The sequence below is a fragment of the Winogradskyella echinorum genome (assembly GCF_014297365.1).
Lineage (GTDB): Bacteria > Bacteroidota > Bacteroidia > Flavobacteriales > Flavobacteriaceae > Winogradskyella > Winogradskyella echinorum.
Genome location: NZ_JACOQD010000002.1, coordinates 346,028 through 403,698 on the forward strand (window position 1 = coordinate 346,028; position 57,671 = coordinate 403,698).

A 57,671-nucleotide genomic window follows, 5' to 3' on the forward strand; every position below is an offset into this window, starting at 1 on the left:
AGCAACGATCCATCTGTGGTTTAAGATCCTGATTTTATTAATTAATAATTTAGAATCAGTCATAGATACGTAAGGTACAATTGGATGCTCTTCACCTTCGTAATCATTCATTTTATATAATCCATCAATAATTGCAGGTATTAATTGATCTGTATTATAACCTTGAGCTTCAAAATAAGATAAAGCATCTTCATTACGGTCTATGTTAAAGTAATTAAGTTCAAAATTCTGATCCTCTAAAGCAGTTACTACCTTTTCATTTTCTGCAATTTTAGATTTAAATGTTTTTATATCTTCTTCATACTTATCTATTATACTTTTAGAATTCACGTATTGAAAGATAATTAACAACACTGAAAAAATAAATAAATACATAAAAATTCTACTTTTCATCTGTTTGAAATTTTAATAGTTTAAAAAAAACGAAGAAACTAAAAATTTCTTCACATTCAGGAATTCGCATAAAAAATTGAATCATAATTCAGATTTTAATGATTAAATTTATTTATACTCATTTCATATCATATAGTAATTTGTAAATTATCGTATGCTAAAAAAACGTTATCTGGTAATTTTTGTTGTACATCGTCATGAAAGCCTAAATGATGACTAATATGAGTTAAATATGCGCGTTTAGGGTTTACCCGTTTAATAAATTTTAAAGCTTCTTCTAAATTAAAATGAGAAATATGTGGTTTTTCTCGTAATGCATTAACGACCAAAACATCAAGATTTTCAAGTTTCTCTACTTCTTCTTTTCTAACAGTTTTCATATCTGTTAAATAAGCAAAATCTTTAAATCGAAACCCAAATACTTGTAATTTATGGTGTAAACCATCAATTGGCATAACATCAAGGTTTCCAGCAGTAAATGGTTCATTTTTAATTTCATGTGTAATTACCGTTGGTACACCAGGATATTTTTCTTCAGAAGTAAAAATATAATCAAAACGTTTTTCTAATGATTTAAAAACACGCTTATGTGCATACAACGGAATATCCCCTTGTTTAAAGAAGAATGGCCTTATATCATCTAGACCCATGGTATGATCTGCATGTTCGTGAGTAAAAATAATACCATCAATTTTAGTAACATTTGCTCGTAACATTTGTTGTCTAAAATCGGGTCCGCAGTCTACTACAAACGTATAATTATCCCACTCTACCAAAATAGATACACGCAACCTTTTATCTTTTGAGTTATTACTTAAACATACGGGATGATTGCTTCCTATTATTGGAATTCCTTGTGATGTACCTGTTCCTAAAAACGTTATTTTCAAGCCTATTTAGTTTGAAACAAAAATAAGGTTATTTTTTTGTTTGCAATACTAAAATAGTACCTTTGCTAAAACGATGTAAACCCATATTCTATGAAGGACATAACGTATAAAGGCGACACGGAATTTGAAAATATTCCATCTCTTAAAGATAAAGCCTTACGTATTAATCTTAATGCGGATATCTATGGTACTTTTGCCGAGATTGGTGCAGGACAAGAAACGGTTCGCCAATTTTTTAGAGCAGGAGGTGCTTCTGGTACCATTGCCAAAGCCATGTCTGCTTATGATAAGGATTTTAGTGATGCCATCTATGGAATTGAAGATGATAAGCGTTATGTAACTGAAGCTAGACTTCGTTAAATGTTGAATCACGAAGTTGGTTTAATGGAAGAACGTATTACAAGAGATAATCATCCTAATAAAATATTTTTCTCCTATGCAAATACAGTTGCTACAATTGATTTTGCTAAAAAATATAAAGGTCATGGTTGGGTTGGAATAAAATATCAAGTGGCTCCAGACCAAGAATATAACGACATTGTTCTTCATATTCGTTTTAAAGAAACTGATGCTCGTTTACAACAAGAAACGCTTGGTAAATTAGGGACTAATCTAATTTACGGAGCATTTTATAAATACAATCAGCCACGTAAATTATTACGTTATTTATACGATCATTTAGATAAAGATCAATTAGAAATTGATACTATTAATTTTTCTGGTCCTGTTTTTAAAGATGTAGATAACCGTTTAATGAGTTTACAACTGGTAAAAAATGGCATGACGGATGCTGTAATGTTTGCTCCAGATGGAAACAATGTTTTACCTGCGCGTGTACTTTACAAAAAAAATATTCTAGCACTTAGAGGTAGTTTTAGACCTGTTACTAAGGTTAATATGGATATGTTTCAAAAGTCTTACGACATGTTCATTAAAGAGAATAAAGTTGATAAAGATAAAACGCAGGTTATATTTGAAATCACACTTTCTAACTTAAGAGCCGAAGGTAAAATTGATGAGCAAGATTTTATGGATCGTGCTAAATTATTATGTTCGTTAGGGCAAACTGTACTGATATCTAATTTCCAAGAGTATTATAAACTCGTTGAGTATTTCTCTCAATATTCTAGAGCTAGAATGGGCTTAGCGATGGGAGTAAATAATTTGGTTGACATTTTTGATGAAAAATATTACCGTCATTTAAGTGGTGGAATTTTAGAAGCCTTTGGTAAATTATTCTATAAGGATTTACGAGTTTATCTTTATCCTATGCAAAATGACGATGGCAGCTTAACCAATAGCGAAAACCTAAAAGTACATCCTCGTATGAAAGAACTTTACAAGTTCTTTAAATATAACGGTAAAGTTGTTGATATTACTGATTTTGACACCTCTAACTTATCTGTTTTCTCAAGAACAGTCTTAAAAATGATTGCAAATGGTGAAAACGGTTGGGAAGAAATGCTTCCAGAAGGTGTAGCCAAATTAATTAAAGAAAAAAGCTTATTTGGTTGTGAGTCTGAAGAAATATTGCATAAAAACTAACTTTAATTATTTAAAAATTAAAAAAAGCGTATTGAAGTTTCAATACGCTTTTTTTGTCCTATATATAAGGTAATTATTGCTTTTGATATTTAACTTTACAAGGTTCTATACAAGGAAAATTTACAATAAGTTTATCACCATTTATTACAAAAGCGTAATTCCAATTAGGTATACTATTTTCACAATTATCTGGTGTTATTGTAAATTCAATTTCAGAGTAAATACCAGTTGAAGGAGAATTAGTTTCATCTAACATATTACAAAAATCACCATTGGCAGTAAATGTTCCATCGCTTAAAAATGTAATAATAAAATCACTTTCAACTGAATTAAATGATCCGCTACCATTTCCTGGGTCAGATAATAATTCAATCAACCTCCAATCACCTATTAACTCAGCATCATCTGAATTTGAGTCATCACTATTACAACACACCAATAGAATGCATATTAATATAAAAGATAACTTTTTCATACTATCATTTTATTAATAGATGTAAACTTTATCCAAAGGTTGCGTTTATCATCAATGTTTTTCTTTACTTATTAGAACAATTTAAGAATCCAAAATTTGGTCAGCATGTGCCTTAGTTTTTACTTTTGAAATCACATCTGCTATTACACCATTCTCATCAATAACAAAGGTGGTTCTATGAATACCGTCATACTCTTTTCCCATAAATTTCTTAGGTCCCCAAACACCGAACGCTTCAATAACTGATTTATCCTCATCTGCTAGCAATGGATATTGAAAACCGTATTTATTTTTAAAATTAGATTGGCGTTTAGCGCTATCTGCACTTACACCTAATATCTCATAACCTTGAGATTGAAAACGCTCAAAATTATCATTAAGATTACAAGCTTCTGCTGTACAACCTGGTGTACTAGCCTTTGGATAAAAGAAAACTACTAATTTCTTTCCTTTATAATCCGATAATGAGACTGTATTTCCTTGTTCATCTTTTGCTGAAAAATCTGGTGCCTTATCACCTACTTTTAAATGCATCATATTGTGTAAATTTGTATTAAATGTCTATTTACGTAAAAATACAAAATGACAAAACAAGAAAAAGTTAATTTCGTTATAAATACATTATATAAATTATATCCCGAAATTCCGATTCCTTTAGACCACAAAGACCCATATACACTGCTAATTGCTGTGCTAATGTCTGCTCAAAGTACAGATGTACGTGTTAATCAAATTACACCTTTGTTATTTGAACGTGCAGATAATCCGTATGATATGATTAAGCTTAGTGTTGACGAAATTAGAGACATTATAAAACCTGTGGGCTTATCTCCTATGAAAAGTAAAGGTATCCATGGTTTATCTCATATTTTAATTGATAAACATAATGGCAAAGTCCCTCAATCTTATGAGGAATTAGAAGAATTACCAGCTGTTGGGCATAAAACAGCAGCAGTAGTATTGTCTCAAGCTTTCGGAATTCCTGCGTTTCCTGTAGATACGCATATTCATCGTTTAATGTATCGTTGGAATTTAACGAATGGTAAAAATGTAGTGCAAACCGAAAAAGATGCTAAACGTCTATTCCCAAAAGAACTTTGGAATGATCTTCACCTTCAAATTATATGGTATGGCAGACAATACTCACCAGCTCGTGGTTGGGATTTAGAAAAGGATATAATTACCAAAACAATTGGTAGAAAGTCGGTTTTGGATGCCTATTATAAAAATAAGAAATAATAGCGTTAAGGCTGTCACATCGAGCGTAGTCGAGATGTTGTAAAATTTTAATAGTTTCTCGATGATGCTCAAAATGACAAAAAAATAAGCCAAATGGTATAATTGTTGATGCCTATTGAGGAAACTATCAATCAATGAAAAATTTCCTCCTAGCTCTAATTTGCATTACAATAACCTCTTGTATTCCGTATAAAATTGCACCCAAGTTTAAAAATGAAGATTACAAAGTAATTAAAGCAAAAAAGTTTCAGCGAAAATTACCAAGAGAAACATCGTTCATTTTTAAAGACCCAAAAAATGCCGATGAATTCTATCATTACATCAATAAAAAATATAATTTAAACCATAAAGATGTTGGGTTAAATACGCCTTTTAAAATAGAAGGTAAATCTTTTTATTTATCGTACAGAGAAGTAGAACGGACCGATGAAAAATTAATACTACCATTGGCACTCATTGACCTAAGACGCAGCAGTAATGGAAATGATCCTTTATTTGAAGGGAATTATTCTACTCGTAAAGGACATTGGTATCTTATCTTAACGGTATATGATGAGGACATAAAGAATTGCTTAATTGGTAAACACCCTATGAAAGCCAAAGTGCTTCAATACCTAAAAGATTTAAAGCAAGAATACCTTACTACACAAAATTACGAGGAACTCTTATTAACAAAGAAATCCTGATGAATTAACACCAGGATTTCTTTTCCTACTTAATTTAGAAGTGCTTCAAACTTCATTTTATTATAATTTATAACACTTAAAGCCTTTGAGTAATTCAAAAGGAAACTCACGGTTTCATCTTTTGGTTTTAGGTTATCGTTTTTTGGGGAAGCGTTAGAGTAAATTTTTGCCATATTAGTTATTTATGTTTATTTATATGACTAAAACGCAACTCAAAACACTTTATTGTATAGTTATACTAATTCAACGTCAAAATAACAGATTAAATCAGTTTCTTTTTCCTTTTTAGTTCAACATAAAATTTAACCATAATTATGACTATGCTGAAATTTTCTATATTCTAAAAAGAAAAAATAATTCAAATTTATTATCTATCATTTTAAAATTGAATTGGTATTAATTCGTTAAAACGATATTATTTTGTTCTATAACTTTTCTCATATTAATGAGCGCATAACGCATTCGTCCTAATGCAGTATTAATGCTAACACCAGTACGCTCAGATATTTCTTTAAAACTCATATCTTGGTACATGCGCATTACTAAAACTTGCTTTTGGTCTTCTGGTAACTCTTCAATGACGCGGCGTACATCAGATTCTACCTGGTCCTTAATCATGCTTTTTTCAGCATTTAAGCTAGAATCACTTAGCACAGAAAAAATACTGAATTCACCTGCATTATCAAATTTAGGCATACGACTGTTCTTTCTAAAATGATCTATAACTAGGTTGTGCGCAATACGCATAACCCAAGGCAAAAATTTACCTTCTTCATTATATTTACCTCGTTTTAAGGTTCTAATCACTTTAATAAAGGTATCCTGAAAAACATCTTCAGTGATATCTCTATCGTAAACTTTAGAATAAATAAAGCTGTAGATTTTTTGCTTGTGTCTTCCTATTAATATAGAAAGTGCATTTTCATCTCCTTTAATGTAGTTGCTGACCAACTCTGCGTCTTGGATAAGTTCTGTTTTCATAATATTACTCTTAGTAGTAAGAAGCAAGCTTCTTAACAAGGGGTTAAAGTTTTCTAAAGTAATATTATGCTATACGCAGATGTGTTTTAAATGATTATGTGGTAAATATAACAACAATCATTCCGAAAAAACAAAAAAAAATAGGAAAATTTAACATTTTATCGGATAAAGCGCTCCTTTTATAGATAAAATAGTTGTAGTATCTTTGCAAACTTAGATACCGAAAATAACCTATGAATACTACAGTTTTAGACGTTAACCCAAAGGAAAACATCATTATAAAAGGTGCAAAACTGCACAATCTAAAAAATATAGATGTTGTAATACCAAGAAACAAATTAGTTGTTATTACCGGATTATCGGGTTCTGGGAAGTCTAGTTTAGCTTTCGACACACTATATGCAGAAGGTCAAAGGCGCTACGTAGAAAGCCTTAGTAGTTATGCGCGCCAGTTTTTAGGACGTCTAAATAAACCAAAAGTAGATTACATAAAAGGTATTGCACCAGCTATTGCTATTGAGCAAAAGGTAAACTCTACCAATCCACGTTCTACAGTCGGAACCACCACAGAAATTTACGATTATCTAAAATTATTATTTGCACGTATTGGTAAAACCTACTCTCCTATTTCTGGTGATTTGGTTAAGAAACATAGAACAAAAGATGTTTTAGACTACATTTCTAAATTTGAAGAAGGTTCCAAACTATTATTGTTATCACCTATTATTCTAGAAGAAGGCAGAACGGTTGAAAACAAACTACAAACACTTCAGCAACAAGGTTATGCGCGTATTAAAGTTAAAGACGAAGTTTTAAGAATTGATGATGCCTTAAAAACCAAAATCACTTCAGATAAAGACCTCTTTTTAGTTGTTGATAGAATTGTTTACAAGGACGAAGAAGATTTTTTAAATAGATTGGCTGATGCTATTGAAACAGCCTTTTTTGAAGGTGTTGGTAATTGTATCATAGAATCACTTTCAGATAAAAAACAAAAATTATTTAATAATAAATTTGAATTGGATGGCATGGTGTTTTTAGAACCCAATGCGCATCTATTTAGCTTTAATAATCCATATGGTGCTTGTCCTAAATGCGAAGGCTATGGTGATGTTATAGGTATTGATGACGATTTAGTGGTACCAAATACCGCATTATCTGTGTTTGAAAATGCCATTTTTCCATGGAGAGGAGAAAGCATGAGTTGGTATAGAGACCAATTGGTAAACAACTCTCATAAATTCGATTTTCCTATACATAAGCCTTATTTTGAGCTTAGTGAAGAGCATAAAGCTTTAATTTGGACTGGTAATGAACATTTTGAAGGCTTAGATAGTTTCTTTGCTGAGCTGGAATCTAAAGCTTATAAAATTCAGAATCGTGTAATGCTATCGCGTTATCGAGGCAAAACTAAATGTAATGTATGTAAAGGTAAACGCTTACGTAAAGAAGCAAATTATGTAAAAGTTGCAGATGCGACCATTACTGATTTAGTGGACTTACCTTTAGATGAATTAGCCGTATTCTTTAATAATTTAAAATTAAATGAATATGATGCTAAAATTGCCAAGCGTCTTTTAACTGAAATAAATACACGTCTCCAATTCTTATCTAATGTAGGTTTAGATTACTTAACCTTAAACAGAAAATCAAATACACTTTCTGGTGGAGAAAGTCAACGTATTAATTTGGCAACTTCACTTGGTAGTAGCTTAGTTGGTTCTATGTACATTTTAGATGAACCAAGTATTGGCCTGCACCCAAAAGATACCGAACGTTTAATTGGTGTTTTACAATCGCTTAGAGATTTAGGTAATACTGTTATTGTAGTAGAACACGATGAAGATATTATGAAAGCAGCCGATGCTATTATAGATATTGGACCAGAAGCCGGAACTTTTGGTGGTGAAGTTGTAGCTGTTGGAGATTTTAAAGATATACTTGTTTCAGATACTTTAACTGCCAAATACTTAAATGGGCAATTAGAAATTGAAGTACCAAAAAAGCGAAGAACCTCTAAATATCATCTTGATATTGTTGGTGCTCGCGAAAACAACTTAAAAAATATTGATGTTACATTTCCATTAGAAATGTTAACGGTTATTACAGGTGTTTCTGGTAGCGGAAAAAGTACATTGATTAAAAAGATATTGTTTCCCGCTATACAAAAAAAGTTAACCGGATTTAGCGATAAAGCTGGTCAGTTTACCGAAATGAAAGGTAATCACAGTATTGTTCAGCACGTAGAATTTGTGGACCAGAATCCTATTGGTCGCTCATCACGCTCTAATCCTGTCACCTATATTAAGGCTTATGATGATATTCGTTCTTTGTTCTCAGGTCAAAAACTGAGTAAAATTAGAAACTACCAAGCCAAGCATTTTAGTTTTAATGTAGATGGTGGACGTTGTGAAACTTGCAAAGGTGAAGGTGAAGTAACCATAGAAATGCAATTTATGGCAGATGTGCATTTGGTTTGCGATACTTGTAACGGTAAGCGTTTTAAGAAAGAAGTCTTAGAAGTCACTTTTGAAGGGAAATCTATCCACGACATTTTAGATATGACAATAGATGATGCTATAGATTTCTTTAAAACTTATAAGCAAACTAAAATTCAAAATAAATTACAACCGCTTCAAGATGTTGGTTTGGGCTATGTAACTTTAGGACAGTCCTCTTCTACTCTTTCTGGTGGAGAAGCGCAACGTATAAAATTAGCAACTTTTTTAGGCAAAGGATCTAAAAGCAATAATTCCCTTTTTATTTTTGATGAGCCTACTACTGGACTACATTTTCATGATATAAAGAAGTTATTAAAATCCTTTCAGGCTTTAATTGCAAAAGGACATTCTATTATTGTGATTGAGCATAATATAGATTTAATTAAATGTGCCGATTATATTATTGATTTAGGTCCTGAAGGCGGAAAACATGGCGGACAATTAATTGCTGCAGGCACTCCAGAAGAAATTGTAGATAATCCTAATTCGGTGACAGGTAAATACCTCAAAGAAAAGTTATAAAATGAGTTTACCTAATAGGTTTGAAGACACATATTTAGATTTTACTGAAAATGTCTTCAAGAGCAATAAAAGCAGTATAATATCTAAAGTTTCAACTAAACCATTAAAATCTGGTGGTGCAAGTTTTAAAACAAATGTATTAGTAGAGAAGTCGAGTTCTAAATATGTTTACAAACCATCAATAGGTGCTGCTTTGTTCAGTTTTATATTTTTAGCCGTTGGCTTAGGTGTTCTATTTTATGGTTTATTTCCTCTGTTTAAATCAAATTATGAAACCACATCAATAAATTGGTTCTTACTTGTTTTTGGACTTATTTTTTCTAGTGCTGGAGGTGTATTATTTTTTAACTTTTACAAACCTCGTGTTTTCGACAAACAACTAGGTGTGTACTATAAAGCTTATAACGTAGATATTCATAAAATAAGAAAGGATACTTCAAATAAATATATTATTCTAAAATCTATTGTTGCGCTACAAATCATAGGAGAACATGTAAAAAGTGATAAGGGATCTTACAAAAGTTTTGAACTCAATTTAGTTTTAGAAGATGCTTCTAGAAAAAATGTTGTTGATCACGGCAACTTAAAATCTATAATAGATGATGCACATGTATTGAGCCAATTTTTAAATGTCCCTATTTGGCATGCAAAATCTAATGACGATCAATAAAACATAAATGCAAATAGACCAATAATTACTGCTGCTGTAGGAATTATAATGGCCATAAAAGCAAAAGTTGCAATACTACATTTAAACCAACTTAAAAACCAACCTTGACCATAAAATCGTTTTAAAGCTATCATTAAATATATAAAGGTTGACAAGGCAATTAACCATTCTACTGCATAAAACCAATCTGGAATTTCAAAGAGTAAATTAACACCGCAAATAATACTAAATACGGTGAATAAATAAGAAAAAAAGTAAAAACTAAATACCAAATGGTGCGAATAGCGTCCTTTTCTAAAATATAAAAGCTTTATAAGCAATGCAAAAATTGGCAGTAGAAAAAACAATGCTATTGGCATAGTATCATAAAAAGCTTTTAATATATTTCCTCCATCTCTTGCCTTGTAAAACTTTAGTATTTGTGTGTAGATTTTTCGCATAAACCAACCATCATCATCTGTCATACCCATCGCCTTATAAATTTCATCATCCGTTGCGTTGGCATTTAATAAAGAATCTACTTTAGCTTCATTAAAACCAAATGACACATTTTTTTTAGGTATATTTTCAAGATTTGCAACAGAATCTATTTGTTGATCTGTCATGCCTGTAATAAACTTATTTTTTTTCAGGGCATTTTTAATTTCTTCTAATTGTATAGAATCTTTAACATGCTTTATTGAATCCTTCTTCTTGGTTTCAATAGAATCTAGTACAGCAACTTCACTTCTATTTAATGTTTTTTTCAATTCTCTATTTAAAGAATCTGCCTGCTTTCTCACTGAAAACGAGAATAAGAAAAAGAAAATCACCGAAACAAATAAGTACATCTGCGCAGGATGCAAATACAACAAACGCTTTCCTTTTATAAACTCTTTTGCCAAATAACCTGGTTTAAACATTAATGGAAAAAAACTTTTTAGAAAACGAGCATCAAAGGAAAAGTAGTTGCTAATGGTGTTATAAAACAATACACCAAGAGTTAACTCATCATTAGTTTTTTGCCCACAGTTAGGACAAAAACGAAAACCTTCTTCATAAGGTTCTTCACAATTCTGACAATTAACTTGGTTGGTGCTCATAATTGATGGTTAGTTTAGGTTTAAAAATAATGAAATTTATAATACCTAAGGTTACTAATTAGAAGATCTAACAACATAATTGTTACAAAATTGAATCGAATAACACATGCAATCTTCTGTTTAATAGCTGTTTACAATTTTGGCACGTTAATTGAAAATCTCTAAGGCAATAGCGTAAGCCTAAAGTCCTAAACGAGTTAGTGACGAGGCAAATCTAAAAACCTATATATTATGAAAAAGCAAGTACTTTTTTTTGGCATGATGTTACTAGGATTAACATCAGCTACAGCGACAACAGCAGGAGATGCTGTTTTAAATGGGGAAGATTTAATCAATGCACGCTATCGTTTTGTAGAACCAATAGTGTTTATTGAACGTGGTGTAGAGTTTTTAATCTTTCCGGATGGAAGCTTCGATTTTAATACCGAAGTCCTTTCTACAGTCCCAGACAATGGCAATTATTACTACAGACGTTCTAACACAAGACAAAGACGTAGTAGCACCAACCGAACTTACGGAGCACCAGGCACTACAAGCCATGTGAGCAACAGAGGCGTTTTAGTAAGACACGATAGATTAGGTCGTGTAAGACGAATAGGTAATGTGTTTATTAACTACGACAGACAAGGTAGAATTAAACGTGCTGGCTCTGTTTACATGAGCTACCGAAGAAATCAATTAAAACAAGTTGGTGGATTGCATATACTTTATAATAGACATGGTGATGTTATTGGCACCAGAGGATATGTAAACTTTAATAACCAAGGTTATAATGTAGATTATGGTAGTGAAACATATGATATTGATTGGAGTAATGACCATATCGTAGATGACGACCATTATTATTATAAGAAGAATGGCAAGCTTAAAAAGCAAAAGAAGCTAAAAAGCTGAAAAATACTCTCGATTTAACCTAACTAAATATTGAGATCCTAAAATCCCGAATGCTCTCCCCAAAGCTTCGGGATTTTTATTTGAAGAAAAAAGCAACTATCAAAATACCACCCTATTTTTTACTGATTATCAACAAGTTATCTTTTTTGGCACGCTGTTTGTTTTATAGTTAGTAATTAATTTTAAAACCCTTTAACTATGAAACGGATTCTATTTTTATTTGCAGGTTTAGTTGCTTTAAGCACTACTGCATTCGCAACCAACACAACAACAGCAGAAGCAGAAGCTTCAATTAATACCTATGTGAGAGGTTATGGTAATTCTTTCATATTTACAGAAGGTGGCATTGAATTCTCAGTATATAGAGATGGTCAGTTCGATTTTTACATCCCAAATTATGGACCAGATGTAAGCTTAGGAATTAATACACCAGGTTTTTCTTTGAGTTTTAACTCTGGTTACGATTACAACCCTTATGTACAGTACGATAGTTTTGGAGCTATTATTCAGATTGAAAACACACCTATATACTATGATTTTTATGGTCGTGTTAATCAGATAGGAGATATCTTCATTAACTACAACAGTAGAGGGCGTATAACAAGATTGGGTGGATTAAATGTGTATTACAGAAACAATGTATTTTGGAGATACGATGGCTACATTAACAGCTTTAACAGAGTATATGTTTACAGACCATGGCACAGATTTTACGCTGTACCTTCGGTAAACCTATGTATTGTAAACGTAAATCCTTACAGACAGTTTTATACACCTGTTAGACATATTTACTACAGACCATATAGAAACAATGTAAGATATTACAATGTAAACGGTAGACGTGGAAATGGACATGTTGCTAGACGTAACGTATCAACAAGAATAAGTGAGAGATATGCACAAAAACCTAGAAACAAAAGAGAGCGTAGTATTAGAGATCGTGTACAACGTAACAATACAAGAATTGCAAGCACAAGAGCAACACGTTTAAAAGAAACTAGAGCTACGTCTACAAGAACATCTCGTAGTAACAGTACAACAACAAGAACTACGACAAGACGTGGTGGATCTGATAAAGCCATAAAAACGCGTTCTAACAAGAGAGTTACAACTCCTACTAGAACATCTAGAAGCACAAGTGCTACAACGAGATCTAATAAAAGAGTGACAACACCTACAAGAACAACACAACGTTCTAATAAGGTAACACCAAATAGAAGTACTCGTAAAAATGTGACCCAAAGACGTTCTACTGTGTCTAATAAAGTAGAGAGTAGAAAAAGTACTTCGGTTAGAAAACCAAAAGCAACGCAATCTCGTACATATAACAAAGCGAAGTCGCAGAGCTCAAAACAAAGAAGTACAATTCAAAATAAAAGACAATCATCGTCTGTAAAGGCAAGATCTAATTCAAGTAGAAAAAGCAACCAAAGTTCTACAAGATCAAGCTCAAGACGATCAAGAGGATAAAAACGATTTTTTTTGGTTGGTTAGTAGAAATTCCGCATGATGTATGCCTCAGAGCACCTTGCGGAATTTCTCATTATAATTCCCACGAAAGTGGGAATCTTTTTATTGAGAGATTGCCATACTTCCACTACGCTCAGTTTGATAAACAGCCAAGCAAACAAATCTAAAAGTCTTGGTCAAGAACTTAATAGCATTACAATCTTATCATATTGCCTAATGCCGTTAAAGATTGTACAGACTAAACAAAACAATATTGATGATACATAAAAGAACTTTATCCTAATATCTAAGATTACAGCTAAAAAAATATGAAAGCATAAATTATTTAAAAAGAAGGTAAAGCTTAAATCGAATATTTCATTTCTACCAAAAACATCTTGAATTATCGCCTGAAAACCATACATCGGAAGCATTGAACAAATAAAAATAATCCAGCTTCCAAAAAATGAAATATCATTTATCTGATTTAATAGCGGAAATTTCTTTGATTCAATTGATCCAATTAGCATCCCAAATATGTATTTAACTGATCATTCTAATGACAGAAGCTAGTCTTGTTTCTAACAGCAAAGCGGTCTTTATTTAATGTAAATAAACACTTTAATTAAAATAGTGTAACACTCAACTTAATAACCAATTAAACAAATAAACACCTAAACAAATAAACGACTAAACAATTAAACGCCTAAACAGTTCTACACATTAAACAAAAAGTGCATCACATCACCATCTTTAACAATGTAGTTCTTCCCTTCTACGCGCATTTTACCAGCTTCTTTTACTTTAGCTTCGCTTCCGTATTGCACATAATCATCGTAAGCAATTACCTCTGCTCTAATAAAACCTTTTTCAAAATCGGTATGAATCACTCCAGCAGCTTGTGGTGCAGTGGCACCAATGGTAACTGTCCAAGCTCTTACTTCTTTTACACCTGCAGTAAAATACGTTTGCTGATTAAGTAGCTTATAAGCAGACCTAATTAATTTTGCAGAACCTGGCTCGTCTAATCCTATATCAGCCAAAAACATTTGACGCTCTTCGTAATCGTCTAACTCATTAATATCGGCTTCTGTACCAACAGCTAAGACCAACACTTCTGCGTTTTCATCTTTAACAGCCTCGCGTACGTTTTCTACATAAGCATTACCAGTTGTGGCAGCACCTTCATCGACATTACATACATACATTACAGGTTTGTCTGTAATAAACTGTGATGGTTTTACGTAGTCTTCGTAATCTTCTTCCGAAAAATCTAAAGCTCTTACCGAAACACCTGCTTCTAAGTTCTCTTTAATTTTATTAAGAATTGCTTCTTCTTTTTGCGCTTCTTTATTACCAGTTTTAGCAGCACGCTTTACTTTATCTAACTTCTTTTCAGCCGTTTCTAAGTCTTTTAACTGCAATTCCATATCAATGGTTTCCTTATCTCTAATAGGATCTACCGAACCATCTACATGGACAATATTATCGTTATCAAAACAACGCAATACGTGTAAGATAGCGTCAGTCTCTCTAATGTTTGCTAAGAATTGATTCCCTAAACCTTCACCTTTAGAAGCTCCTTTTACCAAACCTGCAATATCAACGATTTCTACCGTTGCTGGCATTACACGTTCTGGGTTTACTAATTCTTCTAGTTTTTGAAGTCTTGGATCTGGTACATTAACCACACCAATATTAGGTTCTATGGTACAAAACGGAAAGTTAGCACTCTGCGCTTTGGCGTTAGATAAACAGTTAAATAAGGTTGACTTTCCTACGTTTGGTAATCCTACTATTCCGGCTTTCATATTAATTTCCTGCGGAAGCAGGAATCTCTTTTTAATTAAACTTAATTTCTCTTTTTAAGAGATTGCAAATGTAGTTAATTCGTGGAATAGTTTGTTTAAAAGTTTTTGGAATAAATTGGTTTGGGATTTAGGGTTGTGGTTATCGGTCTTTCGTATGGTTAGTTGCGTTTTTAAGCAACTAATTTACCAAACAAATCATAGATAGAAAATCTGCTAGGACTTTTGCAAGTATGCTATAAATAGCACGTTATTGCAATAGTGTTTTATTTTACGTATGCAAATGATTGTGGTGGATGTAAATTATAATCCGCTTTCAAGCATTTTGGTTCTTTATATTTTATCTTATTCTTAACTTGAATGGCGAATCCTTTTTCTCTCTCCGAAAAATATTCATAAAAAAAATCTTCTGTAATTCCCGAATGTTCTTTTGTCAAGTTCCAAAGTGTTTCGAGGTCATTATTGAAGATTTTACCGATTTCAAATTCGCCAATTACTTTTTGAACAGGCGATGATGCATAAACTATTATAGATTTTACATTATTATTTTTAAAAATGGCCTTTCTAAATTCAAATTTTTTAGAGCCATCAAAAATCTTAAAGGCAAATTCTGGTTTAATTGATAAAACGACTTTCATATTTTATTTTCGGTTATAAGCAAAATTAACTAATTTATTAAATTGATTATTATTTAATTCTATAAATCCACGTGGCATATTCATAATGTCAGGAATTACGCCAATTCTGTTCAAATCATTAAGCGTTGGCTTTGGTGTCGGAAAAGAGTGAGCGTAAAGAAACTTTATAACAAAAGGTCTGTATTTGGGATATTTATTCCACCAGTCTTTCTCTAAATCATTCTTTTTAATCATTGTTCTTCTGAAACAGGCTTTATAAAATTCATCAAAAGATGCAAATCCGCCGATTACTTCTTCTACAATACAAATTGAAGTTACTGTACTTGAATATTTTTTCGGCTTTGTATCTCCCATTCTGTAAACAATAATGATATCTCCTGGTTGTAGATGCCTGTCTTTAGAATGTGAGATATATACTTTTCCAATTCTATTACGATGTGGTTCGTTTTCTGTATATTTTGTTTCGTCTTCTCTAGTATTAATACTGTCTGGAAATAATTCAGTATGATATTGAGGTTCTATTTTGATTATATACTTTCTTGTATCTCTCGAAAAAAATGGAAAAGAAAGCTTTGGTTTATTAATTTCAATTGGTTGCGATTTTCCAAAAGGTCTTGTTAAAACAATTTCATCTCCATTTTTTGTAGATTTTATTCCGTGTTCTACAAATCCCCAACCTTTAAGCATATCTATTAGCTGACCTTGCTCTGGCCTTTTATCAAATATAGTTACATATATTTCATCAACTTTATATTGAATAGCATTATCAAATACAATTTTCAAGAATCTTTCTCCAATTTTATATCCGTTACTAATTACCTTTAAAGTTCCAATTTTCAGTCTTTTTTTCTTGTCGAATATTGGTTTTATTTCAGAGTAATTTTCCGTTTTTTCTTCAACTTTTATGTAAAGAAATGCAGTTAAATTATTGTCGCTGTAACATACATAACAAACTTTGTCAAATTTTGATTTAAACCAATTATCAAATTCATTATAATCTTCTCGGAAGCTATCAAAAAAGTTGTCATTAATATCCACTTCTGCGAAGTCAGCTTTTTTAACTGCTAGAACGTTGTATTGAACTAAATCTGGATTTTCAGATGTGACTTTTTCTAGAAATGTCTGAATCTTAAATACTTTGTCAGAAAGTCCAAGCCTAGAAGCTTTAGCGTGTATTTTTTTATCCTGTGTAATTAATAAATCTATTCTGCTTTCATAGATTTCGTTTAACAGATGGGTGTCATTAATATCATTGTCATTTACGTCAAATTCGGCACTTATATTTTGTACAGTTCCCGAAAAGGGAAGTTGATGCTTAATTCTATTATAACTATCTAATTTTATTGAAAAAGTCTCAACTACTTGTTTATTCTGATAGGAATCGATTTCAGATATTGTTATTGGATGAATATATTTTTCATAATGTAACTTATCAATCCAATTAAATAATTGTCCAATATCGTGTTCAACAACTCTGTTCGCTTCTCTGTGAATAATTATGTTAGTATCTAAAAGTACTTTCATTTATTGATAGTTCTTGGTTTATTCACATTATTGTCAACTTTAGTAATATAAGTCCACTTTAACACTTCAGCTACGCTAAGCTGCAGACTTATATTACTAGTTAAACAAAGCTACTTTTAAAAAACCAAGAAGTCAATACGTAACTTTACGTATTTTTAAGACTTATCATCTTTAGAATCTTGCTCTTTTTTATGCATGGCGCTACCAAGACCAGCACCAATAGCAATACCAACACTTAGCCATAAACCCATATTATTTGTTGCAGCACCAATTGCTGTACCTATAGCCACTCCCATGGCTATACTCATGGCCAATTTATTTCCTTTGTTTTTCATATCTATTTAATTGATTCGTTATACTGTATTAGTGCACTTTATGAGCAAATGTTACAAAATAAAAAATCCCAAGCCAATGACTCAGGATTTTCACATTTTAAGGACTAAAACTAATGCAACTCTTCGCAATAAAAACCGTGCATGCCTAATAAGCCCAACACCGATTCTGGTTGTAGATGGTTGGTTTCTACTCTAAGAATATTGTCGCAATCTTCTAAATCGAAATTAAAGACATCGCTTTGCTTCATGAGCTTATTTAAAAGTGGATGCAATTTCTTTGCCTCTTGGTTGTTAGAAATAGAGGTTTTAAAGACGAGTACTGTTTTCATTTATTCTGAGATTCAATACAATTAATCGCGCACATAAAATAATGGTGGCTCTATACCTAAAGCTCTTAAATACACATAACCTTGTGCTCTATGGTGTATTTCGTTTTCAATAAAATAGAAAATCTGCGACCATACAGTGCCTTCGTACTGCCCAAATAAAATGACGTTTTCTTGAAACTGCTCTGGTTTTAATTGTGCCCAATAGGTATTAATAGCGTCTGTGGTGTCGTCCCAAAGTTTTAAAAAAGTGGCTTTTTTGTTATCGTGCTTAAAGTCTTCGTTAAAAGCTTCGCGTTTGCCTTCTACGATTTCTTTAAGTCCTGGTACTCCAATCGCTAAAAGTTCCATCACCATATTGGCAAATGGTCGCATACCTCCTATGGTATGATTAAAAAAAGCATCTTCTGGAAAGGCTTCTATGGTTCTGCGCGTTACACGTCTGTGTCCTTGCCAATGTGCTAATAATTCTGCTGGTGTAATAACTTGTGATACTGCAATGTTTGTGGAGTTTTCCATGATAAAATATGTTTTGGTTATTAATTATGAAGCAAATTTAAAAGTGGGTTGTGACAGCAGTATGTCAGCAGTAATTTTTAATTATGAATTTAATTTTCAAGTAGCTTATTTTCAATGCTTTAAAATTTAAAAAAGTTATTTTTTATAGCTACTGACAATGGGTTGTCACCAAGGCTTTAGTTCTTTGCAATAACCAACCAATAGCATTTAAAACATGTAGTGCTATGACAAAACTTAAAACGTATTTTAAAAAACAGATAGATCTTAAATCCTATATTTGGGAGATATGTTATGCCATTATGAGTACAGATACCATTAAACGCTTCGACCGTATTGTTGCCATCCTAGTGCAATTACAATCTAAACGCATTGTTAAGGCACAAGAACTAGCGGATAGTTTTAATGTAAGCCTACGGACCATTTACAGAGATGTTAGAACCTTAGAAGCCTCTGGTGTGCCGATTATTAGCGAAGCTGGTGTGGGTTATTCTATAATGGAAGGTTACCGTTTGCCTCCTGTAATGTTTACGCGCGAAGAAGCGAGTAGCTTTGTAGCTGCAGAAAAACTGATGCAAAACTATGTGGATAAATCTTTAGGCAGTTACCATGAGTCTGCTATGCTAAAAATAAAGTCTGTATTAAGAGGTCGTGAAAAAGATTGGATTTCTGCCCTAGAAACACAGATCACTGTAGATCCTTCGCAACAATTATTTAATAAGGATTTGCCTAATGCTTTAGAGATTTTGTTTGAAAGCATTGCAGAACGTAAACAGTTTTTTTTAAAATACCATTCCTTACAAAGTGAGCATCCTTCTGAGCGTCATATAGAACCTGTTGGCTTGTATCACGAAAACAACTTTTGGTACCTCCTAGGATTTTGCCACTATCGCAACGATTACCGACAGTTTAGAACCGATAGAATGCTAGCTATAAAACGAACAACAATTCCGTTTACTAAAACACATGGCAATTTAGAAGATCATCTCAACAAATCGCAAACCGAACTACCCAAAACTAAGGTGGTGATTTTAGTGGATAAAACTGTTGCCAGATATATTAACAACCAAAAGGCAAAGCATGGTTTTATTTCTGAAAAAACTATAGGAAACCAAGTAGAAATGACCTTTATGGCAACCTACCTTAAAGATGGTTTTGCCAGGTGGTACATTATGTTTGCAGATTATGCAGAAATTGTAGAACCCGAAAGTTTAAAGCAAGATATTAAAGCTATATTGAAAAGAGCTGCAGAGCGGCTAGAATAAGTTGAAAAAAAATCCCAAGCGAAGAGCTCAGGATTTTAAATCTATAAAAAAGGTATTTAATTAACCTTCTGGATGCATAAAGCGTTGCTTACCTAATAATTCTTCTTCAGTTTCTACCACATCTTCATCTGGCACACAACAATCAACTGGGCAAACCGCTGCACATTGCGGTTCTTCATGGAAGCCCATACACTCGGTACACTTATCTGGAGCAATGTAATAAACTTCATCGCTTATAGGCTCTTGCGTTTCGTCTGCATCAACTTCTTTTCCGCTTGGTAAAACAACTTTACCCTTTAGGCTTGTACCATCAGCATAACGCCAATCGTCGGCACCTTCGTAAATAGCAGTATTAGGACATTCTGGCTCACAAGCACCACAATTAATACATTCGTCTGTGATTATAATTGCCATAGTATTTTATCTTTTTAATCAATTTTTAATAATGAGAAAGCGCTTCTATTGCATTCGCTTTTAAACTAAGTATAAGTTACAACTTAAACCCAGCTCATTTCTTTTTGTTTATGTAATTTTGCATTCACTTATATTCATATCCATGAATGAAGTTGCAAAAATAGAGCCAAAACATCGTATAACCAAACACTAGATGGATTTACAACAAAGAATTAACGCTTTTACAAAATTAGGTGCATTTTTATGTCAATTTACAACCAATGGCATTGAAAAAGACGATTCCGTTATCGCCAATGATTTGTTTTTTGATGGCTTTAAGCACCAAATAAAATTAGCGAAAGAACATAACGGTTGGTTTACCGAAAAAAACATTTTATTTAGTTTAGAGTCTTGGTCTAAAGCATTGACTAACAATAACATTAACCTTTGGACGAGCAAGTATAACTTTAACATACAAAACCCAAAGACAGTAGCCATTATTATGGCAGGAAATATTCCATTAGTAGGCTTTCATGATTTTTTATCTGTGCTTATTACGGGTCATAATGTATTAGTAAAGCAATCCTCAAACGATAAGCACCTTCTCCCCTTTTTAGCTAAGTATTTAGAAATTGTAGAACCAGAATTTAAAGGCAAAATAAAATTCACGGAGCAAAAACTAGAAGATTTTGATGAAGTTATTGCTACCGGAAGCGATAATACAGCTCGTTATTTTGAATACTATTTTAAAGATAAGCCTTCAATAATTAGAAAAAACAGAAATTCTGTTGCCATACTAACGGGTAACGAAACACCCGAAGAATTAGAAGCCTTATCTAATGATATATTTAGATACTATGGTTTGGGCTGTAGAAATGTTTCAAAACTCTTTGTACCAAAGGGTTATAATTTTGATGCCTTTTTTAATGCCATCTACAAATGGCATCCTATCATTAATGAAGCAAAATATGCAAACAATTACGACTACAACAAAGCCGTGTATTTAATGAGCGAATTTGATATGCTAGAGAATGGTTTTATGATGATAAAGGAAGATGAAAGTTACGCCTCACCTATCGCCACGCTGTTTTATGAACATTACGATTATATTGAAAATTTACAAAAAAAATTGCTCACGGATTCCGACAAAATTCAATGTGTAGTTGCTCATGGATTTTCTGATGATGAAATAAGGTTTGGTGAAACCCAAAATCCTCAACTTTGGGAATATGCGGATAATGCAGATACTGTTGAATTCTTGTTAAAAAGATAGCCCAAAAATTATCATTTTCGTAACAAATAATACCCAATTAATTAGCACCTTTGTAGCTGCTTAATAGAAACATAAATAGATTTCCGATTTTTAGGAAATTAAAATAAATTTTCATGAAGAAACATAATTTTAGCGCAGGTCCATGTGTACTACCAAAATCTGTAATGGAACAAGCTGCAGCAGCAGTATTAAATTTTGACGAAGGACTTTCTCTTTTAGAAATATCGCATCGAAGCAAACCTTTTGTAGATGTAATGGAAAACGCAAGGTCTTTAGCACTAGAATTACTTGGTCTTGAAGGTAAAGGCTATAAAGCGTTGTTTTTACAAGGAGGTGCAAGTTCTCAGTTTTTAATGGTCGCTTTAAATCTTTTAGAAAAAAGAGCAGGTTATTTAAACACAGGAACTTGGGCAGATAAAGCGATTAAAGAAGCTGAAATATATGACGATATCTACGAAGTAGGTTCATCTAAAAATGCTAATTATAATTATATACCAAAGGGTTACGATATTCCAGATGATTACGATTATTTTCACTGTACATCTAACAACACCATCTTTGGTACACAAATGAAAAATTTTCCTAACTCACCAATACCAATGGTATGTGATATGAGTAGTGATATTTTTTCGCGTCAGTTAGATTTTTCTCAATTTGATTTAATCTACGCTGGAGCGCAAAAAAATATGGGTCCTGCTGGTACAACGCTTGTTGTTGTAAAAGAGGATATTTTAGGAAAAGTATCTCGTAAAATTCCATCTATGATGGATTACAAAGTACATATCAGCAAAGGCAGTATGTTTAATACTCCACCAGTATTTGCAGTTTATGTGTCTATGCTAACTATGCAATGGTTAAAAGATTTAGGTGGTATTAAGGCTATTGAAGAAGAAAACGAAAAGAAAGCTAGACTTATCTATTCTGAAATTGATTTGAATCCTTTATTTAAAGGCTATGCAGTAAAAGAAGATCGTTCTAACATGAATGCTACTTTTACTTTAGAAAATGAAAATTTAAAGGAAACATTTGATGCTATGGTTAAAGAAGCTGGTATCAATGGTATCAATGGACACAGAAGTGTTGGTGGATATAGAGCGTCTATGTACAATGCCTTAACTTTAGATAGTGTTAAAGCACTTGTAGAGGTTATGAGCGAATTAGAAAGTAAAGCATAAAAATAGTTTGCAGTAAGTCAGTTGCAGTTTGCAGTGCTTACTCTAACTTAAAAAATAAATTAATTTAAAGTTTAGAGTTGACTTTTCAACTTTAAACTTTTAAACTTTTAAACTTAAAATGAAAGTATTAGCAAACGACGGAGTTTCTCAAAGTGGTATAGACGCTTTAGAAGCGGCTGGTTATGAAGTATTAACAACAACAGTGGCACAAGAGCAATTAGAAAACTATATCAACGATAACGACATTTCGGTGTTATTAGTAAGAAGTGCTACAACGGTAAGAAAAAATATTATTGACAACTGCCCTAGCCTTAAAATTATAGGACGTGGTGGTGTTGGCATGGATAATATCGATGTTGATTATGCACGTAGCAAAGGCTTACATGTGATTAATACACCAGCAGCGTCATCGCATTCTGTTGCGGAATTGGTATTCGGTCACTTTTACGGACTAGCACGTTTCTTACATAACTCAAACAGAGATATGCCATTAGAAGGCGATGCTAACTTTAAAGGTTTAAAGAAAGCTTACGCAAAAGGTACTGAGTTAAAAGGTAAAACTTTAGGTGTTCTTGGTTTTGGCCGTATTGGTCAGGCTACAGCTAAAGTAGCATTAGGAGCAGGAATGAAAGTTGTTGCTTTTGATCCGTTTTTAGAAAAAGCTGACTTACAATTAGACTTTTTTGATGGTCAAAAAGTGAATTTTGAAATCAAAACAATTTCTAAAGAAGATGTTCTTAAACAAGCAGATTTCTTAACGTTACACGTACCTGCTCAAAAGGACTATGTAATAGACGAAGCTGAGTTTAAGCAGATGAAAGATGGTGTTATTATTGCCAATGCAGCTCGTGGTGGAGTTGTAAATGAAATAGCACTTGTTAAGGCTATTGAAAATGGTAAAGTATCTAGAGCGGCTTTAGATGTTTATGAAAAAGAACCTAAGCCAGAAGTTCAGTTATTAATGAATCCTTCGTTATCATTAACACCACATACTGGTGCTGCTACCAACGAAGCACAAGATAGAATTGGTACTGAACTAGCTGAGCAGATAATTAGTATTCTAGGATAGATTTCTGCCTTTGCAGGAATGACAGTTTCATTTGATTTTCAAAGTTTAATTTTGAAAGTTCTTTTAAAAATGTGACCTAAGTAAATAAAATGAGTCCTACTAACGTGGGACTTTTTTTGTACCTTGAAAAACTTAAATTATTAATCTTAATTATATATAAAAATGGCAGGAATTTTAGACTTATTAAACAGTGACTTAGGAAAAACTATTATCAGTGGTGTTTCTGGTTCTACAGGAACAGATCAAAATAAAACAAGTAGTGTATTAACTATGGCATTACCTGTACTTATGAAAGCTATGGAGCGTAACGCTTCTACTCCAGAAGGTGCTCAAGGACTTATGGGAGCTTTAAATGGCAAACATGATGGTAGTATCCTAGATAACCTTAGTGGTTTATTTGGTGGTGGAGTTGACGATGAAGTTAAAACTGATGGCTCTAAAATTCTTGGACATGTTTTAGGAGGAAGACAACAAGGTGTAGAACAAGTAATTAGCCAAAAATCTGGATTAGATGCAGGTTCTGTAGGTAATATTTTAAAAGTGGCTGCACCAATTTTAATGGGTGTTTTAGGTAAACAAGCGCGCCAAAATAATGTAAGCTCTCAAAGTGACTTAGGTGGTCTTTTAGGAGGTTTACTTGGAGGTAGCGAAACTAAGAACGAGCAGAGCTTCTTAGAAAAGATATTAGACGCTGATGGAGACGGTAGCGTTATCGATGATGTTGCAGGTATGGTACTTGGTGGCGGAAAGAAAAGTGGATTAGGTGGTCTTTTAGGAGGCTTATTCGGAAAATAATTTTCTTTTAATATTATTGAAAAGCAGCTCTAAAATGAGCTGCTTTTTTTATTTCTACTTTTTTTATAATGATTTAACTACCTATAACGAAGGCTTTACTCATTCATAAAGCTACTTAACCAATTGGTTATTTGATATTCACTATTTAAAGCATTGATTTGTAGTGTTAAATGAAAATTAAAAACTAAAAACACTCACAAAATTTTAATACCTTTAATGTTATGAGAAATCCACTATTACATAATTTAAAAAACAAAACCACTAAGCTATTAAATGCATCCATTACGAGTCATAAAAATGGATTCATTAGAATGATATTACCGTTTGTTTTTATTGTATTACTTATTGCTAGTTGTAAGTCTTACAATAAAACGCAAATTATTAATAATGCTAATGAAGATAGCCTTGTAGAAAATGATACGGTTTCTATAAGCAGTGACGAATCAGATTACGAAATTATAATTATTGAACCAGGTTTTAATTCTTGGTTACTTAGTAGTGCTAGACCAGAAGGATTTCATTCGCAACAATGGCTAGAATCTAGAAATATCATTATGGTACAAGCATGGAACCAAAGGAATATGCAACCATCGGTTTACGATCCAAATTTATATGAGCTTCGCATAGACTATGATGCAAATACAGATTATGGATATGAGGTTAATTATAAACTTTATAACTACTTTTTATATTTTCAAATTAAATATAAGCAACGTTTGTCATCATTTATTCCACGGATTTAGATTAAATTTGCAGCGCAAATCTGCGCTATGGAAAAATTTAAAACACATTGGGAAATACAACATAATTGGCAGTTGTTATTTCCCTTTTTTGGTATTTTAATATTAGGGTATTCTTCATTTAAAATAGCAAAAGTATTACTTAATTCTTACCAACTAATTTTTATAGTAATTGCTGCAATCGCTATTTTTTTCTTATTGCTTAAATTCACATTATTTATATTTAAAAAACTCGAAAGAAAGTGGATTTTAGATTATAAATGGGAAATGATAAGAGTGTTTATGGTATTTGCCATCACTGGTACTTCCTCCCTTTATGTAGGACGACCTATTATTAAATTTATTGGAATTACTAAAGAAAACTTAAATCCCATACTCTACTGGATTTTATTCATTATTATTGGGCTAATTTTCTATCAAATTCTTTTAGTAACATTTGGATGGCTTTTTGGTCAATTTAAATTTTTCTGGGAATTTGAAAAGAAAATGCTAAGACGATTTGGACTTAAACGTTTATTAGATTGAATTTTAAAACAGTAATAGCATCCATATTTAAAGGAGTAGCCATTTTGGTTATACTCGCTGTATTGTTGCCTTCTGCTGTAAAATTAACACATGCTTTTAATCATCATAATCATATTGTTTGTAATGATGATATAGACCATGACACACATTTTCATGCGTCAGATTTAGATTGTGATTTTTACAAGTTTAAGCTTACAAAATCTCAGTTCTTCACTTTACACAAATACGAAGAAGCATCTAAAGTTCCTCATGTAAATGAAATCTTAAGTTATTACATTTCTTATAATAACTATGAGCAACCTTTACAATTTCTTAGAGGACCACCGCAGTTAGTGTAGTATTTTGACAAATGCAAACACACTAACAAATAAATTAAATGAAACAGCTTATAATTGGCTTGGCGTTAGCAATATCTTGCTTTAGCTACAGCCAAAATTGCAATTATACATTTTTAGGAGAACTCAAAGATTTTCATGATAAATCTGCTATCGCTTCTGCGACTATTTTTATTAAACAAAAAGATAAATACATAGTTTCAGATTTAGATGGTAAATTTAAAATAGAAGATCTGTGTAGTGGTACCATTACTTTAACGATTACTCATGTGGGCTGCGAAACTAAAACAGTTTCGTACAAAATAGATAATGATACTTTTAAGACAATTTACTTAGAACATCATTTAGAAGAGCTCAAAGAAGTGGTAGTTAACTCTAATTTAAAAACAGAGCATACTAGTATAGAGCAAGCCATTAACAAACAAGTTTTAGAAAATTACACAGATAAATCCTTAGGTGATGCTCTAAATACTATTAGTGGTGTTTCGTCTTTAAATACAGGTAGCACTATTGTAAAGCCTATGATACATGGTTTGCATAGTAGTAGATTATTAATTGTAAATAACAATGTACGTCTGTTTGATCAAGAATGGGGAGATGAACACGCACCTAATATTGATGTAAATTCTAGCAATTCCATAACAGTTGTAAAAGGAGCAAATACTTTAAAATATGGTAGTGATGCCATTGGAGGTTTAATACTTATTAAACCAAGAAATTACGCAGCTGTAGATAGTTTATTTGGTAGTTCTATATTGTCTCTCAATTCTAATGGTCGTGGTGGTATTATAAATTCTGAAATCGTTAAAACATTTAAATCTGGGTTTTATAGTAGAATTCAAGCAAGTTATAAGCAGTTTGGTGATTTTAAAGCACCAGAATATTATTTAACTAATAGTGGCTTAAAAAACATTAATGCTTCTGCTAATATTGGCTATAGAAGTTTTGAAAAAGGTTTTGACGCCTACTATAGTGTCGTAAATAACGAGTTTGCCATTTTACAATCGTCTCATATTGGTAATGTTAACGATTTAGTAGCAGCAATTAACAGCAGAGAACCACGCGTTATTGAAGATTTCTCGTATAATATAGATTATCCTAAACAAAACATTTTGCATCATCTTGCAAAAATTGAAGCCTATAAACGTTTCAAGAAATTAGGAAAACTATCTGTACAATACGATATGCAAATCAATAGAAGAAAAGAATTTGATTTAAGAAGAGGTGATTTAGCAGATACACCTGTGATTGACCTTAGGCTTTTTACAAATTCGTTACAATCTAATTTGCGCATAGACTATATAGATAATCTTAAAATAGATACTGGTGTATTAGTGCGTTACCAGCAGAATGATGCTGTGTCAGGCACAGGTGTTAGTCCTTTAATTCCGGATTTTGACAAGTATGAAGCTAGTGTTTATATGATAGGAAACTATGGTTTAAATGATTCTTCTGATATCAATGCAGGTATACGCTATGATTATTCAAGAATCGAAGCCGAAAAACGTTATAATTTAACAGATTGGAATGAAACCTATAATTACGATGAATTATTTCCAGAGTTTGAAACCAATACTATTGAAAATTCTAACATTTTAACGCGTCCAGAATTTTCGTTTCATAATATTTCTGCCAATTTGGGCTATTCTAAACAATTAAAAGGCAACATGTCGATATATGTTAATTACGGTTTAGCAACACGCGTACCCAACCCTTCAGAATTGTTTAGTGATGGTTTACACCATAGTGCAGCGAGAATTGAAACTGGTTTATTAACGCTAAACAAAGAAACAGCACATAAATTCGCAGCTTCTTTAGAGCGTAATAATCCAGGTTTCGGATTTTCAATTAGTCCTTATTTTAAACATATTAAGGATTACATACAACTAATTCCTATTGGTATAACAACAACTATAAGAGGTGCATTTCCTGTTTGGGAATACAATCAAACTAATGCACAGATTTATGGTATTGATATCGACGTCAATAAAAAAATTACAAATAGGTTTGGTTACAAAGGCAGTTTAAGTCTTTTAAAAGGTGAAAACCTTTCGGAAGATATACCACTTATTCATATGCCTTCAACAAATTTTACAAACAGTATATCTTATAATAATGAAGAATTAAATGACTTGTCAATTAGTTTAATTCATAAAACTGTATTACAACAAAATAGATATCCTGATTATAACTTTTATACATTTGATCCAATTCTACAAGAAGATGTTTATGTAGATATTAGCTCAACACCACCTGCTTATTCTCTTTTTAGTTTTAATAGTTCGTTAAGTTTTAAAGCATTTAAAAAAGGAACTTTAAAATTAGAATTTAATATCGAAAACATTTTCAATACCCAGTACAATGAGTATTTAAATAGGCTTCGTTATTTCTCAGATGAATTAGGTAGAAACTTTAACTTAAAGATTAAAATCAATTATTAACACAATAAATTAAAATTATGAAAAATATTAAATCATTAAAAACAATAAAATTATTAGCCTTACTTTTTATATCTACTTTAGTATCAGTAAGCTGTTCTAGTGATGATGATGACGATGATCACGACCATGAAGAAGAGCTTATTACCACAGTAACCTATGAGCTTACTAACGGAACAGATGTTGTGACTTTAGAGTTTCAAGATTTAGATGGCGAAGGTGGTGCAAATGGCACTTACACTATTTCTGGTCCATTAACAGCCAATACAACATACTCTGGTACAATTGAATTACTAAATGAAACAGAAAATCCTGCAGATAACATCACTTTAGAAGTTGAAGACGAAGGAGATGAGCATGAGTTTTTCTATACATCTACCGTTTCTGGTATTTCTGTTTCTAAAGACGACATGGATGAAGATGGTAACCCAATCGGTATAGAAACAACATTAGTAACAGGAGATGCTGGTACAGGTTCTTTAACGATAGTTTTAAAACACGAACCTACTAAACCAAACAATGGTACATCTGCAGATGCAGGTGGAAGTACAGATTTAGAAGTGTCATTTTCTATTTCAGTTCAATAAATTCCTTTTGTAATACAGTTAAAAAAAAGCACTCAAATGAGTGCTTTTTTTTATGCTTTTGTAACAACTTTCTCCGATTTAATAACATAGGTATAAAACCACATTAAACTAAATGTTGGTACAACATCTAAAAATGGTAAAGCCTCTTCAATAAAAGATATAACTGCCGCTATCTTTCCTTCTCTCCCTTTATACAGCTTCGTCATTAAATAAGCAGACAATGGCGCCCAAACAAAATCGAATGGCGGAAAAATTAAAGACACATAACCTAAAGCATCAAATAAAAGGCTTAATATAAGTTTCTGATATTTTTTCATTTATAATTTTAAGTATTATTCTAGTTTATAAATAGCAATAAGTATTCCAAATTCGTAAAATCTGCCATTCTATCCACACGTAAAATTACAATCTCTTAAACTTTTTAACTTTTAATTATGAAAAATGCAAGTCAACACTATTTAGTTTTGTAAATATTCGAAGTGTAACATTGATAAAGCATTAATGTCTTTATAAAAAATTAATTCATCATACATCAATCAAATTAACCATCAATCATCAACCGCTTATGAATTTTCGTTTTATTTTGTTTCTTGGAATCCTTTGCATTTGTAACCTTGTAATTGCACAAGAAGAAGTTATAATTCCTGAAGAAAAAAAATCACTCAACATTAAACGTACAGAAAATGCACCAAAAATCGATGGTGTGCTAAATGATAAAGTTTGGGAAACAGCAGAAATTGCAACCGACTTTACACAGTTTAGACCAGAAATGGGTGTTTTACCAAAAGCACATCAGAAAACTATAGTTAAAATGGCATACGATGATGATGCTATATATGTGGCTGCCTATTTGTATGACAAACCAGAAGATATACAGAAACAATTGACGAGTAGAGATAATTTTGGGCAATCCGATTTTTTCGGAATTATTCTAAATCCAAATAACGATGCTCAAAATGATATCGAATTTTTTGTATTTAGTTCGGGCACACAAGCCGATGCCATTGCTAACCCAAATATTGGTGAGGATTTTGGTTGGTCTGCAGTTTGGGATAGTGCAGTTAAAATAGTAGATGATGGTTGGATTGTTGAAATGAAAATACCCTACAGAGCATTGCGCTTTTCTAAAGACGTAGAAACTTGGGGCATGCAATTTCACAGACGCTTTAGAGTAGATAATTCGCAATACTCATGGAATCCTTTAGATAGAACAAAAGGGTATTCTGCTCAATATCATGGTGAATTAAAAGGTATAGAAAATATTGAGCCTCCTACTCGACTCTTATTTTATCCTTTTGCTTCTACTGTGGTTAATAATTTTGATGAACCGCACTACAAACTTGGTCTCGATGTAAAATATGGTATTACTGAAAATTTTACTTTAGATGCTACATTAATTCCAGATTTTAGTCAAGCAGGCTTCGATAATGTAAGATTAAATCTTGGCCCTTTTGAGCAAACTTTTGGAGAACAAAGACAATTCTTTAAGGAAGGTATTGACTTATTTAATAAAGGAGATTTGTTTTTTTCGAGACGTATTGGTGGCAGACCAAGAGGCAGTATAAGTATTAATAGCGATGAAGAAATCGTTAACACACCAGATAATATTAACGTGTTGAACGCCATGAAAATTTCTGGGAGAACAAAAAAAGGTCTAGGCATAGGTATCTTTAACGCTGTAACAGAAAAAACAGATGTAAGAGTTCGAAATACAACAACAGGAGAAACTAGACAACAAACACTCGAGCCTTTAACTAATTATAACATTTTAGTCATAGACCAACAGTTTAACGGCAACTCTTCTATTGGTCTTGTAAATACTAGTGTTTGGAGAAATGGATCCGAATTCAGAGATGCTTATTCTGGTGCTTTAGTGGCAAACATCAATAACAAGAGAAATACGTATAATATTAACGCTGAAGCAAAAGTTAGTCAGACAGAATTTGATGTTAATGGCGAATTTGGTTTTAGCTCATTTATAAGAGTTGGTAAATCCCATGGAAAGTTTCGCTATAGTTTTGACCATAGCTTTGCTAATGATAAATATGATATTAATGATATAGGACTTAATTTTAGAAACAATTTTAGCAACTATGGCATTGATGTTAATTATAGAATTTTTGAACCTACAGAAAAGCTTAATAACTTTTTTGTGAATTTTTATGTGAACTACCGAAACCTCTATAAACCCGATACATTTACGGGAACCAATCTTGGTATAAATTTTAACGCACAAGACAAAAAGTTAATGTGGTTTGGTGGTCAAATAAATTTTGAACTAGGCAACCAATACGACTATTTTGAACCAAGAGATTTTGAAAATAAACGCTTCTTTGTATATAAAGACATCGGAAGCTTAAACGGTTGGTTTGAAACCAATGAAAACAAACTATTATCATTAGAGCTCAATGCCAATACCTTTGCTATTTTTGATGGAGAACGTGATTTGTTTGGGTACTCATTTAATATTGAACCTTCCTTGCGTTTAAATGATAAATTTAGACTTAATTATGGGTACTACTATCAAAACAATAAAGGAAGTCGCGGTTATGCAAACAACTCTAACTCAATAGATAGTGAAATTATATTTGGAGAACGAGATATCGTAACAGTTGAAAATAGTATTTCTGGTAGTTACACGTTTAACCCTTTTCATACCATTTCATTAACATTTAGAAATTTTTGGTCAACGGTAACTTATGATAAAAGACCTTTATTTTTACAAGAAGATGGAAGCGTTATAGAGCAAACGCAAACATTTGAGGAATTGGGATTAGATAGTTCTAATGTAAACTTTAATACTTGGAATATAGATCTCAATTATTCTTGGCAAGTAGCACCAGGTAGTTTTTTAACAGCACTATACAGAAACCAATTATTTAATCAAGGCGAAAACTCAGAGGAAAACTACTTTAATAGCTTAGGCGATTTGTTTGATCAAGACATGAATCATATATTCTCTGTACGCTTACAGTATTTTATAGACTATAACAGTATTAAAGGTGTTTTTAAAAAGAAAAAAGACAGGTCTCAAAGTGGTCAAGCAAATACATATAGAAATCGTAGTCCTTTCTACACACAAGCTTAATAAATTTTATTATTAGTGAGATTAAAATGTTATTTTCGCTTGTAATATGATTAAGGCTAAAAACATTCATAAATCATACAACGATCTTCATGTATTGAAGGGCGTTGATATATCTATTTCTAAAAGCGAAATTATCTCTATTGTAGGTGCTTCTGGCGCTGGTAAAACCACGCTACTACAAATATTAGGTACCTTAGATAAACCAGATTATAAAACGGATAGCGAATTAGTTATTAATGGACAATCTATAAAAACGCTTAATGATAAGGCGTTAGCCAAGTTTAGAAATAAAAACATTGGATTTATATTTCAGTTTCATCAATTGTTACCCGAGTTTACAGCACTAGAAAATGTGTGTATTCCTGCATTTATAAATAACACTCCTAAGGCAGAAGCTGAAAAACGCGCCATAGAATTGCTTGATTATTTAGGATTAAAAGATCGCATACATCATAAACCAAATAGCATGTCTGGTGGTGAGCAGCAACGTGTTGCTGTAGCAAGAGCTTTAATTAACCAACCAAATATCATTTTTGCCGATGAACCATCTGGTAACTTAGATAGCGAATCCGCAGAGCAATTGCATAACCTATTCTTTAAGCTTAGAGATGAGTTTAAACAAACCTTTGTCATTGTCACTCACAACCAAGATTTAGCCGATATGGCAGATCGAAAGTTAACAATGGTTGATGGGAAAATTGTTGGGTAATTATAGCTTTTAGGATTATAGAAAAGCCTAAGAATCCTCCTAAACAATTATTAATTTAGTTGTTTCGAGTTATAGATAATATTTTTATTCTATTGATTTATTTAAAAAGTGTAAAACTTCCTTAAAGTAACTCTCCAAATTGTCATGTTCTACTTCACCAGGATGCCAATTGGCAAATTTCCAATATTTCCATCTTGGACTTGATAAATTTGGTGGGATTAGAAGAAAATATTGCTCTTCATTTATTCCGCCAATAATTATACTTTTTTCCAATTCACTGCCAATATTTTCAATTCCATCAATGCTATAAGCCTCAATTAAGAAACTATCAATATTTTTTAAATAGTCAATTTTATTAATTGGATGAAAAGTGGGTTCTATACTATTAGGTGCAGAAAACCCGTTTGTGATTGATAGAAACTTTCTATAGTCAGTTGGAAACTCAATTTCGAGTCTTTTTTCAGTGAGTTGTATTTCCTTTTCAGATGCAGGTTTAGTTCCTAACCATATATTTTCAATCTGCTCTTGAGTATACTCAAAATCGCCTAATTCTATGGCCTTCACAGATATTTGATTTAATAAATCTCTCATTATTCTAATTTACCATAAATATGGTTTAGCAAAATATATCCAACCACACCATAACGTCCAAAAACAACTAAACAAAAGTCCTATTAGAAAAAATAAAATTCGAAACCTTTTCAGTCCAATTCTATTTTTCAGATAATACCAATCAAATAATTCTAATAGAATTCCTAATGAGTAAAAAATATTCGCCCCAATACCCCAAATTATAATTCCGATTGTATCGTCTATAGTCCAAAAGTATTCTCCTCTTGATAGTCCATCATAAATTGCAAAAATTCCGAAAAGTCCAACAGCAACATTATAAATCCATCTTTTAGACTCCCACCATTTAATGTTCAATTTAATTTCTTCAATTGTCATTCTCTAAAATTAAACATAATGCATTGATTTAAGGCTATTTTCATACTTAAATAGGCTTAACACAAGTGCATAAATTATACTCTAAACGAATTTAGTTTTTAATAATCAAATATTCAATAATTGCTAACTGAGAACTATCAATAACTTATCAACGTCCATACTTTAAAACTATTAAAACAAAAGCCAATTTTCAATTCTTAAAGACTAACAAAATCTGTAATTTTGTAATGCTATATAAAAACTAAATATCATGTCTTACAGAATAGAAAAAGATACAATGGGCGAGGTAAAAGTGCCTGCCGATAAACTTTGGGGAGCGCAAACAGAACGTTCTCGTAATAACTTTAAAATTGGTGCACCAGCTTCTATGCCTCTGGAGGTGGTTTATGGCTTTGCATACCTTAAAAAAGCTGCAGCATATACTAATTGCGAGCTTGGTGTATTAGCCAAAGAAAAAAGAGATTTAATAGCACAAGTTTGTGACGAGATATTAGAAGGTAAACACGATGACCAATTTCCTTTAGTTATTTGGCAAACTGGCTCTGGTACACAAAGTAATATGAATGTAAATGAAGTGATTGCTAACAGAGCACATCAAATCGCTGGGAAAGTGATTGGTGAAGGTGAAAAAACCATTCAGCCGAACGATGATGTTAATAAGTCACAATCGTCTAACGACACATTTCCTACTGGTATGCACATTGCTGCCTACAAAAAAGTGGTAGAAACTACGATTCCGGGAGTTATTCAGTTACGTAATACGTTACATAAAAAATCTATTGAGTTTAATACTGTTGTAAAAATTGGTCGTACACATCTTATGGATGCTACTCCACTAACTTTAGGTCAAGAGTTTTCCGGTTATATATCGCAATTAGACCATGGATTAAAAGCTTTAGAAAATACTTTATCGCATCTAAGTCAACTAGCTTTAGGCGGTACAGCAGTAGGTACAGGATTAAACACTCCAGAAGGCTACGATGTTTTAGTGGCAAAATATATTGCAGAATTTACAGATTTACCTTTTGTAACAGCCGAAAACAAATTTGAAGCACTAGCTGCACACGATGCAATTGTAGAAACACATGGTGCATTGAAGCAACTAGCCGTTTCATTAAATAAAATTGCTAATGATATAAGAATGATGGCTTCTGGTCCTCGTTCTGGTATCGGAGAAATCATCATTCCTGCAAACGAACCAGGAAGTTCTATTATGCCAGGAAAAGTAAACCCTACACAATGCGAAGCTTTAACGATGGTTTGTGCACAAGTTATGGGTAACGATGTTGCAGTTACCGTTGGTGGTACACAAGGACATTACGAGCTTAATGTTTTTAAACCTATGATGGCTGCAAACATTTTACAATCAGCACAATTAATTGGTGATGCTTGTGTGAGTTTTGATGAAAACTGTGCTCAAGGAATAAAGCCAAACCATGAAGTAATTAAGCAATTATTAAATAACTCATTAATGTTAGTTACTGCCTTAAACACTAAAATTGGGTATTATAAAGCTGCTGAAATTGCAAATACAGCGCACAAAAACGGAACAACTTTAAAAGAAGAAGCAATTAACTTAGGGTATGTTTCAGCAGAAGATTATGACGAATGGGTTAAGCCAGAAGACATGGTTGGTAGTTTAAAATAATTAGAGCATTTTTAAAATTATAACTCAGTAAAAACTAATACATATTATATGAAAAGAACTTTACTTACTTTATTATCTACATTCTGTTTTGCTTTAGCTGTAAACTCGCAGACTGTTTGGGCTGCAAAATCTACAATTGATGCCGCAACTGGTAACAATCCCTACACGATTGCATCTGGGTTTATTGATGGCGACACAAATTTAGATGTCTTAATTGGTACAGATGTAGACCATATAATTGTATGGTATCAAGGTAATGGTGATGGAACATTTTTAAAACAAACTCCAATTACAAATACTTTAGAAAACATCGTTGGACTTAAGTTAATAGATTTAAATGGCGATGACAATTTAGATATTTTAGCAGTTGGTTTTGGTAGTTACGCTGGTGCTACCTATGGACAGAACTCTAAATTAGTTTGGTTTGAAAATAATGGCAGTGGTTCCTTTGGTGCTGAACAGCTAATTACAGATACCTATAATGGAATGAGCGGTTTATTTGCTGGTACTATAGATGGCGATGCAACCATTGATGTTGCAGTGACATCTGCAGTCGGAAGTGAAATTGTATGGTTTCCGAATAATGGTTCTGGTACATTTGGTGCTGCAAGTAGTATAGACAATTTACTTAATACACCTGGAGTTATAAACATGAAGGATATAGATGCTGATGGTGATTTAGACGCTATAGTTGCAACTGCGGCTTATTCTGGTGATGTTATAGAAATATTTAGAAATGATTTAGTACCTGGAGGAACAGTTTCATTTACCAAAGATGCTGTTTCAGTAGCAACGGGTAAAATCGGAATTTTTAACGCCAATTTTGAAGATTTAGATGGAGATTCAAATTTAGACATCCTTGCAACCGAAGTATCTTGCGGAGGATTTTGCGGTAATGTACCTGGTAATTTATACTGGTATGAGGATGATGGTCTTGGTGGTTATACAGAAACTGTTTTTACAACCTCTATTGTTAATCCATCAATCGCTCAGTTTAAAGATGTGGATGAAGATGGTTTAAAAGATATTGTTTTAAGTAGCGGAAGTTCAGGAACTGGTAATGATTTAGTATGGTATAAAAATAATGGCTCAGGAAGTTTTGGTAGCGAAACAGTTATTGATGCTACCCAAAGTCAAGCTTTTGTATATAATGTTTTTGATTATGATGGTGATGGAGACAATGACATTGTAAGCTGTGCATACAACCAAGATGACTTAAATTACATTGAAAATTTACTTGAAACGCTTTCAATAGATAATTTTGAAGCTGCAGAAATAAAGATATTCCCTAATCCTACCACTTCAAAATTAAACTTTAATGGCTTTACAACAGCAACACTAGAAGTTTCTGTATTTGATATATTAGGTAAAAATGTCTTAAATGCTACAGTTGGTATAGATAAAACACTTAATGTTTCACAATTATCTAATGGTCTCTATACTATTAATATCAATGGAAACTTTGTTTCAAAATTTATTAAGGAATAAGAATTCTATATTCTACATATCTAAAACGCTGGTTTAATTAGACTAGCGTTTTTTTTTGTTCAAAAAAATAACAATCTTTACAAAAAGCCAATTACATGTCTATACTAATAACTAACATTAAGCAATTATTACAAGTTCACGATTATAATGTTACAATATTAAAGGGAGACGAAATGAAGACGCTTCCCTTTATTGAAAATGCATATGTCTATGTAGAACACGATACTATTATAGAATATGGTGAAATGAAAGATTATAATCATATTGACGCTGAAACTGTTATCGATGCCACGGGAAAAATTGTTTTACCATCTTGGTGCGATTCTCATACGCATATAGTTTATGCAGGAGATAGGACTTCAGAATTTGTTGACCGAATCAATGGATTAAGTTACGCTGATATTGCAAACAATGGTGGTGGCATTTTAAATTCTGCAAAATTGCTTCAAAATACCTCTGAAGATGATTTATACAATCAATCCATAAAACGGTTAAACGAACTTATAAAAATGGGAACTGGAGCTGTTGAAATTAAAACAGGTTATGGCTTAACCGTTGAAGCTGAACTAAAAATGCTTCGGGTTATAAAACGTATAAAACAAGAAAGTTTAGCAAAAATTACTCCTACATTGTTAGCTGCGCATGCAATTCCTGAGAATTATAAATCTAAAAAAGAAGATTACATAAAACTCATTACAGAAGAATTAATACCAGAAGCTGCTAAATTAAATATTGCACATTATATAGATGTGTTTTGTGAAGAAGGTTACTTTAGCATTGAAGATACTGAAGCCATTTTAAAAGCTGGACAGCAATATAATATGCGACCAAAAATTCATGTCAATCAATTTAATATTCTTGGTGGTATTGCTTTAGGCGTTAAGCACAATGCCTTATCTGTAGATCATCTCGAAGAATTAAATACCGATGATATTAAAGCCTTACAAGGCAGTGATACCATACCTGTAGCTTTACCTGGTTGTTCCTATTTTTTAAGTATTCCTTATACTCCAGCAAGACAACTTATAGATGCAGGTTTACCATTAGCCATAGCTACAGATTATAATCCTGGTTCTGCTCCTAGTGGTAATATGAATTTTGTTGTTAGTGCAGCATGCGTAAAATTGAGAATGACTCCAGAAGAAGCTATTAATGCTGCAACCATAAATGGTGCTTATGCAATGGGAATTAGTAATATGTATGGCAGTATTACCAGAGGAAAAAAGGCTAATTTAATTATTACCAAGCCACTGAATCATTACAGTGAAATACCTTATGCTTTTGCGCATAACCCTGTAGAACAAGTTGTTATCAATGGACAGTTACTATAAAAAAATCCGGAAGCATTGCTTCCGGATTTTCGCTATCAATCAATCAAATAATTTATTACTTCAAAACAAATTCTGAAGAAGAAATTAATTCTTTTGCGCTAAATACGTTTATCTTATAACGTCCAGCTTCAAATTTAGAATCTTGAGGTTTAGAAACATATTCACAAATTTGTAGGTTTCTGTTTTCGTAGTTAAAACGACTAATTAAACTATAGTTTAGAACTTGGTCATCAAACTGTACTTGGTCATTTGCACCTAAAACATTATTCTTAGGGTCAATTACTTGTACATATAATTCTTTATCACCAGCTTCTGCTAATGTATTTTTAGCAACCGTAAAACAAACTTTAATTTTATCACTACGTCTTGCTCTTTCCATTGGTACTTGCTTACCACTACTTCTTTCTAAAACACCCATACCAATTAATCCTACAGTTTGTAATGCAGATGCATCTTCAACTACAGTAGCTAACTCAGTATTTTGTACTAATAAAGAATCTGTAAACATGGTACGCTCAGCTAATTGTACCTGTGTGCTATCTAAAGATGAAGCTAAATACTCATTCTCACCTTTTAAACGATCATTTTCAACTAATAATACGTCCATTTCTTCTTGTAATGCTAAAAACTTCTTTTTGTATCTCCATAAGCTGTTTACACTATTTTGAGATATTTTTAAAGAATCCATTAAACCTTGAATACGGTCTCTAGCCGCGATTAAATCTTGATTCTTAACCTCGCTCTCAGCAATAGCCGCATCATATTCTTGTGCCATATTGCTAAGGTCGTTCATTACTTGTTGCTTTTCGCTAACTAAAGTTTTTTCATTTTCTTGCTTCTCAGTATAAAGCTTAGATGTATAAAATGCTGTACCTAAGAATAAAACTAATAAGATACCTAAACCTACTTTTAATCCAGTATTTGTTTTTTGTGAACCTTCCATAAATTGTTATTTTAAGTTATTGTTATTTCTTGTTTTTAATTTGTTTTGAGATAAAAGTAATTAAATAAAGCTGTATTTTTATTTTATAATTTCAATAAACATCCAAATGCAAAATCTCATTTTATTTACTTCTAAAAATCGCGATACTTTATTAAAAGTGCGAAAAGGAGAATCAAAATTTGGAGAACATATTCAGTTAATACCTAAACTCACTAACATATACGATGATATTGTTAATTTAGACGTTGACTATGTAATTTTTGGAATTAAAGAAGATATTGGTGTTTATGCAAATTACGGTAATACAGGTACTTACAAGGCTTGGGATGCTGTAATAAAAGTTTTGTTAAATATTCAGAATAATAGCTATTCTAAGGCCAAAAGGGTTTTAATATTGGGTCATTTGGACTATAGTAAAGAAAGGGAATTGGTAACTTTAAAACCCTCAAAAAAGAATATTACCAAAGCCCGAACATTTGTAGCGTCTATTGATAATGATGTTACACATGTTGTATCTTCTATTGTTAATGCAGGAAAAATTCCAATAATTATTGGTGGTGGACACAATAATGCCTACGGAAATATTAAGGGTACAGCTTTAGCTAAAAACAATAAAATTAACGTTATTAATTTTGATGCACATACCGATTTTAGACCTGAAGAAGGCAGACATAGTGGTAATGGATTTAGCTATGCCTTTGTTGAAGGATTCTTAAAAAACTATTTTGTATTCGGTTTACATGAAAACTACACATCAGAAGTCTTGTTTAAAACACTCAATAAGCTGAAAGAAGTTAAATACAATACCTATGAAGCTATAGAAGTAAGAAACGAATTAGATTTTAATTCTGAATTAGAAACGGCTTTAACATATATATCTAATAAAGATTTTGGTATTGAAATAGATTGTGATGCTATTGAAAACATACCAAGCAGCGCAATGACGCCAAGTGGATTCAGGGTAAAGCATGCGCGACAATTGGTTCATTATTTTGGCAAGCATAAAAATGCCTCTTACCTCCATATCTGCGAAGCCGTACCAACAAAGAAGACAGAAACTAAAGTAGGGAAACTCATCACCTACTTAATCACCGATTTTATTAGAGCACATGGCAATTAAGATTATAGATTTTGATGCAAAATATTCTCAAAATTTTTACGATTTAAATATTGAATGGTTAAAAACCTTCTTTTACGTAGAACCTTTTGATGAAGAAGTTTTAAGTAAACCAGATAATTATATCATTGATAAAGGTGGCTTTATATTTTTTGCAATGAAAGATGAAACTGTTGTTGGTACAGTAGCACTAATGCCAACAGAAAAAACTGGTGTTTTAGAATTAACAAAAATGGCTGTATCACCAAATGAACGTGGACAAAAAATAGGTCAACAATTATTACAGCATTGTATTAATTTTGCACAAGAACAAAATTTAAAAGCACTACTCCTCTATTCTAATACCAAATTAGAAAATGCTATCTACCTGTATAGAAAATATGGTTTTAAAGAATTAGAACTTGAAAAGAAAAGCCCTTATAAACGTAGTGATATTAAGATGTTATTAGAATTATAAACCTTCATAATATCGACTATTGTTTGATATAGCCAATAATATACTTATACTACATCCAATTATACATGTCATAAGATTAAACAGCATAATCTTTTTATTATCTAAGGAATAAACATTACTAATAGTATGTGCTTTATTCATTATATAAATTGAAAAAAATAGTATAGTTAGAATTCCAATTAATACAAGAACTGTATAAATACTTATGAAATCATCGAAAGGAGAGAAATATAATGTGTATGATACAATTTGCCATATGAAAAAATAAAGGTAGACTAGAATTATCATCCAACTTAACTTGTTTCTATAAAAAACTGCAATAGCTGGAATTAAAAAAATTGGCAAAATTTTAAAAACTCCATAGACAGAAATGGTATTATAAATAGATTTTATGCCATAATCGTAGCCATTAACTTCATGAATATTTATGAATTTAATAATGTTAGATATTAAGTAAACAACCAATACTAAAAAAATTATAGTATAGACAATATTTACTTGTTTAAACTTTTTCATACTGAAATTAATTCCCAACAGCTTTCAAAGAATCCAACTGACGTTGTAAGTTTTCAATCATAGCAGAATTATCATCTATCTTAGGAATGGTTTTTAGTGAATCTAAAGCTTTTTCCATCATATCCTCGTCTTGAGGCTTTTCATTAAAGTAATAACCAATACCTTCACTAGACCTCCAAGCTTCATTGAGTTGTTTATAAACTTCTTCATCCCATGTACTTGGATGTTTTACATCTATCCAAATCACATCTCTATACTCACTATCTATTAAAACTAAATCTGGAGTTGCAGAGCCATCAAACTGTTGGGCATCTGTAGAACTTATAGATGATATGGTTCCTAAGAAAAACATACGCTTTCTACCTGCTATATCTTTAATATATGGTCTAAACTCCACTGGAGTACTCGCATTCCAATCGTATTCTTTTCGAGATTCTTTTACTTTTAAAGGCATCGCAGAAACACCAGCATAACCTTGCTTCTTTGTTGCATGGTCGTAATAATACATTTTATCTGTACCATCCGCAGGAATAAACACACTATAGCTTAAACTAGTACGCTCATCACCTACAGGCTCTAAACCAAACCAATGATATAATCCACTGTAAGCATCAGAATTACTACCTGCAAAATCAAAATCGGTAACATAAGGTTGTTGATTTTGGTCCTTTGGCATTAGTGGAATTTTTACTGCCGTTTCCATATTCCAAGGTAAAGGATCACTAAAACCACCTAAAAACTTTAAAGATTCTGCTTGTAATTGCGAGACCTCTTCCGCTAAAGTGTTTTGTTTAGTTAAAAATGGATAATTCTTTATCTCATCTGGATGAACGAATGTGCCTTTTCCAATAGTGATACGTTCTACGTAATCATTAAAATCGTGCTCACCATTATCTATAATCATAACACCACCAAAGGTTGGATAAGGAAAAAAGAATCCTTTCCATTTAATTAAGCTCACCACTTGTACCCATTGATCTTCATCATTTTTCATGTAAAAGGTGTCACTAGGCTCATAATTAAATAACATCCAAGGATTGAATCGTTGTACTACGGCATTGTATGTATTTCTACTAAATTTAAGAGACTCACCAATTGAAAAAGTAACATCGATTCTATTCTCATTTGAAAATCTAGGAAATGGCGTTGTACTGCTTACTGCAAATACTTCTTCTGTATTGTCAGTAACCTGTTGCATTACATATTTTTCACTTGGCTGAATGGCCATTGTCCATTTATTCTCAGTGCCTATTCTTACTAAATGTGGTAAGGATACATCTTTAGTTTCACCAACACTTTCGTTAGCCATGGAAAATATATTTCTTAGAGGCTGAATACGTTCGTTTTGCGTTAGTGGCAATTCGTTGATTTCAACTTTATTAAGACTATTAAAAACATTGTAAGTTTTCATGTAGTCGTACATTTTATAGTGCCAACCGAAAACATAAAGTAACCCAAAAAACACAATTAATAATGCCAGGATTCCTAATCGACCACCAGTACTTGCCGTTTTTCTAAACTTTCTTAGTCCAAAAAACAAGACTAATAAGCTCACTAAAATGACAAAAAGGTATTTCCTTAAAAACAGTAAAAGCGGTTGGTAATCATCTCTAAAAAAGAAGAGCAATAGTAATAACAACAACGCTATAACAATTGTTACGACTTTCTGTTTTTTTCCTTTATTCCAATAGTTTTTAATCATAATATAAGCCCCTTTTATTCCCCAGAGGGGAAAACTGGGAATGTTAATATTGTATTTTTAAGCCCCTTTATCTTCTAGAAATTTCCCCAGAAGGGAAAATGGGCATGTCTATATATTTTGTAGAGTATTGCAACTCTAGTAATTTTATGCAAAAGTAGCTTCCGTAACAGTTTTCTTCCTCTGGAAGGATTAAGAAGGCTTTTTTACATAAGACCCTTATCTTTTAAACGGTCACGTGCGCTAGGTTTTTCAACTTCTGGTTCTGTTTCAATTTCTTTTTTTGCTTCTTCTACAACCTTAGTGTCTTTAGTTTTTAAATCGTCGATAAAATCTTTTCCTTTTTCAACGGCACCATCAACCAAATCACCAATAGAATCACTTTTCTCTTCTACAATTTCTGTTGTTTTAATTACAAAGTTGGCTAAATATGTGCCCAATAACGTACCTACAGCAAAAGATGAAAAGGCAGAAACACCATTATAACTACCAAATACTGAAATAGGTGTTAAAAATTCAGCAATCAATGCAGCTACCAAAACTATAGTCACTACAAAGATTAAACGTGGAATAAAAGCTTGCCTAAATACAAATCCTTTAGGGTTGTCTGCTTTCATTTGTAGCTCTTTGCTATTCACAATTTTATTTACAAATCTATAAATGTTATTACTGTTAGATTCTCTCCAATAAAGAAAAATACCAAATAAAATAGCAGCTATAAATATAACGAGTTCAATTCCCATGACTTTGTGTTTAACGTTCTTATAAAATTAGTCTAAAATTCTTATATATTGTTACGAATCCGCTCAATTACCCAATCTTTAAAGGAATCATTCCAGGTCTCATAACTTTTATAAAACTGCTCCTTATCATACCAATACAAGAATAATACATCTTTAGGAGCTATATTAATCAGTAATTTATGGATTAAATCACGATGCTCTGCTGATAATGACGAATGCGGCTGATGTAAAGCAAAATACATAGATTGCTCTACCATATCTTCAACCTTGTAGGCATTACTGCGCTCTAACTTTTCTAGATATAATTCTACACCCATAATATGTTTACGTGCCTTGATATCTATTTTATTTAAATAACTTTTAAAAAGCACTTTATTACTTAAAATCTCATTTATAGGATGCTCTGTGTCTTTTAAAAATTGATTGAGTTCAAACTTTTTAATTCTATCATAGTTTGGTGTTGTTACCATATATTCTAAATCGCATTGAATAATTATATGGTCTTTTAGCTTATCAACTAATTCTGGTTGTGCAATGTGATAAATTAACACATCGTGAACTGTATCTTTTATCGCTTCTTTATAAACCTCTTTACTTTCAAAAACTACTATAGGCTTAATAAAATCGCGCAATACATATACACCATCGAAAGCGCGAGTATAAAAAGAACCAGTAGTAAAATGTAATGGATGAAGCTTTAAGTCTCTATGGCGTAAATCTCCATAGGTTTTGGCAGATTCTAATAATTCTTGGTGAATCGCTTCATCTATAAAATTATTATCTCTTTTAAATTTATCGACAAGTTTAAGTTGTTGTTTTTGTTTTTCTTCTAGGTTATCAATTAATCTAAATGTAATACTTACATCATCGTATTTTAAAACATCTAAAGGTTCGTAAAAAACATCTATATCTTGGTCAAAATCTATACAAATAGCAGAATCTCTGGTAATATCATTAATTTTCTGTCCGTGTGTTCTAAATACATGCTGCATCATTTCCCTATCAAAAGAATGAAAAGGCAGGTACACAGGTTTACCTTTTTGTAATGGTGAAATGATAATGCCATGCGGATTCGCATCACCATGGTTAAGATATTGCGTATCTTTTTTCTCTTCTGCAACTTCAGGACTCCAACCGACTCCATCTATAGAAAATGATTTCAGTTTGGTTTCTGTAAATCCTAAAGTTTTAAGACATTTATTATAACGCTCAACTAATTTTCCGCTTACAGGAATAAGTTCACTTCTATATAGGTTTGCTTGTTTTAGTTTATTCATTTTTAACCTAACAACTTTTTGATTTGAGCATATTGCAAAAGCATGATTGTTTTTGCATCAACAATTTCACCAGAACTGATTAATTCTATCGCCTCCTTAAATGGCATTTCTATAATTATAATATCTTCATTTTCTGCATCTAGACCACCACCTTTTGCAACTTTCATACTATCATCATATTCTCCAACAAAGCACGAAAATCGTTCTGTACTGCCTCCTGGTGTTGCAAAAGCATTATAAATTTTAGTAAGCTTAGGTATGTTATAGCCTGTTTCTTCTAAAATTTCACGCTTCATAGCTTCTTCGGCAGAATCGTCCTTATCATCTAACATACCAGCTGGAACTTCTAATAAAAAACCAGTTTCAATTCCATTCATATAAGCTGGTAATCTAAATTGCTTTACGAAAATTACGGTTTGCTTTTTCGTATTGTAAAGCAATGCTGCTACTGCATTTCCACGTTCTAATACTTCCCAAGTATTTTCTACCCAATTACCGTTTTTTAGTTGGTAATCGAATTGTACTTCAGATAAAGTAAAGAACTTATCTGATAAAATTTTGCGATTCATATTTTTGATTCGCTTTTTGCTCATAATATTATGACTTTCCAAATTGTTCTCTAGCCTCAGTTTCAATATTTAACTGATTTATTCTAGCATCTACTTTACGTTTAAAGTCGGTATCTGCAATAGTTGCAACATTATCTAAGTAACGTACTACTTCTTGTCGTCTAATATCGCTAAAATCTAAACCTTTCATGTTAGCTCGCATTAATTCTTGCAACATACCGAATTTAGTTTCATAATCTTTTTTAAAGTAAACCTCAGGATTCTCGAACCAATCTGTTTCTAAATCAAAATCCGTTAAACGCAACGATACTGCTTTTTGAATGTTTCGCACATCACGAGATGAAAAGAATGGAAAAATCTTCTGAATTTCAGTATATAAATGCGCATAGAACATATGCTCATTATCTTTATGCTTCTTTTCTACTTTATTAAATGTATCTAAAACACGCTCCTCAGTTGGTTTATCTACTTTATCTAAAATTTCACCTAAATTTTTGGCAACTTGCTGTGCGTCTAAATATTTGTAATCCTTGGGATCACTCATATTTATAAAATCTGGCATTGTTTTTTCGAGCTTTCTCCACCATAAATGATCCTGATCTACAAAATCTCTTTCATTACGAGCACCATCTATTTTAAATCGTCCTTGCACACGCGAAATCACTGCTTTGTCTAACATTTCTGGTAAATTGGTAAATAGACCAATAGAACTATTACCATAATTTACAGCATAAGCTCCTTCAGTATATCTTAAAAACACACCAATCACCTCTTTAACACCTGCAGAAACCCCTTGAGCTGTACGCTCTTGCAAGTTGTTTTCAGCATCATCAATTGGCGCAAATATTAACTTTGTAGGATCTTGTAACGGTTTCATCCACTCCACCATTTTTTCTGCAGAACCACCTTGAAATGTACTAATCAAAGTATCTGGCATTGGATGGAATAAAAACGGGATATCAAGATTTTCACTATGCTCTTTAAGTCGTGTTGCAATAGCTGCAATAAGCATACTTTTACCTGTTCCTGGAATTCCGTAACCCATAAATACTGGCATGAAACCACCAAGTTCTTGAAAAGGGTTTTTCTTAGCTTCAAAATCGTAACTTAAAATACGCTCAGTTAATCGACGTGCAAAGTGCTTAGCATCTTTATTTCCAACAATTTGCTCAAACTGAATTTTATTAAACTCAACACTTACAGCTGTACCAGAAAACACATTGTCCCAACCAGAAACTGCAAAGTCAGACTTCTCTAACTTGTAGGTTCTATCCGTAATCGTTTCAGTGTATTCTAAACTGCTTTTTCTAAGTTGAATTTCATCAATTAAGGCTTCAAAATATACAACTGTAAAGTCAATTACATCTTTATCAGTCTTAATTATATCTGGATGAGCTAAATACTTATCGTAATAAAATAGTTGACACGATATGCCTTTTAAAGGCGACATAAATGACACTTCAGGAATACCTGCAAATTTCTGTTTCATTACCGATAAATCGTCTGAAGCATGTGGTTTTAAATCGTGAAGGATTTTATAAGCCGAAGCAAATAGCATAAATGCCGTTGCTGTATGCATTTTACTTTCGTACTCACGCTTGCCAGAATTGTCTAAAGCCGATTTATTTTCGCTCAACGTCGATAAACCAGATGCATCATAATAACTATCCTTAATCCAAATACCCAATGTCAACCCTTCTTGTATGGCATAAAGTGAATTATTTAAGTGAATAGGTAATGCAACCGATTCTGGCAACAAACGTTTTTTTAATGCTAAAATGGTTTTAGAAACCGATGTTACATTAACATTACTACCATTATTTGCTCTAGACAGATATAGTAGAATTGATTCGTCCTTACCATCATTATCTTTATTCTTTGCACGTTGACTTTGCTCCCATTGTATAGATTTTAAATACGATGTCGCTTCATCTCGAAGCATATCGAGTTCGTTTTGTTTTATAGGGAAAGTTGAATTGTGTTCCATGTTTTTAGTCTTCAGTCCTTAGTATGTAGTCTTTAGTCGTAGTTCTCAGTTGTAAAAACTGAATTTACGACTGCAGACTCATTTCGTTTTTAAATCAGAAATCTGAACAGGTGGAATGGCCAATTTATTCATAATTTCTGGAGTTTTGTTATACAATAATTGTATGATTCTGTGTGGCGCAAAAACGTAACGTTGTCTATAAACTGCATTCCATTTTTGAAAGGTTTGTTTACTAAAAAAGCTACCTTCTTTAAATTCGCTTCCAGAATTTAATTCATCTATTTTAAAGGAAATAGCATAAGATTCTATAGGAATATCTTTTTTTGAAATACCATCTAAAATAGCATGAGTTACTTTGTTTTCGTCCTTTGCAAAGACGTTATGTATTGGTCCCAAATCTACACGCTTTATCAACTTAGGAAACACTTTTGGTAATCGCTTATCTATAGCATAAGCCATTGTATCCATTGCCATTTCTCTATCGGATGTATTTTTTAAAACGGTATATATCTCTTCCTTATAATCTTCTACGTTTCTACCATCATAATTAAAGTACATGTAACAAATAAACGGTCTGTTATGTGATACATCGTAAAAACTCCAACTTACAAGATACTCACCTTCGGCTCCTTTTGGAGCTTCTATAATTTTACCTTGCACAAATCTGTTGAAAATATATTCCTTCTTGGCAGAAGTATAATACACAATTGAAGAGGCCTGAAACAGTTTTCGTTTAGAAATCTGTTCTTTTTTTCGCATTAAGGTATCTAAAAATTCTTCTTTTAAAGATTCTACATTAGTGAGTTTACCTAAGTAATCCTCTCGCAGTGCTAAATCATTAAATAAATAACGGAATTCTAAATAATTAGGAAAGCTAGAATCTGTTAGATCTACTTTCATATTCTCTTCCTCATCATACATGTATTTTACACGCATGGCTTCTATAGAATACAATAGCAAGTCACTATATTGCTTAAACAGCTGAACTTCTTGTTGATTCAACAATTGCTTGTCTTGTACGGCAACAATAAGCTCCTTTAGGGTAAAATCTATCATTTTGTGATAGAATACATACTGCTCCTTAGAGTCTAATACAGCTGAATCTAATGGTGTTACAATCATTTAGTAGAATCTTCTTTAATTTCTCGAAAAGCGAAGTATATAACATGCAAAGCCAAACCTAGAATAAACCCAAATAAAATTGAACCATAAAAGTCATTATTTCCATGAATGAAAAAAATAACAATGCTAAAAAAAAGAGAATATCCTAAAAATATTTTTAGTGACTTTATTGTTAAGAACTTCTTCAAAATCTATCCAAGTAAATCATCTTCATTAGCCTCTGGCTTTGGTTCACCTGCTGGTTCACCACCATCTGCTGGTGCATTAGGATCTGCTTTGTAATATTCGTCAAAAATCTCTTTCATATCGATACCATAACGATCTGCAAAGTTTTTCTGAATTTCGGCATCTTTAGTTCTGATTTCACCTAAAGCTTCAGCATAACTTCCATAAACTCCTTGCATCACTTTTTCGTGAACAGGAATGTTATCCATCATTTCTTGACGTGCTTTAGCACTTGCTGTGTGCATAGCAGCTAAAGTTTCACCAATATGCTCATCAGTTTTAACACCTAAATGTTCTAAGATTGCAGCAAACTCTTGATCAGTTCTCGCTTTTAAAGCCACAACATATCCATCATAGTATTTTAAACGCTCATCAGTATCTGATTTTAGTTTAGCACGATGTGTCTGTAAGTTACTACGTAACGACGTTAATACCTTAATCGTTAAATTATGTTTATGCACAAAACTATCCTTTGAAGCAGCTAAAGTTGTATAAGCATTTTTCAATCCTTCTAATTCTTCAACCTTTTGCTCTAATTGTGTAACTCTTTCTAATGCCTCAGAGTATTCCGTAGATTGTTTGTCAGCAACTTCTTCTAACGCTTGGCGTGCTTGTTTTAATAAAGCATATTGCTCTTCGAGCTTTGCCTCGACTTCTTTCTTCTTTTGAAGCGCTTTGGTATGGTTATTACTTGCTTCAACTATAGCAGTTTTTAAACTTTCTTCTACTTCTTTAATTTCAAGCTCTCTGTCTTTTAAACGCTTTATTGCAGCCTGACTTTTAAATGATAATTCATTTAACAAGGTCTGTACATCTGCAGTTTCAATTCGTTGCTGAAACATAGCTTTTGCTTTGTTATCTGAAGCATCGCGTTCTTTTTGCGCTTTCTTTAACTCTTCTTCCGCATCTCTTATCTTGCCTTTTCTGCCCCAAAGGTTGTTCCACCAAGTGTCAGGCTTGTTTTTAGCATCTTCTAATTCAACTTTTGCGCGTTCTAAACGTTTAATAGCATCATCGATAATTTTTTGTTCAGCAGCATTTAAAGCAGAAAAACCTTCGAACATAATACCAACTTCATCTTGGTAATCTGTTAAGTCTTTAATAGCATCTAATAATGTAGATCTATCTTTTTCAGCCATATCAACAACATTGTCTAACGTGGCATTTAATATTTTCTGACGACTTTCTGGATCATCCTCTTGCGCCAATTTAGACTTCATTTGGTCTATGGCTTTTCCCCAATTAACATCGACTTTCTCAGTTTTTTCGTTGGAATTTGTTTCTAATAAATCAAAATCATCAGACATATTGTATTGTATTTTTTAGTTGAACTTTTTTCGGATAAGCAATTTCGGTAATTTTTTATGACTATAAAAACTTTACCAGCTAAATTATATGTAGCCAATATTATTAATTTGTTACATCATTTTCATAATAAAGACTTCTTCAATATCTTTATAAAAAAACACAAAGACTATGAAATTATCTAAAAACCTCCTTTTATTGGTTCTTATTACTATAATATGGAGCTGTAAAAATGAAAAATCTAACACAGATACTGCAACAACTACTGATAGTAAAATATCCGAAACAACTAAAACAACCGTAGATATTAAACCAATAACGCATGGCACTTTAGTTTTAGAGAGTGCAAATGAAACTATTTATATTGATCCAACTGGTGGTTTAGGGGCTTTTAAAGGTCAGAAAAAACCAACTTTAGTCTTGATTACGGATATTCATGGTGATCACTTAAATATTGAAACACTTGAAGCTTTAAATTTAAAAGAAGCTACACTAATTGGTCCTGCTGCTGTCACGGAAAAATTACCGAAGGGAATAAGTAAAATTGTAGTAACACTAAACAATGGTGATTCTTATGATACAACTAATGCTGCAATTGAAGCTATACCTATGTATAATTTAAGAGAAGAGGCCTTAAAATACCACACCAAAGGAAGAGGTAATGGATATTTGATAACCATTAATGATGAGCGGATTTATATTTCTGGTGATACTGAAGATATACCAGAAATGCGAAACCTTAAAAATATAGACAAGGCCTTTGTTTGTATGAATTTACCATACACAATGACGGTAGAAAGCGCAGCAAGCGCAGTGTTAGACTTTAAACCCAAGAAAGTCTATCCATATCATTATAGAGGTACTGAAGGTTTAAGCGATGTGGAAAAATTTAAAACCTTAGTAAAAGATGCTAATCCATCATTAGAAGTTGTTTTATTAGATTGGTATTAAACTGAGTAAATGCCTGTTTATGCTTGAAAAATAGGTGTTTTGTCGAGTTATTTTAACACTTAATCGGCAAAATGTTAACAAAAAAAATGTAAATTATTTAAAATTAAGCCTTTATAGTTTACTTTTTTTCTATATTAGCATCTTAGAACCCAAATCTAAACTAAAACTAATATGTTCAATAACCTGCTTTCAAAGGCTATAATAGTGACTACTACTCAATTAACTATGATTTTAATAGCCGTAGCGTCAGTCTTTTTGGTTTTTATTCTTATAGCAATTATTAAGATGTATAAGCTTAAGGCCGAGAACAAAAAACTAATGGAAACAAATGCATTTAAGGATTTTGAAGAATCTGATAGTGATATACCGAGTGGGCATCTTTACGGTGACAATTAATCTAATTAAAAAACAAAAAAAGCCAGCAGATGCTGGCTTTTTTAATTTCAAATAGTATCGATTACTACCGAACTAACTTTTTATACTTAATACGTTTTGGCATTAAATCTCCACCTAAACGTTTCTTCTTATTTTCTTCATAATCACTAAAACTACCTTCAAAGAAATAGACTTGTGAGTCTCCTTCAAAAGCTAAAATGTGTGTACATATTCTATCTAAGAACCAGCGATCGTGACTAATAACTACTGCACAACCAGCAAAGTTTTCTAAGCCTTCTTCAAGAGCCCTTAATGTATTGACATCTAAATCGTTAGTTGGCTCATCTAAAAGTAATACATTACCTTCTTCTTTTAATGTCATTGCCAAGTGTAAACGGTTACGTTCACCACCAGAAAGTAGTTTTACCTTTTTGTTTTGCTCGCTTCCTGAGAAATTAAATCGACTTAAATACGCTCTAGAATTTACTTGTCGTCCTCCCATCATCACCAACTCTTGCTCATCACTAAAGTTTTGCCAAATTGATTTTTCGGGATCTATATTAGAGTGCTTCTGATCGACATATGCAATTTGAGCAGTTTCACCGACTTTAAACTCTCCTTTATCTGGTGTTTCCTCTCCCATTATCATTCTAAAAATGGTGGTTTTACCAGCACCATTTGGCCCAATAACACCTACAATTCCTGCTTGAGGTAAATTAAAGTTTAAATCGTCATATAATAATTTATCATCATAACCTTTAGCGACACCTATGGCTTCAATTACATTTGTTCCTAATCTAGGACCATTTGGAATGTAGATTTCTAGCTTTTCATCTAGCTGCTTTTGATCTTGACTCATTAATTTGTCATAATTCTTTAAACGCGCCTTTTGCTTGGTTTGACGGCCTTTTGCTCCTTGTCTTACCCATTCTAGCTCTCGTTCTAAGGTTTTCTGACGTTTAGAAGCTGTTTTACTTTCTTGAGCCATACGCTTAGATTTTTGATCTAGCCAAGACGAGTAATTTCCTTTCCAAGGAATACCCTCACCTCTATCGAGTTCTAAAATCCAACCAGCTACATTATCTAAGAAATATCTATCGTGCGTTACAGCGATGACAGTTCCTTTGTATTGCGCTAAATGATGCTCTAACCAATGTACAGATTCTGCATCTAAGTGGTTGGTTGGCTCATCTAAAAGTAAAACGTCTGGTTCTTGCAACAATAAACGACACAAAGCTACACGACGACGCTCACCTCCAGAAAGGACTCCAATTTTTTTATCACCATCGGGAGTACGAAGTGCATCCATGGCAATTTCTAACTTAGTATCTAATTCCCATGCATTAGCAGCATCAATCTGATCTTGTAATTCAGCCTGACGGTTCATTAGCTTTTCCATCTTATCCGGATTGCTATAAACTTCCTCTAAACCAAACTGGTCATTGATATTGTTATATTCATCTAAAATAGCAACGGTTTCTGCAGCACCTTCGCGTACAACTTCCATCACTGTTTTATTGTCATCTAATTGCGGCTCTTGTTCTAAATAACCCACAGTATAACCTGGTTGAAAAACCACATCACCTTGGTAATTTTTATCTACACCAGCAATGATCTTTAATAACGTTGATTTACCAGAACCGTTAAGACCTAAAATTCCAATCTTAGCACCATAGAAGAAGCTTAAATAAATATTCTTTAATACTGGAGTATTAGCTCCTTGAAAGGTTTTTGTAAGACCAGACATTGCAAAAATTACTTTTTTATCGTCGCTCATTATACTCTTCCTTTTAATGCGTTAAACACCCATGCAATACAAAAAAATCCGCCACCAACAGCAGCAAATCCCCAACCTGCTACATCATCGTATCTAAATGCACCAAGTGCTATTAAACCTAATCCAACAATCACCATGATTGTTGTAGCCCAAGCAAGGACTGTGTTTTTATTCATCGCCATATTCTTATTCTATTTAGTTTTGATAGTTAGTTGAAATACAAATATCGCATTTTAAATAAAAAAAGCATCACAAATTGTGATGCTTCTCCTATAAAACAATTTCAAAATTTATAATTTAATCATCGGAACTTCTATGAATAATAGTTCGCTATCACCTTTTGAAGACATACTAAAACTATCTGTTTCTGAAATCCCAATTGCATCTCTGGTATTTAAAATGTCTTTTTCTATTTCAACCTCTCCTGAAATTGTCATTACATAAACACCATGTTCTTTACTTTTAAGTTGGTATTTAAATGTACTTCCATTAGATAAATCTATGCGCGAAAGTTTAGCATCTTGATGAATTTTTAAACTTTCATCATCCTTGTCTTCAAAAGACGTTACTAATGTTTGAAGCTTTCCCTTTCTATCTTCTGTATTAAACACTTTTTGATCATAACGTGGCGCTACATTGCGCTCTTCTGGAATGATCCAAATTTGAAATAAACTTAAATACTCATCAACAGATCCATTAATTTCTGAATGTTGAACTCCTGTTCCTGCAGACATTACCTGTACTTCACCAGGAACAACAGGTTGCCATTCATCTTTCATATTATCGCGATGTTTTAAAACACCTTTTAATGGAATGGTTATAATCTCCATATTATCGTGTGGATGAGTACCAAATCCCATTTTTGGAGCAATAATATCATCATTTAATACTCGTAAAGCACCAAAATGCAATTTTTCTGCATTATGCCAACTCGCAAAACTAAAAGAATGATTTGCCTGTAACCAACCATGGTTTGCAAAGCCTCTACTGTCTGCTTTATGTATTACTTTTTTCATTTTAATTTTCTTTCTATTAATTATTATCCTTTGTATAAAAATGCATTAGCGCATTTTATCCAAAAGATTGCTTAATTGCTCAGCTTCATTTTCATTTAAATTTTTAAGCAATTCATTATTTAAATTCACAGGAATTGAATCTAACAAATCCTTTCCTGATTCTGTAATGGCAATCTTTACCACACGCCTATCATGTTCTGACGGCAACCGTTCAATTAATTGTTTAGCACAGAGTTTATCCATTAATCTCGTAGCATTTGGAGAACGCTCTAACATTCTATCTTTTATGGTCTTTACTTTTATGGGTTCTCCTGCTCCACGTAAAATTCTTAAAATATTGTACTGTTGTGGAGAGATACCAAAGTCCTTAAAAAATTCGTTTTGGTAACTCGTAATCCAATTGGCAGTATAAATAATATTGAGCATTGCTTTTACTCTATTATTTTCAAATTTTGAATTGATATCCTTTGCTAAATCTCCCATACTAAACTCTTACATCGTTATATTCACTACGCTTTTTAAAAACTGCATTTGCAAATGGACAAAGCGGCATAATTTTAAGATTGCTCTTTCGAGCATAATCCACTGCTGCTTCTACCAATTTATAGCCAACACCTTGTCCTTTTAGAGATGTATCAACTTCTGTATGATCTATAATGATTTTATTGTCACCTGCATGGCTATAAGTCATTAAACCAAGCTTTTTTCCTTCTACTTCGTAAAAGAATTCACCTTTGTTTTTATTATCCTCTTGTTTAATAACCATAATTATAGACTTTGTTTGAATTGGGCTACTTCTTCAAGCAATAGATTATTTAGTGCTTCATTTGTAATCTTACCATCAGAAAAATTATCATTGAATGATGGTAAACTAAAACTACCAACTATGTTTCCTCCCATATATGGAAAACGTCCTTTTGCAATATCTAAAACCGTTGCACCACCTCTTCCACCTGGTGATGTTGCCATTAGCAACATTGGCTTATCGCTCCAAAGTTTACCATCAATTCTAGACATCCAATCGAACAAATTCTTAAAAACTGTAGCATAGGCTCCGTTATGCTCAGCTAATGACAGTACTATACCATCAGATGATTTTATTAAGTCTAAAAACGTTTTGGCGTTATCCGGAATACCGTGAACCAACTCATAATCAATACCGTATAAAGGTAATTCGTAGTCATTTAAGTCTAATACTTTTACTTCAGTTTCACTAACTAAGGAAGACGCGTAAGTCGCTAATTGTTTATTTATTGATGTACTACTGTTACTTCCTGCAAATGCTATTATATTTTTCATAATTTACTTATTTAATGATACAAATATAGGATAAAAATATTTAGTTTCCAAGGAAACTATTTCCATGTAATATTATTTAACAAAACATTCACTTTCTATACATAAATTGGTTTTGTAAATTCGTGCAAAACAATTTTGCATTAATGGATATTAAATTCAATAAAAACGAAGACCATAATAAACTTCTACTTTCAGATTTAAAAAAGCGTTTAGCCAAAGTAAAATTAGGAGGAGGTGAAAAAAGTATTGCCAAACATCATAGCAAAGGTAAAATGACAGCTCGTGAGCGTATTGATTATCTTTTAGACCCAAAAGCAAAATCAATAGAGATTGGTGCATTTGCAGGAGATGGTATGTACGAGCAATATGGTGGATGTCCTTCTGGTGGAGTTGTTATTAAAATAGGATACATTAAGGGAAAACAATGTATAGTTGTTGCCAACGATGCGACTGTAAAGGCTGGAGCTTGGTTCCCAATTACTGGAAAAAAGAATTTAAGAGCTCAAGAAATAGCTATTGAAAACCGTTTACCAATTATATATTTAGTAGACAGTGCTGGTGTTTTTCTACCTATGCAAGATGAAATTTTCCCGGACAAAGAGCACTTTGGTCGCATATTTAGAAATAACGCAGTTATGAGTAGTATGGGAATTACCCAAATTGCTGCAGTTATGGGAAGTTGTGTTGCAGGTGGAGCCTACTTACCTATTATGAGTGATGAAGCTTTGATTGTAGACAAAACAGGAAGTATATTCTTAGCTGGTAGTTATTTGGTTAAAGCTGCAATTGGCGAAACCATAGATAATGAAACCTTAGGAGGTGCTACAACACATTGTGAAATTTCTGGAGTTACAGATTACAAGGCTAAAGATGATAAAGACGCGTTAGATCGTATAAAAAATATAGTTGATAAGATTGGTGATTTTGATAAAGCTGGCTACAATAGAACTAAAGCCGCTAAACCAAAAGAAAATCCGGAAGATATTTACGGAATACTTCCAAAAAGTAGAGCCGACCAATATGATATGAAGGAAATTATTAAACGTTTAGTTGATAATTCTGAGTTTGATGAATACAAAGAAGGCTATGGAAAAACAATTATTACTGCTTACGCTCGTATTGATGGTTGGGCAGTTGGAATTGTTGCGAATCAACGTCAATTAGTAAAAACGAAGAAAGGTGAAATGCAGTTTGGTGGTGTCATCTATAATGACTCTGCTGATAAAGCTACACGCTTTATTGCTAATTGTAACCAGAAAAAAATTCCGTTAGTGTTTTTACAAGATGTTACTGGGTTTATGGTTGGCAGTAAATCCGAACACTCTGGGATTATAAAAGATGGTGCTAAAATGGTAAATGCTGTTAGTAATTCTGTAGTTCCAAAATTTACAATTGTTTTAGGTAATAGTTATGGTGCTGGTAATTATGCGATGTGTGGAAAAGCATATGATCCTAGACTAATTGCTGCATGGCCAAGTGCTGAACTCGCTGTAATGAGTGGAAACTCTGCTGCAAAAGTATTACTTCAGATTGAAACTGCTTCTTTAAAGAAGAAAGGCGAAACCATTACTAAAGAAAAAGAAGAAGAATTATATAACAAGATAAAAGATAGATACGATAACCAAGTATCACCTTATTATGCTGCATCTCGTATTTGGACCGATGGCGTCATTGATCCATTAGATACAAGAACATGGATTTCTATAGGAATTGAAGCAGCAAACCACGCTCCTATTGAAAAACCATTTAATTTAGGTGTGTTGCAAGTGTAATATGCAACATCAAGACACTAAAAAACAGCCTCTGTATGTTATAATATTATTGATATTAGCAGCAGAGGCTGTTTTTATTTTGCCTTTTGTGTTACAACGTATTTTTAGAACTACATTTCTAGAATCTTTTAATATAAATCAACTAGAAATCGGGAGCATTTTTTCTGCTTATGGCATAGTAGCGCTTGTTTCTTATTTATTTGGTGGTCCACTGGCTGACAAATTTAAACCTCATATTTT

At 32.4% G+C, this 57,671-nt stretch carries 58 protein-coding genes and 1 pseudogene (2 of these 59 running past the window's edge); 28 read left to right on the top strand and 31 right to left on the bottom strand.

The genetic code is table 11. The features are described 5' to 3' along the window. Both H8K90_RS08735 and H8K90_RS08740 read right to left on the bottom strand, forming a co-directional pair. Positions 1 to 393, bottom strand: the 5' portion of a protein-coding gene (locus tag H8K90_RS08735; RefSeq protein ID WP_246457631.1) for a hydrolase. It extends 114 nt beyond the left edge of the window; the window shows 393 of its 507 coding nt (coding positions 1-393); it begins with the start codon at positions 391 to 393; its stop codon lies beyond the left edge, outside the window. A 128-nt stretch (positions 394 to 521) separates the two neighbouring features. Next, positions 522 to 1,283 carry an MBL fold metallo-hydrolase gene (locus tag H8K90_RS08740; RefSeq protein WP_186845580.1) on the bottom strand — a complete coding sequence of 254 codons (762 nt, stop codon included), beginning with the start codon at positions 1,281 to 1,283 and terminating at the stop codon, positions 522 to 524. Between the two features lie 90 nt (positions 1,284 to 1,373). Between H8K90_RS08740 and H8K90_RS08745 the strand changes: the two are divergent. Continuing rightward, positions 1,374 to 2,828, top strand: a pseudogene (locus H8K90_RS08745) (TonB-dependent receptor). 73 nt (positions 2,829 to 2,901) lie between these two features. Here H8K90_RS08745 and H8K90_RS08750 read toward each other — a convergent pair. Together H8K90_RS08750 and bcp are read right to left on the bottom strand one after the other, a co-directional pair. Continuing rightward, on the bottom strand, positions 2,902 to 3,303 hold the full coding sequence (locus H8K90_RS08750) for a hypothetical protein (protein WP_186845581.1): 402 nt from the start codon (positions 3,301 to 3,303) through the stop codon (positions 2,902 to 2,904). Between the two features lie 81 nt (positions 3,304 to 3,384). Next, positions 3,385 to 3,840, bottom strand: a complete 456-nt coding sequence (bcp, locus tag H8K90_RS08755; protein WP_186845582.1) for a thioredoxin-dependent thiol peroxidase — start codon at positions 3,838 to 3,840, stop codon at positions 3,385 to 3,387. 45 nt (positions 3,841 to 3,885) lie between these two features. Here bcp and H8K90_RS08760 point away from each other — a divergent pair, with 45 nt between their 5' ends. Beyond that, entirely contained in the window at positions 3,886 to 4,542 is a 657-nt protein-coding gene (locus H8K90_RS08760; RefSeq protein ID WP_186845583.1) for an endonuclease III domain-containing protein, read from the top strand. 134 nt (positions 4,543 to 4,676) lie between these two features. Next, on the top strand, positions 4,677 to 5,228 hold the full coding sequence (locus H8K90_RS08765; protein ID WP_186845584.1) for a hypothetical protein: 552 nt from the start codon (positions 4,677 to 4,679) through the stop codon (positions 5,226 to 5,228). Between the two features lie 29 nt (positions 5,229 to 5,257). On the opposite strand, the gene H8K90_RS08770 is transcribed toward H8K90_RS08765, so the two are convergent. Together H8K90_RS08770 and H8K90_RS08775 are read right to left on the bottom strand one after the other, a co-directional pair. Continuing rightward, positions 5,258 to 5,401 (bottom strand): hypothetical protein, encoded by a 144-nt coding sequence (locus H8K90_RS08770; protein WP_186845585.1) that lies wholly within the window; start codon positions 5,399 to 5,401, stop codon positions 5,258 to 5,260. A gap of 223 nt (positions 5,402 to 5,624) precedes the next feature. Then, on the bottom strand, positions 5,625 to 6,209 hold the full coding sequence (locus H8K90_RS08775; RefSeq protein ID WP_186845586.1) for an RNA polymerase sigma factor: 585 nt from the start codon (positions 6,207 to 6,209) through the stop codon (positions 5,625 to 5,627). A gap of 233 nt (positions 6,210 to 6,442) precedes the next feature. On the opposite strand from H8K90_RS08775, the gene uvrA reads away from it, so the two are divergent. Both uvrA and H8K90_RS08785 read left to right on the top strand, forming a co-directional pair. Continuing rightward, positions 6,443 to 9,232: an excinuclease ABC subunit UvrA gene (gene uvrA / locus H8K90_RS08780; protein WP_186845587.1), complete on the top strand. Its 2,790-nt coding sequence runs from the start codon at positions 6,443 to 6,445 to the stop codon at positions 9,230 to 9,232. 1 nt (position 9,233) lies between these two features. Beyond that, positions 9,234 to 9,902 carry a hypothetical protein gene (locus H8K90_RS08785; protein WP_186845588.1) on the top strand — a complete coding sequence of 223 codons (669 nt, stop codon included), beginning with the start codon at positions 9,234 to 9,236 and terminating at the stop codon, positions 9,900 to 9,902. On the opposite strand, the gene H8K90_RS08790 is transcribed toward H8K90_RS08785, so the two are convergent. Beyond that, positions 9,896 to 10,984, bottom strand: a complete 1,089-nt coding sequence (locus H8K90_RS08790) for a DUF3667 domain-containing protein (RefSeq protein ID WP_186845589.1) — start codon at positions 10,982 to 10,984, stop codon at positions 9,896 to 9,898. The genes H8K90_RS08785 and H8K90_RS08790 overlap by 7 nt on opposite strands. 231 nt (positions 10,985 to 11,215) lie before the next feature. Between H8K90_RS08790 and H8K90_RS08795 the strand changes: the two genes are divergently transcribed. Next, positions 11,216 to 11,878, top strand: a complete 663-nt coding sequence (locus H8K90_RS08795; RefSeq protein WP_186845590.1) for a hypothetical protein — start codon at positions 11,216 to 11,218, stop codon at positions 11,876 to 11,878. A 198-nt stretch (positions 11,879 to 12,076) separates the two neighbouring features. Beyond that, a complete protein-coding gene (locus H8K90_RS08800; protein WP_186845591.1) occupies positions 12,077 to 13,348 on the top strand; it encodes a hypothetical protein in 1,272 nt (423 codons plus the stop codon). A 695-nt stretch (positions 13,349 to 14,043) separates the two neighbouring features. On the opposite strand, the gene ychF is transcribed toward H8K90_RS08800, so the two are convergent. The 6 genes from ychF to H8K90_RS08830 form a co-directional block, all read right to left on the bottom strand. Next, positions 14,044 to 15,138 (bottom strand): redox-regulated ATPase YchF, encoded by a 1,095-nt coding sequence (gene ychF / locus H8K90_RS08805; protein WP_186845592.1) that lies wholly within the window; start codon positions 15,136 to 15,138, stop codon positions 14,044 to 14,046. 263 nt (positions 15,139 to 15,401) lie between these two features. Next, positions 15,402 to 15,773 (bottom strand): hypothetical protein, encoded by a 372-nt coding sequence (locus tag H8K90_RS08810; RefSeq protein WP_186845593.1) that lies wholly within the window; start codon positions 15,771 to 15,773, stop codon positions 15,402 to 15,404. Between the two features lie 3 nt (positions 15,774 to 15,776). Then, entirely contained in the window at positions 15,777 to 17,297 is a 1,521-nt protein-coding gene (locus H8K90_RS08815) for a PIN domain-containing protein (protein ID WP_186845594.1), read from the bottom strand. Between the two features lie 155 nt (positions 17,298 to 17,452). Beyond that, positions 17,453 to 17,632 (bottom strand): hypothetical protein, encoded by a 180-nt coding sequence (locus tag H8K90_RS08820; protein ID WP_186845595.1) that lies wholly within the window; start codon positions 17,630 to 17,632, stop codon positions 17,453 to 17,455. Positions 17,633 to 17,742: 110 nt separating this feature from the next. Continuing rightward, positions 17,743 to 17,961: a hypothetical protein gene (locus tag H8K90_RS08825; protein WP_186845596.1), complete on the bottom strand. Its 219-nt coding sequence runs from the start codon at positions 17,959 to 17,961 to the stop codon at positions 17,743 to 17,745. A gap of 21 nt (positions 17,962 to 17,982) precedes the next feature. Beyond that, entirely contained in the window at positions 17,983 to 18,477 is a 495-nt protein-coding gene (locus tag H8K90_RS08830; protein WP_186845597.1) for a DinB family protein, read from the bottom strand. A gap of 299 nt (positions 18,478 to 18,776) precedes the next feature. Here H8K90_RS08830 and H8K90_RS08835 point away from each other — a divergent pair, with 299 nt between their 5' ends. After that, positions 18,777 to 19,739, top strand: coding sequence for a helix-turn-helix transcriptional regulator (locus H8K90_RS08835; RefSeq protein ID WP_186846185.1), 963 nt, complete (start codon positions 18,777 to 18,779; stop codon positions 19,737 to 19,739). Positions 19,740 to 19,799: 60 nt separating this feature from the next. Here the strand turns inward: H8K90_RS08835 and H8K90_RS08840 are convergent, their stop codons facing one another. Next, positions 19,800 to 20,153, bottom strand: coding sequence for a 4Fe-4S dicluster domain-containing protein (locus H8K90_RS08840; RefSeq protein ID WP_186845598.1), 354 nt, complete (start codon positions 20,151 to 20,153; stop codon positions 19,800 to 19,802). A 193-nt stretch (positions 20,154 to 20,346) separates the two neighbouring features. Between H8K90_RS08840 and H8K90_RS08845 the strand changes: the two genes are divergently transcribed. The 9 genes from H8K90_RS08845 to H8K90_RS08885 all read left to right on the top strand — a co-directional run bounded on the left by H8K90_RS08845 (position 20,347) and on the right by H8K90_RS08885 (position 29,069). Next, the gene (locus H8K90_RS08845; RefSeq protein WP_186845599.1) at positions 20,347 to 21,405 is read left to right on the top strand and encodes an acyl-CoA reductase; all 1,059 of its coding nucleotides are present in this window, start codon (positions 20,347 to 20,349) and stop codon (positions 21,403 to 21,405) included. Between the two features lie 113 nt (positions 21,406 to 21,518). Continuing rightward, positions 21,519 to 22,580: a 3-phosphoserine/phosphohydroxythreonine transaminase gene (gene serC, locus H8K90_RS08850; protein WP_186845600.1), complete on the top strand. Its 1,062-nt coding sequence runs from the start codon at positions 21,519 to 21,521 to the stop codon at positions 22,578 to 22,580. A 118-nt stretch (positions 22,581 to 22,698) separates the two neighbouring features. Next, positions 22,699 to 23,649 carry a D-2-hydroxyacid dehydrogenase gene (locus H8K90_RS08855; protein ID WP_186845601.1) on the top strand — a complete coding sequence of 317 codons (951 nt, stop codon included), beginning with the start codon at positions 22,699 to 22,701 and terminating at the stop codon, positions 23,647 to 23,649. 162 nt (positions 23,650 to 23,811) lie between these two features. Next, positions 23,812 to 24,444, top strand: coding sequence for a DUF937 domain-containing protein (locus tag H8K90_RS08860; protein ID WP_186845602.1), 633 nt, complete (start codon positions 23,812 to 23,814; stop codon positions 24,442 to 24,444). A gap of 221 nt (positions 24,445 to 24,665) precedes the next feature. After that, the gene (locus H8K90_RS08865) at positions 24,666 to 25,187 is read left to right on the top strand and encodes a DUF6146 family protein (RefSeq protein ID WP_315970271.1); all 522 of its coding nucleotides are present in this window, start codon (positions 24,666 to 24,668) and stop codon (positions 25,185 to 25,187) included. 27 nt (positions 25,188 to 25,214) lie between these two features. After that, entirely contained in the window at positions 25,215 to 25,709 is a 495-nt protein-coding gene (locus H8K90_RS08870; protein WP_186845603.1) for a DUF6787 family protein, read from the top strand. Next, on the top strand, positions 25,706 to 26,047 hold the full coding sequence (locus H8K90_RS08875) for a hypothetical protein (protein ID WP_186845604.1): 342 nt from the start codon (positions 25,706 to 25,708) through the stop codon (positions 26,045 to 26,047). The genes H8K90_RS08870 and H8K90_RS08875 overlap by 4 nt, the downstream gene beginning before the upstream one ends. Before the next feature lie 38 nt (positions 26,048 to 26,085). After that, positions 26,086 to 28,485 (top strand): TonB-dependent receptor, encoded by a 2,400-nt coding sequence (locus H8K90_RS08880; RefSeq protein WP_186845605.1) that lies wholly within the window; start codon positions 26,086 to 26,088, stop codon positions 28,483 to 28,485. A 17-nt stretch (positions 28,486 to 28,502) separates the two neighbouring features. Then, complete coding sequence (locus tag H8K90_RS08885; RefSeq protein ID WP_186845606.1) at positions 28,503 to 29,069, top strand: type 1 periplasmic binding fold superfamily protein; 567 nt, start codon at positions 28,503 to 28,505, stop codon at positions 29,067 to 29,069. A gap of 50 nt (positions 29,070 to 29,119) precedes the next feature. Here the strand turns inward: H8K90_RS08885 and H8K90_RS08890 are convergent, their stop codons facing one another. Beyond that, the gene (locus tag H8K90_RS08890) at positions 29,120 to 29,386 is read right to left on the bottom strand and encodes a hypothetical protein (RefSeq protein ID WP_186845607.1); all 267 of its coding nucleotides are present in this window, start codon (positions 29,384 to 29,386) and stop codon (positions 29,120 to 29,122) included. Between the two features lie 248 nt (positions 29,387 to 29,634). On the opposite strand from H8K90_RS08890, the gene H8K90_RS08895 reads away from it, so the two are divergent. Together H8K90_RS08895 and H8K90_RS08900 are read left to right on the top strand one after the other, a co-directional pair. After that, entirely contained in the window at positions 29,635 to 32,157 is a 2,523-nt protein-coding gene (locus tag H8K90_RS08895; protein WP_186845608.1) for a DUF5916 domain-containing protein, read from the top strand. A gap of 46 nt (positions 32,158 to 32,203) precedes the next feature. Beyond that, positions 32,204 to 32,866, top strand: coding sequence for an ABC transporter ATP-binding protein (locus tag H8K90_RS08900; RefSeq protein ID WP_186845609.1), 663 nt, complete (start codon positions 32,204 to 32,206; stop codon positions 32,864 to 32,866). 84 nt (positions 32,867 to 32,950) lie between these two features. Here the strand turns inward: H8K90_RS08900 and H8K90_RS08905 are convergent, their stop codons facing one another. Both H8K90_RS08905 and H8K90_RS08910 read right to left on the bottom strand, forming a co-directional pair. Continuing rightward, the gene (locus tag H8K90_RS08905) at positions 32,951 to 33,457 is read right to left on the bottom strand and encodes an SMI1/KNR4 family protein (RefSeq protein WP_186845610.1); all 507 of its coding nucleotides are present in this window, start codon (positions 33,455 to 33,457) and stop codon (positions 32,951 to 32,953) included. Positions 33,458 to 33,466: 9 nt separating this feature from the next. Beyond that, positions 33,467 to 33,814, bottom strand: a complete 348-nt coding sequence (locus H8K90_RS08910; protein WP_186845611.1) for a hypothetical protein — start codon at positions 33,812 to 33,814, stop codon at positions 33,467 to 33,469. Between the two features lie 250 nt (positions 33,815 to 34,064). Between H8K90_RS08910 and fumC the strand changes: the two genes are divergently transcribed. From fumC to hutI, 3 genes are all read left to right on the top strand, one after another. Continuing rightward, positions 34,065 to 35,462 carry a class II fumarate hydratase gene (gene fumC, locus H8K90_RS08915; RefSeq protein WP_186845612.1) on the top strand — a complete coding sequence of 466 codons (1,398 nt, stop codon included), beginning with the start codon at positions 34,065 to 34,067 and terminating at the stop codon, positions 35,460 to 35,462. A 48-nt stretch (positions 35,463 to 35,510) separates the two neighbouring features. Beyond that, complete coding sequence (locus H8K90_RS08920) at positions 35,511 to 36,950, top strand: T9SS type A sorting domain-containing protein (RefSeq protein WP_186845613.1); 1,440 nt, start codon at positions 35,511 to 35,513, stop codon at positions 36,948 to 36,950. A gap of 95 nt (positions 36,951 to 37,045) precedes the next feature. Further along, positions 37,046 to 38,281 carry an imidazolonepropionase gene (hutI, locus tag H8K90_RS08925; protein WP_186845614.1) on the top strand — a complete coding sequence of 412 codons (1,236 nt, stop codon included), beginning with the start codon at positions 37,046 to 37,048 and terminating at the stop codon, positions 38,279 to 38,281. A 55-nt stretch (positions 38,282 to 38,336) separates the two neighbouring features. Here the strand turns inward: hutI and H8K90_RS08930 are convergent, their stop codons facing one another. Continuing rightward, positions 38,337 to 39,224, bottom strand: a complete 888-nt coding sequence (locus H8K90_RS08930) for a chromosome partitioning protein ParA (RefSeq protein WP_186845615.1) — start codon at positions 39,222 to 39,224, stop codon at positions 38,337 to 38,339. 106 nt (positions 39,225 to 39,330) lie between these two features. On the opposite strand from H8K90_RS08930, the gene H8K90_RS08935 reads away from it, so the two are divergent. After that, positions 39,331 to 40,344 (top strand): formimidoylglutamase, encoded by a 1,014-nt coding sequence (locus H8K90_RS08935; protein ID WP_186845616.1) that lies wholly within the window; start codon positions 39,331 to 39,333, stop codon positions 40,342 to 40,344. Beyond that, a complete protein-coding gene (locus tag H8K90_RS08940; RefSeq protein WP_186845617.1) occupies positions 40,334 to 40,798 on the top strand; it encodes a GNAT family N-acetyltransferase in 465 nt (154 codons plus the stop codon). The genes H8K90_RS08935 and H8K90_RS08940 overlap by 11 nt, the downstream gene beginning before the upstream one ends. 523 nt (positions 40,799 to 41,321) lie before the next feature. Here H8K90_RS08940 and H8K90_RS08945 read toward each other — a convergent pair. The 7 genes from H8K90_RS08945 to H8K90_RS08975 all read right to left on the bottom strand — a co-directional run bounded on the left by H8K90_RS08945 (position 41,322) and on the right by H8K90_RS08975 (position 50,243). Beyond that, positions 41,322 to 43,016, bottom strand: a complete 1,695-nt coding sequence (locus H8K90_RS08945) for a hypothetical protein (protein WP_186845618.1) — start codon at positions 43,014 to 43,016, stop codon at positions 41,322 to 41,324. A 203-nt stretch (positions 43,017 to 43,219) separates the two neighbouring features. Further along, positions 43,220 to 43,756 (bottom strand): hypothetical protein, encoded by a 537-nt coding sequence (locus H8K90_RS08950; RefSeq protein ID WP_186845619.1) that lies wholly within the window; start codon positions 43,754 to 43,756, stop codon positions 43,220 to 43,222. Positions 43,757 to 43,797: 41 nt separating this feature from the next. Then, positions 43,798 to 45,033, bottom strand: a complete 1,236-nt coding sequence (locus H8K90_RS08955) for a DUF6638 family protein (protein WP_186845620.1) — start codon at positions 45,031 to 45,033, stop codon at positions 43,798 to 43,800. 2 nt (positions 45,034 to 45,035) lie between these two features. Beyond that, a complete protein-coding gene (locus H8K90_RS08960; RefSeq protein ID WP_246457634.1) occupies positions 45,036 to 45,602 on the bottom strand; it encodes an NUDIX domain-containing protein in 567 nt (188 codons plus the stop codon). Between the two features lie 28 nt (positions 45,603 to 45,630). Then, entirely contained in the window at positions 45,631 to 47,589 is a 1,959-nt protein-coding gene (locus H8K90_RS08965; protein ID WP_186845622.1) for an AAA family ATPase, read from the bottom strand. 78 nt (positions 47,590 to 47,667) lie between these two features. After that, positions 47,668 to 48,711 carry a hypothetical protein gene (locus tag H8K90_RS08970; RefSeq protein WP_186845623.1) on the bottom strand — a complete coding sequence of 348 codons (1,044 nt, stop codon included), beginning with the start codon at positions 48,709 to 48,711 and terminating at the stop codon, positions 47,668 to 47,670. A 191-nt stretch (positions 48,712 to 48,902) separates the two neighbouring features. Further along, positions 48,903 to 50,243 carry an AAA family ATPase gene (locus H8K90_RS08975; protein WP_186845624.1) on the bottom strand — a complete coding sequence of 447 codons (1,341 nt, stop codon included), beginning with the start codon at positions 50,241 to 50,243 and terminating at the stop codon, positions 48,903 to 48,905. A gap of 169 nt (positions 50,244 to 50,412) precedes the next feature. Here H8K90_RS08975 and H8K90_RS08980 point away from each other — a divergent pair, with 169 nt between their 5' ends. Continuing rightward, complete coding sequence (locus tag H8K90_RS08980) at positions 50,413 to 51,192, top strand: MBL fold metallo-hydrolase (protein ID WP_186845625.1); 780 nt, start codon at positions 50,413 to 50,415, stop codon at positions 51,190 to 51,192. Between the two features lie 171 nt (positions 51,193 to 51,363). Then, a complete protein-coding gene (locus tag H8K90_RS08985; protein WP_186845626.1) occupies positions 51,364 to 51,588 on the top strand; it encodes a hypothetical protein in 225 nt (74 codons plus the stop codon). Between the two features lie 64 nt (positions 51,589 to 51,652). On the opposite strand, the gene ettA is transcribed toward H8K90_RS08985, so the two are convergent. The 6 genes from ettA to H8K90_RS09015 all read right to left on the bottom strand — a co-directional run bounded on the left by ettA (position 51,653) and on the right by H8K90_RS09015 (position 55,659). Next, positions 51,653 to 53,344, bottom strand: a complete 1,692-nt coding sequence (gene ettA / locus H8K90_RS08990; RefSeq protein WP_186845627.1) for an energy-dependent translational throttle protein EttA — start codon at positions 53,342 to 53,344, stop codon at positions 51,653 to 51,655. Continuing rightward, positions 53,344 to 53,526 carry a CAL67264 family membrane protein gene (locus H8K90_RS08995; protein WP_186845628.1) on the bottom strand — a complete coding sequence of 61 codons (183 nt, stop codon included), beginning with the start codon at positions 53,524 to 53,526 and terminating at the stop codon, positions 53,344 to 53,346. Before H8K90_RS08995 ends, ettA begins: the two co-directional genes overlap by 1 nt. 108 nt (positions 53,527 to 53,634) lie before the next feature. After that, a complete protein-coding gene (locus H8K90_RS09000) occupies positions 53,635 to 54,360 on the bottom strand; it encodes a pirin family protein (protein ID WP_186845629.1) in 726 nt (241 codons plus the stop codon). Between the two features lie 45 nt (positions 54,361 to 54,405). Continuing rightward, complete coding sequence (locus H8K90_RS09005; RefSeq protein ID WP_186845630.1) at positions 54,406 to 54,843, bottom strand: MarR family winged helix-turn-helix transcriptional regulator; 438 nt, start codon at positions 54,841 to 54,843, stop codon at positions 54,406 to 54,408. A gap of 1 nt (position 54,844) precedes the next feature. After that, positions 54,845 to 55,126, bottom strand: coding sequence for a GNAT family N-acetyltransferase (locus H8K90_RS09010; RefSeq protein ID WP_186845631.1), 282 nt, complete (start codon positions 55,124 to 55,126; stop codon positions 54,845 to 54,847). A gap of 2 nt (positions 55,127 to 55,128) precedes the next feature. Then, a complete protein-coding gene (locus tag H8K90_RS09015; RefSeq protein ID WP_186845632.1) occupies positions 55,129 to 55,659 on the bottom strand; it encodes an NADPH-dependent FMN reductase in 531 nt (176 codons plus the stop codon). A gap of 143 nt (positions 55,660 to 55,802) precedes the next feature. Between H8K90_RS09015 and H8K90_RS09020 the strand changes: the two genes are divergently transcribed. Next, positions 55,803 to 57,431: an acyl-CoA carboxylase subunit beta gene (locus tag H8K90_RS09020; RefSeq protein ID WP_186845633.1), complete on the top strand. Its 1,629-nt coding sequence runs from the start codon at positions 55,803 to 55,805 to the stop codon at positions 57,429 to 57,431. 1 nt (position 57,432) lies between these two features. Further along, positions 57,433 to 57,671 carry the start of an MFS transporter gene (locus tag H8K90_RS09025; protein ID WP_186845634.1) on the top strand. 1,033 nt of this gene lie beyond the right edge of the window, so the window shows 239 of its 1,272 coding nt (coding positions 1-239); the start codon lies at positions 57,433 to 57,435; its stop codon lies beyond the right edge, outside the window.

Bases quoted from the DNA above. Each gene is read 5' to 3' on its own strand.
- H8K90_RS08750 (WP_186845581.1), bottom strand. From the start codon at position 3,303: ATGAAAAAGTTATCTTTTATATTAATATGCATTCTATTGGTGTGTTGT.
- bcp (WP_186845582.1), bottom strand. From the start codon at position 3,840: ATGATGCATTTAAAAGTAGGTGATAAGGCACCAGATTTTTCAGCAAAA.
- H8K90_RS08760 (WP_186845583.1), top strand. From the start codon at position 3,886: ATGACAAAACAAGAAAAAGTTAATTTCGTTATAAATACATTATATAAA.
- H8K90_RS08765 (WP_186845584.1), top strand. From the start codon at position 4,677: ATGAAAAATTTCCTCCTAGCTCTAATTTGCATTACAATAACCTCTTGT.
- H8K90_RS08770 (WP_186845585.1), bottom strand. From the start codon at position 5,401: ATGGCAAAAATTTACTCTAACGCTTCCCCAAAAAACGATAACCTAAAA.
- H8K90_RS08775 (WP_186845586.1), bottom strand. From the start codon at position 6,209: ATGAAAACAGAACTTATCCAAGACGCAGAGTTGGTCAGCAACTACATT.
- uvrA (WP_186845587.1), top strand. From the start codon at position 6,443: ATGAATACTACAGTTTTAGACGTTAACCCAAAGGAAAACATCATTATA.
- H8K90_RS08785 (WP_186845588.1), top strand. From the start codon at position 9,234: ATGAGTTTACCTAATAGGTTTGAAGACACATATTTAGATTTTACTGAA.
- H8K90_RS08790 (WP_186845589.1), bottom strand. From the start codon at position 10,984: ATGAGCACCAACCAAGTTAATTGTCAGAATTGTGAAGAACCTTATGAA.
- H8K90_RS08795 (WP_186845590.1), top strand. From the start codon at position 11,216: ATGAAAAAGCAAGTACTTTTTTTTGGCATGATGTTACTAGGATTAACA.
- H8K90_RS08800 (WP_186845591.1), top strand. From the start codon at position 12,077: ATGAAACGGATTCTATTTTTATTTGCAGGTTTAGTTGCTTTAAGCACT.
- ychF (WP_186845592.1), bottom strand. From the start codon at position 15,138: ATGAAAGCCGGAATAGTAGGATTACCAAACGTAGGAAAGTCAACCTTA.
- H8K90_RS08810 (WP_186845593.1), bottom strand. From the start codon at position 15,773: ATGAAAGTCGTTTTATCAATTAAACCAGAATTTGCCTTTAAGATTTTT.
- H8K90_RS08815 (WP_186845594.1), bottom strand. From the start codon at position 17,297: ATGAAAGTACTTTTAGATACTAACATAATTATTCACAGAGAAGCGAAC.
- H8K90_RS08820 (WP_186845595.1), bottom strand. From the start codon at position 17,632: ATGAAAAACAAAGGAAATAAATTGGCCATGAGTATAGCCATGGGAGTG.
- H8K90_RS08825 (WP_186845596.1), bottom strand. From the start codon at position 17,961: ATGAAAACAGTACTCGTCTTTAAAACCTCTATTTCTAACAACCAAGAG.
- H8K90_RS08830 (WP_186845597.1), bottom strand. From the start codon at position 18,477: ATGGAAAACTCCACAAACATTGCAGTATCACAAGTTATTACACCAGCA.
- H8K90_RS08835 (WP_186846185.1), top strand. From the start codon at position 18,777: ATGAGTACAGATACCATTAAACGCTTCGACCGTATTGTTGCCATCCTA.
- H8K90_RS08840 (WP_186845598.1), bottom strand. From the start codon at position 20,153: ATGGCAATTATAATCACAGACGAATGTATTAATTGTGGTGCTTGTGAG.
- H8K90_RS08845 (WP_186845599.1), top strand. From the start codon at position 20,347: ATGGATTTACAACAAAGAATTAACGCTTTTACAAAATTAGGTGCATTT.
- serC (WP_186845600.1), top strand. From the start codon at position 21,519: ATGAAGAAACATAATTTTAGCGCAGGTCCATGTGTACTACCAAAATCT.
- H8K90_RS08855 (WP_186845601.1), top strand. From the start codon at position 22,699: ATGAAAGTATTAGCAAACGACGGAGTTTCTCAAAGTGGTATAGACGCT.
- H8K90_RS08860 (WP_186845602.1), top strand. From the start codon at position 23,812: ATGGCAGGAATTTTAGACTTATTAAACAGTGACTTAGGAAAAACTATT.
- H8K90_RS08865 (WP_315970271.1), top strand. From the start codon at position 24,666: ATGAGAAATCCACTATTACATAATTTAAAAAACAAAACCACTAAGCTA.
- H8K90_RS08870 (WP_186845603.1), top strand. From the start codon at position 25,215: ATGGAAAAATTTAAAACACATTGGGAAATACAACATAATTGGCAGTTG.
- H8K90_RS08880 (WP_186845605.1), top strand. From the start codon at position 26,086: ATGAAACAGCTTATAATTGGCTTGGCGTTAGCAATATCTTGCTTTAGC.
- H8K90_RS08885 (WP_186845606.1), top strand. From the start codon at position 28,503: ATGAAAAATATTAAATCATTAAAAACAATAAAATTATTAGCCTTACTT.
- H8K90_RS08890 (WP_186845607.1), bottom strand. From the start codon at position 29,386: ATGAAAAAATATCAGAAACTTATATTAAGCCTTTTATTTGATGCTTTA.
- H8K90_RS08895 (WP_186845608.1), top strand. From the start codon at position 29,635: ATGAATTTTCGTTTTATTTTGTTTCTTGGAATCCTTTGCATTTGTAAC.
- H8K90_RS08900 (WP_186845609.1), top strand. From the start codon at position 32,204: ATGATTAAGGCTAAAAACATTCATAAATCATACAACGATCTTCATGTA.
- H8K90_RS08905 (WP_186845610.1), bottom strand. From the start codon at position 33,457: ATGAGAGATTTATTAAATCAAATATCTGTGAAGGCCATAGAATTAGGC.
- H8K90_RS08910 (WP_186845611.1), bottom strand. From the start codon at position 33,814: ATGACAATTGAAGAAATTAAATTGAACATTAAATGGTGGGAGTCTAAA.
- fumC (WP_186845612.1), top strand. From the start codon at position 34,065: ATGTCTTACAGAATAGAAAAAGATACAATGGGCGAGGTAAAAGTGCCT.
- H8K90_RS08920 (WP_186845613.1), top strand. From the start codon at position 35,511: ATGAAAAGAACTTTACTTACTTTATTATCTACATTCTGTTTTGCTTTA.
- hutI (WP_186845614.1), top strand. From the start codon at position 37,046: ATGTCTATACTAATAACTAACATTAAGCAATTATTACAAGTTCACGAT.
- H8K90_RS08930 (WP_186845615.1), bottom strand. From the start codon at position 39,224: ATGGAAGGTTCACAAAAAACAAATACTGGATTAAAAGTAGGTTTAGGT.
- H8K90_RS08935 (WP_186845616.1), top strand. From the start codon at position 39,331: ATGCAAAATCTCATTTTATTTACTTCTAAAAATCGCGATACTTTATTA.
- H8K90_RS08940 (WP_186845617.1), top strand. From the start codon at position 40,334: ATGGCAATTAAGATTATAGATTTTGATGCAAAATATTCTCAAAATTTT.
- H8K90_RS08945 (WP_186845618.1), bottom strand. From the start codon at position 43,016: ATGATTAAAAACTATTGGAATAAAGGAAAAAAACAGAAAGTCGTAACA.
- H8K90_RS08950 (WP_186845619.1), bottom strand. From the start codon at position 43,756: ATGGGAATTGAACTCGTTATATTTATAGCTGCTATTTTATTTGGTATT.
- H8K90_RS08955 (WP_186845620.1), bottom strand. From the start codon at position 45,033: ATGAATAAACTAAAACAAGCAAACCTATATAGAAGTGAACTTATTCCT.
- H8K90_RS08960 (WP_246457634.1), bottom strand. From the start codon at position 45,602: ATGAATCGCAAAATTTTATCAGATAAGTTCTTTACTTTATCTGAAGTA.
- H8K90_RS08965 (WP_186845622.1), bottom strand. From the start codon at position 47,589: ATGGAACACAATTCAACTTTCCCTATAAAACAAAACGAACTCGATATG.
- H8K90_RS08970 (WP_186845623.1), bottom strand. From the start codon at position 48,711: ATGATTGTAACACCATTAGATTCAGCTGTATTAGACTCTAAGGAGCAG.
- H8K90_RS08975 (WP_186845624.1), bottom strand. From the start codon at position 50,243: ATGTCTGATGATTTTGATTTATTAGAAACAAATTCCAACGAAAAAACT.
- H8K90_RS08980 (WP_186845625.1), top strand. From the start codon at position 50,413: ATGAAATTATCTAAAAACCTCCTTTTATTGGTTCTTATTACTATAATA.
- H8K90_RS08985 (WP_186845626.1), top strand. From the start codon at position 51,364: ATGTTCAATAACCTGCTTTCAAAGGCTATAATAGTGACTACTACTCAA.
- ettA (WP_186845627.1), bottom strand. From the start codon at position 53,344: ATGAGCGACGATAAAAAAGTAATTTTTGCAATGTCTGGTCTTACAAAA.
- H8K90_RS08995 (WP_186845628.1), bottom strand. From the start codon at position 53,526: ATGGCGATGAATAAAAACACAGTCCTTGCTTGGGCTACAACAATCATG.
- H8K90_RS09000 (WP_186845629.1), bottom strand. From the start codon at position 54,360: ATGAAAAAAGTAATACATAAAGCAGACAGTAGAGGCTTTGCAAACCAT.
- H8K90_RS09005 (WP_186845630.1), bottom strand. From the start codon at position 54,843: ATGGGAGATTTAGCAAAGGATATCAATTCAAAATTTGAAAATAATAGA.
- H8K90_RS09010 (WP_186845631.1), bottom strand. From the start codon at position 55,126: ATGGTTATTAAACAAGAGGATAATAAAAACAAAGGTGAATTCTTTTAC.
- H8K90_RS09015 (WP_186845632.1), bottom strand. From the start codon at position 55,659: ATGAAAAATATAATAGCATTTGCAGGAAGTAACAGTAGTACATCAATA.
- H8K90_RS09020 (WP_186845633.1), top strand. From the start codon at position 55,803: ATGGATATTAAATTCAATAAAAACGAAGACCATAATAAACTTCTACTT.